This is a genomic window from Geodermatophilus sp. SYSU D00814, from assembly GCF_054050055.1.
Window position 1 is genome coordinate 56,781 of sequence record NZ_JBJGYP010000017.1, and the last position, 57,671, is coordinate 114,451.

50 protein-coding genes (2 of these 50 cut by a window edge) are annotated in these 57,671 nt (G+C 75.1%); 24 read left to right on the top strand and 26 right to left on the bottom strand.

All coding sequences use genetic code 11. The features are described 5' to 3' along the window. Together arc and ACI780_RS14770 are read right to left on the bottom strand one after the other, a co-directional pair. Nucleotides 1-1,249: the 5' portion of a proteasome ATPase gene (gene arc / locus ACI780_RS14765; RefSeq protein WP_089403796.1), read on the bottom strand. 533 nt of this gene lie to the left of the window's left edge; only the first 1,249 of its 1,782 coding nucleotides appear in the window; it begins with the start codon at nt 1,247-1,249; its stop codon lies beyond the left edge, outside the window. Between the two features lie 108 nt (nt 1,250-1,357). Further along, the gene (locus ACI780_RS14770) at nt 1,358-2,293 is read right to left on the bottom strand and encodes a tRNA (adenine-N1)-methyltransferase (RefSeq protein WP_457003778.1); all 936 of its coding nucleotides are present in this window, start codon (nt 2,291-2,293) and stop codon (nt 1,358-1,360) included. An 87-nt stretch (nt 2,294-2,380) separates the two neighbouring features. On the opposite strand from ACI780_RS14770, the gene ACI780_RS14775 reads away from it, so the two are divergent. Then, nucleotides 2,381-3,304 carry a RecB family exonuclease gene (locus ACI780_RS14775; protein ID WP_457003780.1) on the top strand — a complete coding sequence of 308 codons (924 nt, stop codon included), beginning with the start codon at nt 2,381-2,383 and terminating at the stop codon, nt 3,302-3,304. A gap of 345 nt (nt 3,305-3,649) precedes the next feature. Beyond that, nucleotides 3,650-4,828 carry an amidohydrolase family protein gene (locus ACI780_RS14780; RefSeq protein ID WP_457003782.1) on the top strand — a complete coding sequence of 393 codons (1,179 nt, stop codon included), beginning with the start codon at nt 3,650-3,652 and terminating at the stop codon, nt 4,826-4,828. 6 nt (nt 4,829-4,834) lie between these two features. Here ACI780_RS14780 and ACI780_RS14785 read toward each other — a convergent pair whose 3' ends face one another. The 8 genes from ACI780_RS14785 to ACI780_RS14820 form a co-directional block, all read right to left on the bottom strand. After that, entirely contained in the window at nt 4,835-5,533 is a 699-nt protein-coding gene (locus ACI780_RS14785) for an HAD family hydrolase (RefSeq protein WP_457003784.1), read from the bottom strand. A gap of 171 nt (nt 5,534-5,704) precedes the next feature. Next, nucleotides 5,705-8,116 carry a phosphoenolpyruvate synthase gene (ppsA, locus tag ACI780_RS14790; protein ID WP_457003786.1) on the bottom strand — a complete coding sequence of 804 codons (2,412 nt, stop codon included), beginning with the start codon at nt 8,114-8,116 and terminating at the stop codon, nt 5,705-5,707. Next, nucleotides 8,113-8,994: a pyruvate, water dikinase regulatory protein gene (locus tag ACI780_RS14795; RefSeq protein WP_457003788.1), complete on the bottom strand. Its 882-nt coding sequence runs from the start codon at nt 8,992-8,994 to the stop codon at nt 8,113-8,115. Before ACI780_RS14795 ends, ppsA begins: the two co-directional genes overlap by 4 nt. Before the next feature lie 89 nt (nt 8,995-9,083). Continuing rightward, the gene (locus ACI780_RS14800) at nt 9,084-9,845 is read right to left on the bottom strand and encodes an SDR family NAD(P)-dependent oxidoreductase (protein WP_456872577.1); all 762 of its coding nucleotides are present in this window, start codon (nt 9,843-9,845) and stop codon (nt 9,084-9,086) included. Nucleotides 9,846-9,870: 25 nt separating this feature from the next. Beyond that, nucleotides 9,871-10,926 carry a transketolase family protein gene (locus ACI780_RS14805; RefSeq protein ID WP_457003790.1) on the bottom strand — a complete coding sequence of 352 codons (1,056 nt, stop codon included), beginning with the start codon at nt 10,924-10,926 and terminating at the stop codon, nt 9,871-9,873. Then, nucleotides 10,923-11,795: a transketolase gene (locus ACI780_RS14810; protein WP_456872579.1), complete on the bottom strand. Its 873-nt coding sequence runs from the start codon at nt 11,793-11,795 to the stop codon at nt 10,923-10,925. Before ACI780_RS14810 ends, ACI780_RS14805 begins: the two co-directional genes overlap by 4 nt. Before the next feature lie 29 nt (nt 11,796-11,824). Beyond that, the gene (locus tag ACI780_RS14815) at nt 11,825-13,261 is read right to left on the bottom strand and encodes an MFS transporter (RefSeq protein WP_456872580.1); all 1,437 of its coding nucleotides are present in this window, start codon (nt 13,259-13,261) and stop codon (nt 11,825-11,827) included. A gap of 180 nt (nt 13,262-13,441) precedes the next feature. After that, entirely contained in the window at nt 13,442-14,101 is a 660-nt protein-coding gene (locus ACI780_RS14820; RefSeq protein ID WP_456872581.1) for a GntR family transcriptional regulator, read from the bottom strand. 152 nt (nt 14,102-14,253) lie between these two features. On the opposite strand from ACI780_RS14820, the gene ACI780_RS14825 reads away from it, so the two are divergent. The 3 genes from ACI780_RS14825 to ACI780_RS14835 all read left to right on the top strand — a co-directional run bounded on the left by ACI780_RS14825 (nt 14,254) and on the right by ACI780_RS14835 (nt 16,709). Then, complete coding sequence (locus ACI780_RS14825) at nt 14,254-15,231, top strand: ABC transporter ATP-binding protein (protein ID WP_456872582.1); 978 nt, start codon at nt 14,254-14,256, stop codon at nt 15,229-15,231. Beyond that, nucleotides 15,228-16,025, top strand: a complete 798-nt coding sequence (locus ACI780_RS14830; protein ID WP_457003793.1) for an ABC transporter permease subunit — start codon at nt 15,228-15,230, stop codon at nt 16,023-16,025. Before ACI780_RS14825 ends, ACI780_RS14830 begins: the two co-directional genes overlap by 4 nt. 63 nt (nt 16,026-16,088) lie before the next feature. Then, nucleotides 16,089-16,709 (top strand): TetR/AcrR family transcriptional regulator, encoded by a 621-nt coding sequence (locus ACI780_RS14835; protein WP_456872584.1) that lies wholly within the window; start codon nt 16,089-16,091, stop codon nt 16,707-16,709. Between the two features lie 12 nt (nt 16,710-16,721). On the opposite strand, the gene ACI780_RS14840 is transcribed toward ACI780_RS14835, so the two are convergent. Further along, entirely contained in the window at nt 16,722-17,384 is a 663-nt protein-coding gene (locus ACI780_RS14840) for an MBL fold metallo-hydrolase (RefSeq protein ID WP_456872585.1), read from the bottom strand. An 85-nt stretch (nt 17,385-17,469) separates the two neighbouring features. On the opposite strand from ACI780_RS14840, the gene ACI780_RS14845 reads away from it, so the two are divergent. Further along, nucleotides 17,470-17,901, top strand: coding sequence for a hypothetical protein (locus ACI780_RS14845; protein ID WP_456872586.1), 432 nt, complete (start codon nt 17,470-17,472; stop codon nt 17,899-17,901). 63 nt (nt 17,902-17,964) lie between these two features. Here the strand turns inward: ACI780_RS14845 and ACI780_RS14850 are convergent, their stop codons facing one another. Next, a complete protein-coding gene (locus tag ACI780_RS14850; RefSeq protein ID WP_456872587.1) occupies nt 17,965-19,419 on the bottom strand; it encodes a sugar porter family MFS transporter in 1,455 nt (484 codons plus the stop codon). A gap of 305 nt (nt 19,420-19,724) precedes the next feature. Here ACI780_RS14850 and ACI780_RS14855 point away from each other — a divergent pair, with 305 nt between their 5' ends. Next, nucleotides 19,725-20,972 carry an FUSC family protein gene (locus tag ACI780_RS14855; protein WP_456872588.1) on the top strand — a complete coding sequence of 416 codons (1,248 nt, stop codon included), beginning with the start codon at nt 19,725-19,727 and terminating at the stop codon, nt 20,970-20,972. Nucleotides 20,973-21,060: 88 nt separating this feature from the next. On the opposite strand, the gene ACI780_RS14860 is transcribed toward ACI780_RS14855, so the two are convergent. After that, the gene (locus ACI780_RS14860; protein WP_456872589.1) at nt 21,061-21,453 is read right to left on the bottom strand and encodes a tautomerase family protein; all 393 of its coding nucleotides are present in this window, start codon (nt 21,451-21,453) and stop codon (nt 21,061-21,063) included. A 199-nt stretch (nt 21,454-21,652) separates the two neighbouring features. Next, on the bottom strand, nt 21,653-22,390 hold the full coding sequence (locus ACI780_RS14865) for a GntR family transcriptional regulator (protein WP_456872590.1): 738 nt from the start codon (nt 22,388-22,390) through the stop codon (nt 21,653-21,655). Nucleotides 22,391-22,600: 210 nt separating this feature from the next. On the opposite strand from ACI780_RS14865, the gene iolC reads away from it, so the two are divergent. The 10 genes from iolC (at nt 22,601) to ACI780_RS14915 (ending at nt 33,936) form a co-directional block, all read left to right on the top strand. Beyond that, complete coding sequence (gene iolC / locus ACI780_RS14870; RefSeq protein ID WP_457003798.1) at nt 22,601-23,584, top strand: 5-dehydro-2-deoxygluconokinase; 984 nt, start codon at nt 22,601-22,603, stop codon at nt 23,582-23,584. Next, complete coding sequence (locus ACI780_RS14875; protein WP_457003800.1) at nt 23,577-24,500, top strand: class I fructose-bisphosphate aldolase; 924 nt, start codon at nt 23,577-23,579, stop codon at nt 24,498-24,500. Before iolC ends, ACI780_RS14875 begins: the two co-directional genes overlap by 8 nt. Nucleotides 24,501-24,510: 10 nt before the next feature. Next, complete coding sequence (iolB, locus tag ACI780_RS14880; protein ID WP_456872593.1) at nt 24,511-25,419, top strand: 5-deoxy-glucuronate isomerase; 909 nt, start codon at nt 24,511-24,513, stop codon at nt 25,417-25,419. Further along, a complete protein-coding gene (gene iolD, locus ACI780_RS14885; RefSeq protein ID WP_457003802.1) occupies nt 25,416-27,353 on the top strand; it encodes a 3D-(3,5/4)-trihydroxycyclohexane-1,2-dione acylhydrolase (decyclizing) in 1,938 nt (645 codons plus the stop codon). The genes iolB and iolD overlap by 4 nt, the downstream gene beginning before the upstream one ends. 25 nt (nt 27,354-27,378) lie before the next feature. Further along, entirely contained in the window at nt 27,379-28,335 is a 957-nt protein-coding gene (locus ACI780_RS14890) for a sugar phosphate isomerase/epimerase family protein (RefSeq protein ID WP_457003804.1), read from the top strand. Beyond that, nucleotides 28,332-29,414 carry a Gfo/Idh/MocA family protein gene (locus ACI780_RS14895; protein ID WP_457003806.1) on the top strand — a complete coding sequence of 361 codons (1,083 nt, stop codon included), beginning with the start codon at nt 28,332-28,334 and terminating at the stop codon, nt 29,412-29,414. Before ACI780_RS14890 ends, ACI780_RS14895 begins: the two co-directional genes overlap by 4 nt. Then, complete coding sequence (locus ACI780_RS14900) at nt 29,411-30,286, top strand: sugar phosphate isomerase/epimerase family protein (protein ID WP_457003808.1); 876 nt, start codon at nt 29,411-29,413, stop codon at nt 30,284-30,286. The genes ACI780_RS14895 and ACI780_RS14900 overlap by 4 nt, the downstream gene beginning before the upstream one ends. Nucleotides 30,287-30,296: 10 nt before the next feature. Beyond that, nucleotides 30,297-31,790 carry a CoA-acylating methylmalonate-semialdehyde dehydrogenase gene (locus ACI780_RS14905; protein WP_457003810.1) on the top strand — a complete coding sequence of 498 codons (1,494 nt, stop codon included), beginning with the start codon at nt 30,297-30,299 and terminating at the stop codon, nt 31,788-31,790. Between the two features lie 73 nt (nt 31,791-31,863). Continuing rightward, nucleotides 31,864-32,718: a mycofactocin-coupled SDR family oxidoreductase gene (locus tag ACI780_RS14910; protein ID WP_457003812.1), complete on the top strand. Its 855-nt coding sequence runs from the start codon at nt 31,864-31,866 to the stop codon at nt 32,716-32,718. Nucleotides 32,719-32,868: 150 nt separating this feature from the next. Further along, a complete protein-coding gene (locus ACI780_RS14915; protein ID WP_457003814.1) occupies nt 32,869-33,936 on the top strand; it encodes a redoxin domain-containing protein in 1,068 nt (355 codons plus the stop codon). 188 nt (nt 33,937-34,124) lie between these two features. On the opposite strand, the gene ACI780_RS14920 is transcribed toward ACI780_RS14915, so the two are convergent. The 3 genes from ACI780_RS14920 to ACI780_RS14930 form a co-directional block, all read right to left on the bottom strand. Continuing rightward, complete coding sequence (locus ACI780_RS14920) at nt 34,125-34,664, bottom strand: hypothetical protein (RefSeq protein WP_457003816.1); 540 nt, start codon at nt 34,662-34,664, stop codon at nt 34,125-34,127. Between the two features lie 108 nt (nt 34,665-34,772). After that, nucleotides 34,773-36,095: an ATP-dependent 6-phosphofructokinase gene (locus ACI780_RS14925; protein WP_456872561.1), complete on the bottom strand. Its 1,323-nt coding sequence runs from the start codon at nt 36,093-36,095 to the stop codon at nt 34,773-34,775. Nucleotides 36,096-36,267: 172 nt separating this feature from the next. Continuing rightward, on the bottom strand, nt 36,268-38,592 hold the full coding sequence (locus ACI780_RS14930) for a transketolase-like TK C-terminal-containing protein (protein ID WP_457003818.1): 2,325 nt from the start codon (nt 38,590-38,592) through the stop codon (nt 36,268-36,270). Between the two features lie 131 nt (nt 38,593-38,723). Here ACI780_RS14930 and ACI780_RS14935 point away from each other — a divergent pair, with 131 nt between their 5' ends. After that, nucleotides 38,724-39,086, top strand: coding sequence for a nuclear transport factor 2 family protein (locus tag ACI780_RS14935; protein ID WP_457003820.1), 363 nt, complete (start codon nt 38,724-38,726; stop codon nt 39,084-39,086). Nucleotides 39,087-39,208: 122 nt separating this feature from the next. On the opposite strand, the gene ACI780_RS14940 is transcribed toward ACI780_RS14935, so the two are convergent. The 3 genes from ACI780_RS14940 to ACI780_RS14950 are packed head-to-tail and all read right to left on the bottom strand — an operon-like array spanning nt 39,209 to nt 42,026. Then, a complete protein-coding gene (locus ACI780_RS14940) occupies nt 39,209-40,234 on the bottom strand; it encodes an NAD(P)-dependent alcohol dehydrogenase (protein WP_457003822.1) in 1,026 nt (341 codons plus the stop codon). Next, nucleotides 40,231-40,983 carry an iron-sulfur cluster assembly protein gene (locus tag ACI780_RS14945; RefSeq protein WP_457003824.1) on the bottom strand — a complete coding sequence of 251 codons (753 nt, stop codon included), beginning with the start codon at nt 40,981-40,983 and terminating at the stop codon, nt 40,231-40,233. Before ACI780_RS14945 ends, ACI780_RS14940 begins: the two co-directional genes overlap by 4 nt. Beyond that, nucleotides 40,983-42,026 carry an amidohydrolase family protein gene (locus ACI780_RS14950; protein ID WP_457003826.1) on the bottom strand — a complete coding sequence of 348 codons (1,044 nt, stop codon included), beginning with the start codon at nt 42,024-42,026 and terminating at the stop codon, nt 40,983-40,985. Before ACI780_RS14950 ends, ACI780_RS14945 begins: the two co-directional genes overlap by 1 nt. Before the next feature lie 189 nt (nt 42,027-42,215). On the opposite strand from ACI780_RS14950, the gene ACI780_RS14955 reads away from it, so the two are divergent. The 3 genes from ACI780_RS14955 to ACI780_RS14965 all read left to right on the top strand — a co-directional run bounded on the left by ACI780_RS14955 (nt 42,216) and on the right by ACI780_RS14965 (nt 47,137). Beyond that, on the top strand, nt 42,216-43,697 hold the full coding sequence (locus ACI780_RS14955) for an AAA-type ATPase lid domain-containing protein (protein WP_457003828.1): 1,482 nt from the start codon (nt 42,216-42,218) through the stop codon (nt 43,695-43,697). 189 nt (nt 43,698-43,886) lie between these two features. Beyond that, nucleotides 43,887-45,944, top strand: coding sequence for a phosphate acetyltransferase (gene pta, locus ACI780_RS14960; protein WP_457003830.1), 2,058 nt, complete (start codon nt 43,887-43,889; stop codon nt 45,942-45,944). Continuing rightward, nucleotides 45,941-47,137, top strand: coding sequence for an acetate/propionate family kinase (locus tag ACI780_RS14965; RefSeq protein ID WP_456872553.1), 1,197 nt, complete (start codon nt 45,941-45,943; stop codon nt 47,135-47,137). The genes pta and ACI780_RS14965 overlap by 4 nt, the downstream gene beginning before the upstream one ends. Before the next feature lie 22 nt (nt 47,138-47,159). Here the strand turns inward: ACI780_RS14965 and metH are convergent, their stop codons facing one another. After that, nucleotides 47,160-50,912, bottom strand: coding sequence for a methionine synthase (gene metH, locus ACI780_RS14970; protein ID WP_457003833.1), 3,753 nt, complete (start codon nt 50,910-50,912; stop codon nt 47,160-47,162). Between the two features lie 163 nt (nt 50,913-51,075). Here metH and ACI780_RS14975 point away from each other — a divergent pair, with 163 nt between their 5' ends. Both ACI780_RS14975 and ACI780_RS14980 read left to right on the top strand, forming a co-directional pair. Beyond that, the gene (locus ACI780_RS14975) at nt 51,076-51,939 is read left to right on the top strand and encodes a PAC2 family protein (protein ID WP_456872551.1); all 864 of its coding nucleotides are present in this window, start codon (nt 51,076-51,078) and stop codon (nt 51,937-51,939) included. Between the two features lie 317 nt (nt 51,940-52,256). Continuing rightward, nucleotides 52,257-53,024 carry a potassium channel family protein gene (locus ACI780_RS14980; protein ID WP_456872550.1) on the top strand — a complete coding sequence of 256 codons (768 nt, stop codon included), beginning with the start codon at nt 52,257-52,259 and terminating at the stop codon, nt 53,022-53,024. 7 nt (nt 53,025-53,031) lie between these two features. On the opposite strand, the gene ACI780_RS14985 is transcribed toward ACI780_RS14980, so the two are convergent. From ACI780_RS14985 to ACI780_RS14995, 3 genes are all read right to left on the bottom strand, one after another. Further along, nucleotides 53,032-54,060 (bottom strand): HD domain-containing protein, encoded by a 1,029-nt coding sequence (locus ACI780_RS14985; RefSeq protein ID WP_456872549.1) that lies wholly within the window; start codon nt 54,058-54,060, stop codon nt 53,032-53,034. Continuing rightward, on the bottom strand, nt 54,061-55,338 hold the full coding sequence (mshC, locus tag ACI780_RS14990) for a cysteine--1-D-myo-inosityl 2-amino-2-deoxy-alpha-D-glucopyranoside ligase (RefSeq protein ID WP_456872548.1): 1,278 nt from the start codon (nt 55,336-55,338) through the stop codon (nt 54,061-54,063). 91 nt (nt 55,339-55,429) lie between these two features. Next, entirely contained in the window at nt 55,430-56,047 is a 618-nt protein-coding gene (locus tag ACI780_RS14995) for a TetR/AcrR family transcriptional regulator (protein WP_457003837.1), read from the bottom strand. Between the two features lie 80 nt (nt 56,048-56,127). Here ACI780_RS14995 and ACI780_RS15000 point away from each other — a divergent pair, with 80 nt between their 5' ends. Then, the gene (locus tag ACI780_RS15000; RefSeq protein ID WP_456872545.1) at nt 56,128-56,742 is read left to right on the top strand and encodes a hypothetical protein; all 615 of its coding nucleotides are present in this window, start codon (nt 56,128-56,130) and stop codon (nt 56,740-56,742) included. A 99-nt stretch (nt 56,743-56,841) separates the two neighbouring features. Here the strand turns inward: ACI780_RS15000 and ACI780_RS15005 are convergent, their stop codons facing one another. Both ACI780_RS15005 and glpK read right to left on the bottom strand, forming a co-directional pair. Next, complete coding sequence (locus tag ACI780_RS15005; RefSeq protein WP_456872544.1) at nt 56,842-57,072, bottom strand: hypothetical protein; 231 nt, start codon at nt 57,070-57,072, stop codon at nt 56,842-56,844. A 137-nt stretch (nt 57,073-57,209) separates the two neighbouring features. Beyond that, nucleotides 57,210-57,671: the 3' portion of a glycerol kinase GlpK gene (gene glpK / locus ACI780_RS15010; RefSeq protein ID WP_457003839.1), read on the bottom strand. 1,053 nt of this gene lie beyond the right edge of the window; only the last 462 of its 1,515 coding nucleotides appear in the window; its start codon lies beyond the right edge, outside the window; its stop codon occupies nt 57,210-57,212.

Below are 57,671 nucleotides of genomic sequence, written 5' to 3' on the forward strand. Positions count from 1 at the left end.
CGTCGAGCCGGCCGGGCCGCAGGATCGCCGGGTCGATCATGTCCTCGCGGTTGGAGGCGCCGATGACGATGACGTTCTCCAGGCCCTCCACGCCGTCGATCTCGCTGAGCAGCTGCGGCACGATCGTGGACTCGACGTCGGAGGACACCCCCGACCCGCGGGTGCGGAAGATCGAGTCCATCTCGTCGAAGAACACGATGACCGGGGTGCCCTCGCTGGCCTTCTCCCGGGCGCGCTGGAACACCAGCCGGATGTGCCGCTCGGTCTCCCCGACGTACTTGTTGAGCAGCTCGGGGCCCTTGATGTTGAGGAAGTAGCTCTTGGCCTGCCCCTCGCCCTTCACCGCGGCGACCTTCTTGGCCAGCGAGTTGGCCACCGCCTTGGCGATGAGCGTCTTGCCGCAGCCGGGCGGGCCGTAGAGCAGGATCCCCTTGGGCGGGCGCAGCTCGTACTCGCGGAACAGGTCGGCGTGCAGGAACGGCAGCTCGACGGCGTCGCGGATCTGCTCGATCTGCCGGGCCAGGCCCCCGATGTCGGAGTAGTCGATGTCGGGGACCTCCTCGAGGACGAGCTCCTCGACCTCGCTCTTGGGGATCCGCTCGTAGACGTAGCCCGACCGGGACTCCAGCAGCAGCGAGTCGCCGACCCGCAGCGGCTGGTCGGTGAGGGAGTCGGCGAGGTAGACCACGCGCTCCTCGTCGGTGTGGCCGATCACCAGCGCGCGCTGGGTGACGCCGTCGACCGGCTCGAGCAGCTCCTTGAGCATGACGACGTCGCCCTGCTTCTCGAAGCCGAGCGCCTCGACGACGTTCATCGCCTCGTTGAGCATGACCTCCTGGCCGGGGCGCAGCGTGTCGCCCTCGACCGCCGGGGAGACCGACACCCGCAGCTTGCGGCCGCCGGTGAAGACGTCGACGCTGCCGTCGTCGTGCCGGCCGAGGAAGACGCCGTAGCCCGACGGCGGCTGCCCGAGCCGGTCGACCTCCTCCTTGAGCGTGATCAGCTGCTCGCGCGCGTCGCGCAGCGTGCCGGCGAGCTTGTCGTTGCGCTCGGAGAGGAAGGCCGCGCGGCCCTCCGCCTCGGCGATCCGCTCCTCCAGCGCCCGCACCTGCCGCGGGCTCTCGGACACCTTCCGGCGCAGCAGGCCGATCTCCTCCTCGAGGTAGGAGATCTGGGAGAGCAGGGCGGAGACGTCACGCTCGCGCCGCGCTCGGAACTCGTCGGGACCATCACCATGGCCGGGGCCCATCGCGCACCTCCGCACACATCGGGGGGAGCCAGGAGGCAAATCTATACACGCCGACCGACAGCACGCCCGTGGCTCGCGGTGGTCGGTCGAGAGCGCAACGGCGCCGGTTCAGTGCTTGGCGGCGCGACGCTGGCGGACCGGGGCGACGACGCCCTCGGCCAGCCGCCGGGCGGTCACCAGGAACGCGGTGTGGGCGACCATGCGGTGCTCGGGGCGCACGGCGAGGCCGACGGCGTGCCACGGCCGCACCAGCGACTCCCACGCGTAGGGCTCGGTCCAGCAGCCCTGCGCGCGCAGCGCCTCGACGTAGGTGGACAGCTGGGTGACCGTGGCGACGTAGCCGACGAGCACGCCGCCGGGGCGCAGCGCGGCGGCCACGGTGGGCAGCACCGCCCAGGGCTCGAGCATGTCGAGCACCACCCGGTCGACGACCTCCTCGGCGGGGTGGTCGGCGAGGTCGCCCAGGCGCAGGTCCCAGGTGTCGGGCACCCCGCCGAAGAAGGCGCCGACGTTGCCGCGGGCGACGTCGGCGAAGTCCTCCCGCCGCTCGTAGCTGGTCACCCGGCCGTGCTCACCGACGGCGCGCAGCAGCGAGCAGGTCAGCGCCCCGGACCCGGCGCCGGCCTCGAGCACCCGCATGCCCGGGCCGATGTCGCCGGAGCCGACGATCTGGGCGGCGTCCTTGGGGTAGATGACCTGCGCGCCGCGCGGCATGGAGAGCACGAAGTCGGCGAGCAGCGGGCGCAGCGCCAGGTAGCCGGTGTTGGCGGTGGAGTGCACGACCGAGCCCTCGGGCGCGCCGATGAGGTCGTCGTGGGCGATGGCGCCGCGGTGGGTGTGGAACTGCTTGCCCGGCTCGAGGACGACGGTGTGCAGCCGGCCCTTGGGATCGGTCAGCTGCACCCGGTCACCGGCGGCGAAGGCGCCGGGCACGGCGACCCGCTCGACGGGGCCCGGCTGCTCCTCCCCCGCGGGCGCCGGCTCGGCGGTCGGGGCCGGTGCGGCGCTCGTCGCGGTCTGGCTGGGCTCGGGCTGCTCGTCCACGGGCGGCCAGCCTAGGCGCCTCCCGTCGAACGGCTCCCCGGCGCGGGGGACGCCGGACTGTCGGTGGCCCGGCCTAGCCTCGGGGACGTGACTGCAGTGTTCTCCTCCGACACCGCGGCCGACGGCGAGCAGGCGGCGCCACCGGCTCCCGAGCGGGCGCCGCGCCGGCCGTCGCTGTCCCCGAGCCGGGCGGCGGACTTCAAGACCTGCCCGCTGCTCTACCGGTTCCGCACCATCGACCGGCTGCCCGAGAAGCGCAGCCCGGCGGCGGTGCGCGGCACGCTGGTGCACGCGGTGCTGGAGCGGCTCTACGACCTGCCGCAGGCACAGCGCACCGTCGAGGCGGCCCGCGAGCTGGTGGCGCCGGCCTGGGAGGAGCTGCGGGCCGACCCGGAGGTGGCCGCGCTGTTCGCCCCGGGTGAGGACGGCGCCGCGCCGCCGTCGCTGCAGGCGTGGCTGGAGTCGGCCGGGAAGCTGGTGGAGACCTACTTCCGGCTGGAGGACCCGACCCGCATCCAGCCCGAGGGCCGCGAGCAGCTGGTCGAGGTGACGCTGCCCGACGGGCTGCTGCTGCGCGGCTACGTCGACCGGCTCGACGTCGCCCGCAACGGCGCGCTGCGGGTGGTCGACTACAAGACCGGCTCGATGCCGCGGGAGGCCTTCGAGGCCAAGGCGCTGTTCCAGATGAAGTTCTACGCGCTGGTGCTCTGGCGCACCCGCGGCGTGGTGGCCAGCCAGCTCAAGCTCATCTACCTCGGCGACGGCGAGGCGCTCACCTACGCCCCCGACGAGGCCGAGCTGCTCCGCTTCGAGCGGACGCTGCTGGCCATCTGGGCGGCGATCGAGCGGGCGGTGGCCACCGGCGACTTCCGTCCCAACCGGTCGCGGATGTGCGACTGGTGCGACCACCAGGCGCTGTGCCCCTCCTTCGGCGGCACGCCCCCGCCGTTCCCCGCCGACGCCGCCGCCGCGGCCGGCTGGGCCACCCTCCCCCTCGTCGAGCGCGACTGACCCGTCGCCGGCGGAGCGCCCGCGCACCTGGTCCCTCGGCCCCGGGCCCAGCTCCCGGCCACTGCCCCGCCTCTGAGAACGATCATGGAGCCGCGGTGGCGACACGCCGTCCCCGGGCGGCGTGCCGCCACGCGAACTCCACGATCGCGGGGACCGGGCCCGGCTGAGTCCCCGTGCGTCACCGCTCCTCCCCCACGGGGCAGTCGGCCGACGACTTCCGCATTTCCGTTGGGGATAACGGCCGGGCCGCCGTGCGCGCGGTGCCAGCGAGACGCGCCAGCGCACGTCGACCGGCCGGCGCGGCTGGTCCTAGCGTCGGGTCCCCATCCACCCCCGGGAGGCGGCATGCGGGCATACCGGGCCGAGCGCGCCTTCGACGGGGAGCGGGTGCTGCCCGGCGGCGCACTGGTGCTCGTCGAGGACGGCCGCATCCTCGCCGTGCAGCCGGCCGGATCCGCCCCGCCCGACGGCGTGCCGGTGGTCGAGCGGCCCGGCGCGACGCTGCTGCCCGGGCTGGTCGACACCCACGTGCACCTGTGCGGCGACGCCGGCCCGCGGGCGCTGGACCAACTGCCGGAGCTGACCCCCGACGAGGTCGACGCGACCGTGGCGAGGAGCCTGCAGCAGCACCTGGCCGCCGGGGTGACCACGGTGCGCGACCTGGGCGACATCGACTGGGCCGTCGTCGACCGGGCGCCGCGCACCGGGCCCACGGTGGTCGCGGCCGGGCCCCCGATCACCTCACCGGGCGGGCACTGCTGGGCGATGGGCGGCCAGGCCCGCGGCGTCGAGGCGTTGCGGGCCGCGGTGCGGGAGCGCGCCGGGCGCGGTGCCGGGGTGGTGAAGCTGATGGCCAGCGGCGGGCTGCTCACGCCGGGCACCGACGCGACCACCTGCCAGTTCACCGACGCGGAGGTGCGGGCGGTGGTCGACGAGGCGCACCGGCTCGGCCTGCCGGTGACCGCGCACGCCTACCCGTTGGCCGCGATCCGGCAGGTGGTCGCCGCCGGCGTCGACGGCATCGAGCACGCCCTGTGCCTGGACGGCACCGACTGGGGGATCCCACCGGACCTGACCGCGGATCTCGCCCGTGCGGGCACCGCCGTGTGTCCCACGCTGGGCACCACGCCGGGCAGCGTGCCCGCGCCACCCGCCCGGGAGCTCTTCACCCGCCTCGGGCTCACCCAGGAGGCCCGCGCGGCGGAGTGCGCCCGGCTGCACCGGGCCGGCGTGACGCTGGTCAGCGGGGTCGACGCCGGCATCACGCCGGGCAAGCCGCACGGGATCGTCGGGCGGGCCGTGGCCTCGCTGGCCGGCGGCGGGGTGCCGGCACCCGAGGCGCTGGCCACCGCGACGTCGGCGGCGGCGCGGGCGTGCGGCCTCGGCGGGCGCACCGGACGGCTGGCGCCGGGCCTGGACGCCGACCTGCTGCTCGTCGACGGCGACCCCACCGCCGACCCGCTCGCGCTGGAGCGGGTCGCGCTGGTCGTCTCCCGCGGCCGGGAGGTGCTCCCCGCGGGCTGAGGTGCCTCAGGCCCCGCTGGCGACCGGCTCCCGCCCGGCGAGGACGTCGCCGAGGTCGGCCAGGCCGACGCCGACCAGCGTGTCGCGCAGCACCAGGCCCGGCGCGGGGGCCAGCGGCTGCAGCGACGGCACGCCGAGCACCGCGCAGCCCGCCGCCAGGCCGGCGGCCACCCCTGACGCGGAGTCCTCCACGACCACGCACCCGGCCGGGTCGACGCCGAGCCCGGCGGCGGCCTGCAGGTAGGGCGCCGGGTCGGGCTTGCGGGCGGGCACCTCGTCGCCGCAGACGGTCAGGTCGAACGGCGGCACGTCGAGGTCGGCGGCCAGCCGGGCGAGGACGAGGTCGGCGAGCCGGCGCGGGGTCGTCGTCACCAGGGCGGCGGGCAGGGCGGCCGCGCGCACCTCGGTGAGCAGCTCGCGCGCCCCCGGGCGCCAGCGGACGTCCCGGGCGAGCAGGTCGGCGACGACGTCCTCGACCCAGGCGGCGTCGGTCTCCCACCGCGCGGCGCGGTCGAGGCCCAGGTCGGCGTAGAGGATGCCCAGCGCGGTGCGCATGCTGGTGCCCACGGTCGCCTCGCGGGCCGCGCCGCTGAGCTCACCGCCCAGGCGCCGGGCGAGGGCGAACAGCGCCCTCCCCCAGTGCTGCTCGGTCTCCACGAGGGTGCCGTCCATGTCCAGCAGGACGGCGAGGGGCCGGTTCGGCATGGGGTGGTCGTGTCCTCAGGCTCGTCGTCCCGGGCGCCGGGCGGGGCGCAGCGCGGGACGGGGGTGCCTGCCGCGTGCGCCGCGGGCTCGTCGTCGAGCGCCGCGCGGGCGTCCCCGCGGCAGGTGGTCCCCTCCAGTGTCCCAGGCGTGCGGCGCCCGCGCCGGGCTCCCTCAGCGGGCGCTGCGGGCGAGGTGCAGCCAGGTGTCGACGACGGTGTCGGGGTTGAGCGACATGGTCTCGATGCCCCGCTCGACGAGCCACTGGGCGAGGTCGGGGTGGTCGCTGGGGCCCTGGCCGCAGATGCCGACGTACTTGCCGCGCTCGAGGCAGGCGGTGATCGCCATCTCGAGCATGGCGAGCACCGCGGGGTCGCGCTCGTCGAAGCCGCCGGCGACCAGGGCGGAGTCGCGGTCGAGGCCCAGGGTCAGCTGGGTCATGTCGTTGGAGCCGATGGAGAAGCCGTCGACGTGCTCGAGGAAGGCGTGCGCCAGCACGGCGTTCGACGGCAGCTCGCACATCATCACCACCGACAGGCCGTTGTCCCCGCGGCGCAGGCCGTGCGAGGCCAGCAGCTCCACCACGCCCTCGATCTCCGCCACCGTCCGCACGAACGGGATCATGACCTTGACGTTGGTCAGGCCCATCTCGTCGCGGACGTAGCGCAGCGCCTCGCACTCCATGGCGAAGCACTCGGCGAAGTCGGCCGACAGGTACCGGGAGGCGCCCCGGTAGCCGATCATCGGGTTCTCCTCGTGCGGCTCGTAGCGCTCGCCGCCGAGGAGGTTGGCGTACTCGTTGGACTTGAAGTCGCTCATCCGCACGATCACCGGCTCCGGCGCGAACGCCGCGGCGATGGTGGACACCCCCTCGGCGACCCGCTGCACGAAGAAGTCCCGCGCCGAGGGGTAGGCCGCGATCCGCTCCTGCACCTGCGCCCGCAGCGGCGGGTCGAGCTCCTCGAGCTCCAGCAGCGCCTTCGGGTGGATGCCGATCTGCCGGTTGATGACGAACTCCAGCCGCGCCAGGCCCACGCCGGCGTGCGGCAGCCGGGAGAAGGCGAAGGCCTGCTCCGGCGTCCCGACGTTCATCATGATCTTGACGGGGATCTCCGGCATGGCGTCGAGCCGGGTCTCCTCCACCTCGAAGCCGACCTCCCCGGCGTAGACGACGCCGGTGTCGCCCTCGGCGCAGGACACGGTGACGGGATCGCCGTCGGTCAGCGTCCGGGTGGCGGTCCCGGTGCCGACGACGGCGGGGATGCCGAGCTCGCGGGCGATGATCGCCGCGTGGCAGGTGCGCCCGCCGCGGTTGGTGACGATCGCCGAGGCGCGCTTCATGATCGGCTCCCAGTCGGGGTCGGTCATGTCCGCGACGAGCACGTCGCCGGGGGTGAAGGCGTCCATCTGGTCGATGTCGGAGAGCACCCGGACCGGACCGGCGCCGATCTTCTGCCCGATCGCCCGCCCCTCGACCAGCGCTGTGCCGGTGCCGGTGAGCCGGTAGCGCTCGGTGGTGTTGCCGGCGCGGGACTGCACCGTCTCCGGGCGCGCCTGCAGGACGAACAGCTGCCCGGTCAGCCCGTCCTTGCCCCACTCGATGTCCATGGGGCGGCCGTAGTGCTCCTCGATCCGCAGCGCCTGGCGGGCGAGCTCGGTGACCTCCTCGTCGGTGAGCGACAGCCGCCGGCGGTCGGCGGGGTCGACGTCGACGAACGCGGTGGTGCGGCCCACCTCGGTGGCGTCGGTGTAGACCATCTTGGTGGCCTTCTCCCCCACGCCCCGCTTGAGGACGGCCGGCCGCCCGGCGCGCAGCGCGGGCTTGTAGACGTAGAACTCGTCGGGGTTGACCGCCCCCTGCACCACGCCCTCGCCCAGGCCGTAGGCCGAGGTGACGAAGACGGCGTCGCGGAAGCCGGACTCGGTGTCCATGGTGAACAGCACCCCCGACGCGCCGACGTCGGAGCGCACCATCCGCTGCACCCCGGCCGACAGCGACACGGCCTCGTGGTCGAAGCCGTGGTGGACCCGGTAGGCGATCGCCCGGTCGTTGTAGAGGGAGGCGTAGACCTCGCGGATGGCCTGCAGTACCGCGTCGATGCCGCGGACGTTGAGGAAGGTCTCCTGCTGCCCGGCGAAGGAGGCGTCGGGCAGGTCCTCGGCGGTGGCCGACGAGCGCACCGCGAAGGACGCCTCGGCGTCGTCGCCGGCCAGCCGCCGGTAGGCGCTGCGGATGTCGGCCTCCAGGTCCGGCGGGAAGGGCTGCTCGACGACCTCGCGGCGGATCTCCTCCCCGGCCCGTGCCAGCGCGCGGACGTCGTCGGTGTCCAGGGCCCGCAGCCGCTCGGCGATCCGCTGCGCCAGCCCGGTCTCCCCGAGGAAGCGCTGGTAGGCCGCCGCGGTGGTGGCGAAGCCGTCGGGGACGCTGACCCCGGCGTCGGCCAGGTGGGAGATCATCTCGCCCAGCGAGGCGTTCTTCCCGCCCACCACCTCCAGGTCGCCCAGGCCCAGCTCGGCGAACCAGCGGACGTTGTCGGCACCCCCGGAGGTGTCGGCGGGGACCTCGGGTGCGGTGTCGGTGCTCATGAGCGGGTGGTCCTTCCTCGCCGGAGGTCGCGGCCCGACGGCGGGCGCCCGGAGGCGCGCCGTCGCCGGGCCAGGGTCTGGATCACCACGGTGGCGATCTCCTCGACGGAGGCCGCCGAGGTGTCCACCGTGGGCAGGTCGTGAGCCTGGTACATCGCCCCGGCCCGCCGCAGTTCGAAGCGGCACTGCTCCTCGGAGGCGTACCGGGAGTCCGGCCGGCGCTCGGAGCGGACCCGGCTGAGCCGGGCGACGGTGGTGGTCAGCCCGAAGCAGCGGTCGGCCAGCCCCCGCACCGGGCGGGGCAGGTCGGTGGTCTCCAGGTCCTCGTCGACCAGCGGGTAGTTCGCCACGAACAGCCCGTGCTGCAGCGCCAGGTACATCGCCGTCGGGGTCTTGCCGCAGCGGGAGGGGGCCAGCAGGACGACGTCGGCGCGCTCGAGGGCCCGCGAGCTCTGCCCGTCGTCGTGCTCGATGGCGAACTCGACGGCGGCCATCCGGTCGTTGTAGCGGCGGACGTCGCCGACCCCGTGCAGCCGCCGCGCCTCGTGCAGCCCGCGGGCGCCGAGCTGCTCCTCCACCCGGCTCATGTGCAGGCCGAAGAAGTCGATGATCGGCGCCTTGCTGCGCAGCAGCTCCTCGCGGACCTCGTCGACGGCGGCGGTGGTGAACACCAGCGGGGGCACCGGGCCGGCCATCGCCGCGTCGAGCTCGGCGACCACCTCGCGGGCGTGCTCGACGGTGGAGATGAAGGGGATCGTCGTGCGCTCGAAGGGCACGTCGGGGAACTGGATGAGCAGCGCGTTGCCCATCGTCTCGGCGCTGATCCCGGTGCTGTCGGACAGGAAGAAGACCGGCACGGCCACCTCGTCCGGGTCCACGGACCGCCTCCTTCGCCTCCGGTGTCCGCGCCCGCCCGGTGCCCGGGGCACCGGGCGGGGCGCGGGTCCCTGCCGACCGCGGGGCGCGGTCAGTGGATGTGCGAGCCGCCGTTCACGTCGTAGGTCGCACCGGTGATGTAACCCGACTCCTCGCGGCAGAGATAGGTGATGAGGTCGGCGACGTCGGCGACCCGGCCGTTGCGGCCGACCGGGATGCCGGCCAGCAGCTGGGCCTTGCGCTCGCCCTCGAGAGCACCGCCGGTGATGTCGGTGTCGATCAGCCCGGGGGCGACGGCGTTGACGGTGACCCCGTGCGGGCCCAGCTCGCGGGCCAGCGCCCGGGTGAAGCCGAGCTGGCCGGCCTTGGCCGCGGAGTAGGCCACCCCGCCGAAGACGCCGCCGCCCCGCTCGGCCGACACCGAGGAGAGGAAGACGACGCGGCCGAAGCCGCGCTCGGCCATGCCCGGCGCCAGGCGCCGGGTCACGTTGAACGCGCCCCGCACGTTGACGGCGAAGACGCGGTCCCACTCCTCGCCGCCGACCTGCAGGAACGGTGTCGGCGAGGTGATGCCGGCGTTGTTGACCAGCGCACCGACGGGCGGCAGCGCGCCGTCGACGACGGTGAGGGCACCGTCGACCGACGCCTCGTCGGTGACGTCGCAGCCGACGCCGACGGCCTGCACGCGGTGGCGGTCGGCCACCTCCGTGGCGGCGTCCTTGGCGCCGGCCTCGTCGAGGTCGAGGACGGCGACGTTCCAGCCCGCGGCGGCGAGGGCGTGGGCGGTGGCGCGGCCGATGCCGCGGGTGGAGCCGGCGCCGGTGACGACGGCGGTCCTGTCGGTGACGGTCACGGGGTTCCTCCGGGGGGTGGTCGGGTCAGGCGGTCGCGGGGGCGGGGTCGGCCGGCCAGGCCGTGGGCGGGTGGTGCGCGGCCGGGCCGTCGAGCTCGGCCCGCACCCGGGCGACGACGGCGTCGGTCGACAGGCCGTAGCGGTCGTGCAGGGTCGGGAGGGCGCCGGCGGCCAGGAACGCGTCGGGCAGCGCGATCGGCACCACGCGGGTGCCGACGCCGGCGAAGGCGAGGGTCGAGGCGACCGCCTCGGCCAGCCCGCCGACCACCGTGTGGTTCTCCAGCGTGACCAGCAGCCGGTCGGTGCCGGCCGCGCGCAGGATCGCCGCGGTGTCCAGCGGCTTGATCGTCGGCACGTGCAGCACGGCGACGTCGACGTGGTCGGCCTCCAGCCGGGCCGCCGCCTGCAGCGCCCGCATGGTCATCAGCCCGGTCGAGACCAGGACGACGTCGCGGCCGGTGCGCAGCTCGGCGGCCCTCCCGAGCTCGAAGCGGTAGTCGTACTCGTCGAGCACCGTCGGGACCGCGCCGCGCAGCAGCCGCAGGTAGGTGGGGCCGGGGTGGTCGGCGAGCGCGGGCACGGCCTGCTCGATGTCGACGGAGTCGCACGGGTCGACGACGGTCAGCCCCGGGCAGCCGCGGAGGATGGCGAGGTCCTCGGTGGCCTGGTGGCTGGGCCCGTAGCCGGTGGTCAGCCCGGGCAGCGCGCCGACGACGTTGACGTTGAGGCCCGGCTCGGCGATGTCCAGGCAGAGGAAGTCGTAGGCCCGCCGGGTGGCGAAGACCGAGTAGGTGGAGGCGAAGGGCACCAGGCCCACCTCGGCCATGCCGGCCGCGGCGCCGAGCATCGCCTGCTCGGCCATGCCCATCTGGAAGAAGCGGTCGGGGTGGGCGTCGCGGAACACGTGCATGTCGGTGTACTTGGCGAGGTCGGCCGACAGCCCGACGATCTCGGCCCGCTCCTCGGCCAGCCGGTTGAGCGCGTGCCCGAAGGGGGCGCTGGAGGTCCGCTGACCGGGGTCGGCGAACGAGGCGATCATCGCCGAGGTGGTGAGCCGCTTCGTCGGTGCGGTGGTGGTCATCGGGCCGGTCCCTCCTGCAACTGGTCGCGGGCGATCTGCCACTCGTGCTCGGCGACCCGCATGAAGTGGGCCTTCTCGCGGCCCTCGAGCAGCGGCACCCCGCGGCCGATGCGGGTGTCGCAGACGAGCACCGTGGGCGAGCCGCGGTGCGCACGCAGCTCGTCGAAGGCGTCGACCAGCGCGCCGACGTCGTTGCCGTCCACCCGCAGCGCGTGCCAGCCGAAGGCCCGCCACTTGTCGGTGACCGGCTCGGTGCGCAGCACGCCGGCGGTGGGGCCGTCGGCCTGCAGGGCGTTGACGTCGACGATCGCGGTGACGTTGTCCAGGCCGTGGTGGGCGCAGGCCAGGGCGGCCTCCCACGTCGAGCCCTCGTCGAGCTCCCCGTCGGAGAGCAGGTCGAACACGTGCGCGCCGTTGCCCTGGTGGCGCAGGCCCAAGGCCATCCCGGCCGCCACGGCCAGCCCGTGGCCCAGCGACCCGCCGGAGATCTCCACGCCCGGGGTGTAGGAGGCCATGGCCGACATCGGCAGCCGCGAGTCGTCGGAGCCGTAGGTCTCCAGTTCCTCGGCCGGGATCGTCCCGGCCTCGGCCAGCGCCGCGTAGAGCGCGATGGCGTAGTGGCCGATGGAGAGCAGGAAGCGGTCCCGGTCGGGCCAGTGCGGGTCCTCGGGGCGGAAGCGGAGCTGGTCGGTGTAGACGGTGGCGAGGACGTCGGCCACGCCCAGCGCCTGGCCGATGTAGCCCTGCCCCTGCACCTCCCCCATGTCGAGGGCGTTGCGGCGGATCCGGTGGGCGGCCCGGCGGATCCGCTCGATCCGCTCGGCCCGGGCGGGGGCCGGGGGCGCCGGTGCGGTGGTGGATGAGGTCACGGTGTCTCCTCGGCCTCGGTCGGTGGGGCTCAGTCGGTCGCCGCGCCGGCCGTCGGCCGGGGGGCGGGGGTCCGGGTGACGGGACGGGCGGTGGCGGGACGGGCGGTGGCCTCGGCCGCGAGCGCGCGCTCGAGGACGGCGACCTCCTCGCGCTGGGCGCGGCCCCAGGTCTCCTGGGTGAGCAGCGCGGCGACGAGGCCGAGCAGGCCGTAGCCGCCGAACAGCAGCGCCGGGCCGATCCAGCCGTAGCCGGCGTAGAGCGCGGTGGTGATCAGCGGGGTGAACCCGGAGACGACGGCGGACAGCTGGTAGGCCAGGGACGCCCCCGTGGTGCGGGTCCGGGTCGCGAACAGCTCGGAGAACCAGGCGCCCTGCACCCCGGCCAGCGAGTTCTGCAGCACCGCGTAGCTGACGACGAAGGCGACGACGATGGCCACCGCGGCGCCGGTGTTGACGAGGAGGAAGAGCGGCACGGCCCACAGCACGTGCAGCGCGGTGCCCAGCAGGTAGACCGGGCGCCGTCCGATCCGGTCGGTGAGCGCGCCCCAGGAAGTGGTGGCGACGATCCCGATACCGGCGGCGATCATCGTCGCGGTCAGGGTGACCGACCGGTCGGCCAGGTCCTCGGCAGCGACGTAGGACAGCATGAAGGTGACCGACACCGCGTAGCCGGCGGTCTCGGTGATGCGCAGGCAGAAGGCGCGCAGGATGGTCCGCCAGTCGTCGCGGAGCACCTCGAGCAGCGGGTTCTTCGAGAGCTCGCCCTCCTCCTTGAGCTCCTCGAACTCCGGGGACTCCTCGACCTTCAGCCGGATCACGATGCCCACGACGATCAGCACGGCCGACAGCAGGAACGGCACCCGCCACGCCCACGAGCCGCCGAGGGGCACGCTGGCGAGGAAGGCGAGGTTGGCCAGCAGCAGCCCGACGGGGAAGCCGGCCTGCGTGATGCCGGTGTAGAGGCCCTTCCTGCGCCAGGGGGCGTGCTCGAAGCACATCAGGATGGCGCCGCCCCACTCCGCGCCGAACGCGAGCCCCTGCACGACCCGCACGAGCACCAGCAGGACCCCGGCCCAGACGCCGACCTGCTCGTAGGTGGGCAGGCAGCCGATGAGCACCGTGGCGATGCCCATGAGCAGCAGGGACCCGACGAGGACGGGCTTGCGGCCGATCCGGTCGCCGAGGTAGCCGCCGATGATCCCGCCGAGCGGGCGCACGGCGAACCCGATGCCGAGCGTGGCGAAGGACAGCAGCGTGCCCGACAGCGGGTCGTCGGCCGGGAAGAAGGCGGTGTTGAAGTACAGCGCCGCGGCGATGCCGAAGCCGATGAAGTCGTAGGTCTCGATCGTGGCGCCGACCGAGCAGCCGACAGCGACCTTCTTCTTCTCCGGCGTCCCCTCGATCGGGTGCCAGGAGGCGACCTCCCCGAGGTGGGAGTCGCGGGCGGACGGGGGCGGCTGGGTCATGGTGACCTCCGTGCGGACGATAACGGGGATCCAGTGGCCGCTGGCAGTTGACTGTTAACAGTCAACGTATGAGCGAGTGTGGATGGCCCCCGTCACAGTGTCAAGCGTCACTCCGCAACCCCGGCGTCCGTGCACGTCAGGACGCCGGCAGCACCCCGCCCGGACCCGAACGGGCGGACCTCAGGCGCTCCGGCCGGCGCCGGTGAAGTGCTCGGCGGCCGCTGCCATGTGGTCCTCGACGACCCGCACGGCCGCGTCGGCGTCCCCGCGCTCGATGGCCTCGACGATCGGCACGTGACGGTCGCGGGCCATCATCGGCGCCTGCCACCCCGCCCCGTCCAGGATGGCCACCCGCATGCGCCCCTCCAGACGCTGCCAGGCCTCGACGAGCATGGAGTTCCCCGACAGCCGGCACAGCAGCAGGTGGAAGGCGAGGTCGGCCTCCATCCGCGTGGCCGGCTCGTCGTCGTCGGAGAGCCGCTCCACCGCCTCGCGCAGCGCCGCGGCCGCGGCCTCCCGGCGCGGGGAGGCCACCACCTCCCGGACGGCCAGCGCCTCGAGCGCGGCCCGGACCCGGAACAGCTCGTGGACCTCGGCCGGGGTCAGGCTGTTGACCCGCAGCATCCCGCGGGCGCCGGCGGTGACCAGACCCTCCTGCTGGAGGGCACGCAGGGCCTCGCGGACCGTGCCCCGGCTGACCCCGAGGGAGGAGGCGAGCTCCACCTCCCCGAGGTGGTCCCCCGGGCGGTAGCGCCCGGTGAGGACGGCCGAACGGAGGACCTCCAGGGCCCGCTCCCGCAGCGTGCTCCGGTCCAAGCTCCCCAGCGGCTCGGCGTCCACGGCCACCTCCTCGTCGCCGTGGATGGTAGCGACGCTGTCGACACCGGCCTGCCGACTGTCGGCACCAAGGGCGAGGTCGGGGGTGACAGCCGACGGTACCGCCACTATCTTGTGAGTGGGTACTCACTCACGACACTGTCAGGAGGCTCCCCATGACCGCGGCTGTCGCCACGGACTCCCTGCGCCGGACCTTCGGCTCCGTCGTCGCGGTCGACGACCTGACCACGTCGCTGCCCCGTGGCGGCGTGATCGGCCTCGTCGGCCCCAACGGCTCGGGCAAGTCCACCCTCATCCGCATGCTGCTCGGGCTGGTGCGGCCCAGCGCCGGCACCGCCGAGGTCCTCGGCGAACCGATCACCGACCCGCGGGCCTACGCCGGGCAGGTCGGCGCGCTCGTCGAGGGCCCCGCCTTCGTGCCGGGTCTGTCCGCACGGGCCAACCTGGTCTCCCTCGCCCGGCTGCGGCGGCTGCCGGTGAGCCGGGTCGACGAGGTCCTCGACGCCGTCGGCCTCACCGGCCGCGACCGCGAGCCGGTGCGGCGCTTCTCCCTCGGGATGAAGCAGCGCCTCGGGATCGCCGCCGCGCTGCTCCCCGACCCCGCGCTGCTCGTCCTCGACGAGCCGACCAACGGCCTCGACCCCGCCGGCATCGTGGAGATCCGGGCCCTGCTGCAGCGCCTGGGGCGGTCCGGTCGCACCGTGGTCGTGTCCTCGCACCTGCTGTCGGAGATCGAGAGCATCTGCACCCACCTGGTCGTCGTCCGCTTCGGGGTGCTGCTCTACAACGGCACGGTCGCCGACCTGCTTGCCCGCGCCGGCACCCACGTCGACGTCGCCCCCGAGCACGAGGCCGACACCGACCGGCTCGGCCGGGTCCTCGCCGACGCCGGGTGGGCGGTCACCACCGCGGCACCGGGCCTGCTGCGGGTGGCCGCCGACGGCGACGCCGCCGCCGCGGTCAACCGCGCCGCCGCGGGGGCGGGCATCACGCTGCGCGCCCTGACCGCCACCCGGGACACCCTGGAGTCGGTCTTCCTGCAGATGACCGGCGGCGACGACGGCGAGCTGGCGGCCGGCCGCGCGGCCGCGGCGCGCCCCGTCCCCGCGGCCGCCGCGGAGGGAGCCCGGTGACCGCCGTCGTGCGCAGCGAGCTCGTCCGGCTCCGCCGCCGGGGCGTCGTGCTCGGCTGGTCCGGCCTCACGGTGCTCTTCGCCGTGCTGATCAACGTCGTGGTGTTCCAGGTCGTCGAGCCGGGCGGCGCACCGGCGGAGAACGGGCCCGGGGTCTCCTTCCCCTCGGCGGCCGAGCTGCTGGGCCGCGAGGGCATCGTCTCCGGGCTGGGGGCGGCGGCGTCGTTCTTCGGCGTGACCGCGCTGGCCTTCTGGGCGCTGGCCGCGGCCTCCGACACCTCCACCGGCCTCGTGCGGGTGCTCGTCGCCGCCGAACCGCGCCGCTGGCGGCTGCTGCTCGGCAAGTGGACGGCGCTGGCGATCGCGACCGCCGGCGCCACGCTGCTCGCCGTCGTGGTGAACGTCCTGGTGGCCCCGGGCGCCGCCGCAGCGGGCGGCTGGGAGCCCACCGCCTGGGGCCAGGACGTCGTCCCCGTCGTCCTGGGCGCCGCGGTCGACCTGTACCTGTCGCTGCTGGTGTGGGGCACCATCGGCCTGGCCCTGGCCACCCTGACCCGCTCGGCCGGCATCGCGATCGGCATCGGCGTGGGCTGGGTGCTGCTGCTCGAGGCGGTCCTCGGCGCCGCCGTCTCCTCGCTGCGGGACTGGCTGCCGGGCACCACGATCAGCGCGCTGGCCGCCGGCGGCACCGCCGACCTCTCCTACAGTGGCGCCCTGGCGCTGGGGCTGGCCTACGTCGGAGTCGCGGCGCTGGTCTCGGGGATCGTGTTCTCCCGCCGGGACATCACCGACTAGGCAGCAAGGCACACCACCGCGGCGCACCACCGAGACGCGCCACCGACCCGGGGAGGCCCGACCATGCCGCGCGGCACCGACACCCGCGCAGCCCTCATCCGGGCGGCGACCGAGCTCGTGGCCGAGGTGGGCTACCACGACGCCACGACCCGGGCCATCGCCGAGCGCGCCGGCGTCGCGGAGGGCTCCATCTACCGCCACTTCCCGGACAAGCGGGCGCTGTTCGTCGCCGCCGCCGTCGAGGGGCAGCGCGGGCTCACCGAGTGGATGGCCGACCTGCCCGCCCGCGCCGGCGGCCGGCCGGTGGCCGACGTCCTCACCGAGGTGTTCGTCGAGCTGTCCCGGCTGCGGGAGACGGTCGTCCCGCTCGAGCTGGCGATGGCGGCCACGCCGGAGCTGCAGCGCCACCTCGAGGGCGCCGCGCTCGACGAGACCGTCCGGGGGCTGGGCGGGCCGCCCCAGCTGCTCGCCGACTACCTGCGCGCCGAGCGCGACCGGGGCCGGGTGCGCGCCGACCTCGACCCGACGCGGACGGCGGTGGTCCTGCTGGCCACCCTCTTCGGCGTGCAGACCAGCCCCCTGGCCGGTCCCGGCGGGCTGGACGGGCCGGGCATCCGCGAGCTGGTGTCGGTGTTCGTCGACGGCATCGCGCCGCGGCCGGATCCCCCCGCGCGCGCCGGGTAGCCGGCGTCCGGGTCAGGCCGTCAGCGCCCGACGCCAGGCCCCCGGGTCGCGGACGGGGTGGCCGTGGACCGGCACGACCAGCGCCGGCTCCAGCTCCGCCAGGCGGCGCCGGGAGCGGCGGACCTCGCCGGCGTCGTGGTGCAGCGACTCGGGCAGGTTCAGCCACCGCGGGTGGGCGGGGTCGCGGGACAGGTTGAGCGGGGCGTCGCCCACCACCAGGGTGCGGTCGGCCTCCCGCCACAGCGCGATGTTGCCGGGGCTGTGGCCGGGGACCTCCAGCACGCGGAAGGAGCCGACGGCGTCGCCCTCGCGCAGCCGCCGGTCGACCGTCGCGCGCGCGGGCTCGATGAGCCCGGCGACCACCCGCCCCGCCCGGCTGGCCACCGTGTCGATGCGCCCGGACTCGAACCGGTCGGCGTCCCCCGAGCCCATCTCCAGCGGGGCGCCGAGCGTGGCGCACAGCCAGGCCGTCGACCCCAGGTGGTCGGCGTGGGCGTGGGTCACGACGTGGGCGGAGACGTCGCGGCCGCGCAGCAGGCCGGCCAGGCGGCGCCGGGACCAGCGCAGCCCGGAGTCGACGACGACGTCGTCGACCACCACCAGGTTGATCCACGGTCCGGGCACCGTCGGGGCGCTCCACACGCCGTCGGTGAGCTGCCGCAGGCCGTCGCGCACGCCGCGGAGTCTGCCGCAGCCGGGCGCCCGACGGGACCGCCGCGGCGCGGGGCCGGGACCGGCCGCGGGCCCTAGCATCGGCGCGGTGCCCGACCGCTCGCACGCCCAGGTCGTCCTGGGCCAGCAGGTGTACCCGGTGCTCGAGCAGTGCCGCAGGCCCGAGGTCCTGTGGGCCAAGCTCGCCACCGGCAACTACGACTGGCTCGGGGTCCGGCGCAACGGTAAGTACGTGCTGGGCCGCCCACGGCTGTCCGCCGTCGTCCCGGAGGAGCCCGGTCCCCCGCCCGACGACGCCCGGGAGCCGCACCGCATCGAGTCCCTGGCGCCGCTGCAGCAGGTGCCGCGGTGGGAGGCCTACGCCACCCCCGAGGAGGCCCTCGACACCTTCGCCCGGCTGGTGCGGGGCGACCCGATCACCCCGCTGCGCACCTCCGGCGTCTGGCGGGCCCGGCTGGTGCTCGACGGCCGGCCGGTCGAGGAGCGCCTCGTCGTCCGCCCACTCCCCCGGCTGCTCTGAGCCGGGCACGGCGGTGCCCGCCACCCCGGTGGTCGGGGCGGCGGGCACCGGCGGAGGAGGCGGTCAGCCGCCGTGCACGCCGACCGGGGCCTCGCGGACCTCGCCCGGGGAGTGCGTCCGGAAGTCGTCCTCGAGCTCCTCGAGCGTCCGCCCGCGGGTCTCCGGCGCGAACTTCGTCACGAAGACGAGCGAGCCGACGTTGACCAGCGCGAAGAGCCCGAAGGTGGCGGTGGCGCCCAGCGCCTCGACCAGCGGCGGGAACGCGAAGGAGATGGCCGCGTTGACCGTCCACAGGACGAAGACGGCGATGCCCATCGCGAACCCGCGGATCGTCATCGGGAAGATCTCCGACAGCAGCAGCCACACCAGCGTGCCGATGAACGTCTGCACGAAGAAGACGACGAACAGCATCGCGGCGAGGATCAGGTAGCTGCGGAACGTCGACTCCGGCAGCAGGAACGACAGCGCCAGCACCGCGTGCCCGGCCGCGACCCCGGTGAAGCCGGTGAGCAGCAGGGGCCGGCGGTTGTGGCGCCCGATCAGCCAGATCCCGAAGACCGTGCCGATGATCGCCACCACGCCGACGGTGATGGTCAGGATGAGCGAGGCGCTGTTGCCCAGGCCGGTCGACTTCAGGATGGTCGGGGCGTAGTAGTTCACGGTGTTGATGCCGGTGGCCTGCTGCACCGTGGCCAGGCCGCAGCCGATCCAGAGGATGCGGCGCATCCAGGGGAAGGCCCGCAGGTCGCGCAGTGCCGCGCCCTTGTCCTCGCCGACGTCGCGCCGGGCGTGCGCGGCGATGACGTTGTACTCCTCGGCCGCCTCGGCCGGCTCGCGGCTCAGGCCCAGCACCCGCCGGGTGTCCTGCAGCCGGCCGCGGACGGCGTACCAGCGCGGCGAGTCCGGCAGGAAGAACATCCCGACGAACAGTGCGATCGCGGGCACCGTGGCCACGCCGAGCATCCACCGCCACACGTGCGGGTCGTGGATGAGGGCGTCGAGCAGGGCGTTCATCGCGAAGGCGAGGAACTGGCCGGTGACGATCATCAGCTCGTTGATGGTGACCATCCGACCCCGCCGGTCGGCCGGCGCCATCTCGGCGAGGTACAGCGGGCAGGTCACCGCGGCCGCACCGACCCCGAAGCCCAGCAGGATCCGGCCGGTGGTCATGACCACCACGTTGGGCGCGATCGCGCAGATGAGCGCGCCGCTCAGGAACAGCCCGGCGCAGACGAGCAGGCTGCCCTTGCGGCCGAGTGCGTCGGCGAGCTTGCCGCCGAGCAGCGCGCCGAACGCCGCGCCGGGGAACAGCAGCGAGCTGACGACGACGGCCTCGCTGAGGGTGGTGAGGGCGAGGTCCTCCTTCATGTACAGCAGGGCGCCGGAGATGACGCCGGTGTCGTAGCCGAACAGCAGACCCCCGAGTGTGGAGATCACCGTCAGCTTGAGGAGGAACCGGTTGTGCGCCGGCGAGCGCTGGACGCCGGTGGACGTCCGGGTGGACGAGTGGATCGACATGGGCCGCTCTTTCGGGAGGAGGGCGTCATGGCCCCGGGGGCAGGGATGGCGGGAGGTCGGTCTCAGGGGTGCGGGAGGCGGCGGTCACGGCGCCGGTCGGGAGCCGGGACGGGGTCGGGGTCCCGGCCGCGGTGCCGGCTGCGGGGCCGGCCGCAGGGCGCGCGGGGGCGGGCGGGCCGCCGCGCCGGGAGGGACCGGTGGGCGCCCGGGGCGGAACGGGGCCGCGGTGCGGACGGGGCGCACGGGGTGCGGGCCGGTCGGCGAGCCGGGCGCGGGCGCCCGAGGGCGTCGCGGAGGATGACCGCGTGCCCTTCTGGCGCCGGAGCCGGCGTGCGCCCGTGCGCGAGTCGGTGGGCGGCTTCGCGCTCCTGGTGCGCCGGCGCGGCCGGTCGGCAGTGCTCCGCGCGCTGCGGATGACCGGCGCGACGGTGGCGGCGTTCCTCGTGGCGCAGGCCGCCGGACTGCAGGACCCGCCCCCGCTGATCGCCGCGCTGACCGCGCTGCTGGTCGTCCAGGCCACCTTGAGCAGCACGCTGGTCAACGGGGTGCAGCGGGTGCTGAGCGTGGTCTGCGGCGTCGCGCTGGCGGTGCTGTTCGTCGCCGTCGTGGGGCTGAGCTGGTGGAGCCTCGCCGCCCTGGTCGCCGCGGCGATCGTCGTCGGCCAGCTGCTGCGGCTGGGGCCGCACCTGGTCGAGGTGCCGATCAGCGCCATGCTCGTGCTCGGCGTGGGCGCCTCGGGCGCGGGAGCCGTCGGGAGCGACCGGGTCCTGGAGACGCTGCTGGGCGCGGCGGTCGGCATGCTCGTCAACGTCGTGTTCCCGCCGGCGGTGCAGACCCGCTACGCGGTCCGGTCGGTCGAGCGCTTCGCCGGCGAGATCGCGGCCCTGCTCGACGACGCCGCGGCCGTGCTCGCGGCCGGGCCGGTCACCGCCGAGCGGTCGACGCGCTGGCTGCAGGACGCGCGCCGGCTCAACCGGCACGTCCCCCGGCTGGACCGGGCGCTCACCCACGCCGAGGAGAGCCGCCGGCTCAACGTGCGCGCGCTGCGCTCCCCGTGGGCGACCGCCGGGATGCGCGCCGGCCTCGACGCGCTGGAGTACACGTCGGTCTCGCTGCGCACCCTGTTCCGCGCGATCGACGACGCCACCCGGGAGCGCACCGGGGTGCACGACGACGCCGAGTACGCCGACACCGTCCGCCGCACGACGGCGAGCCTGCTGGCCCGGATGAGCACGGTGGTCCGCGAGTTCGGCCGCGTCCTGACCGGCGCGCCCGGCGACGGCCGGCTCCCCCGCGCGCTGGCGGCGCTGGCCAGCGGCCGCGAGGTGGTGGCCGACCTGCTCATCGGCGACCCGCGCAGCCGGTCGGGGCTGTGGGAGCTGAACTCGGCGCTGCTGACCACCGTGGACCGGATGCTCGACGAGCTCGGCCCCGCGCCCTCGGCGGAGGCCACGGCCGGCCAGGGGGGCGCCGGCCGCGTGGCGCTGCGGGCCGGCCAGCGGCTGCGGCCGGGCCGCCGCCCGTCCGGAGGGCGGGGGCACGGCCCGTCCTGAGAGCGGGGCGCCGTCGGCGGCGGCCGGGGGGTGTGCGGGCACGACGTCCCTCCTTCCGGACGCGGGTGGGCGGGCGGGGACCCGGGGGTCAGAGGTCGCCGTCGAGGAACTGGGCCCGGCCCAGTCCGAAGGACCAGTCGGCCCGGGTGTTGGCGGCGACGGAGACGACGAGGTCGCCCGGCGCCAGGCCGGTGACCTCGCCGAGGCGGCGGCACAGGCCGGCGTACAGCGCGCGCTTCTGCTCGTCGCTGCGGCCCTGCTGGAACACCTGCAGCACGACGAGGTCGTCGGTTCGCTCGATGCCCAGGCCGGTGTCCTCGCAGATGAGCTGCCCGGGCCGGTGCTCGGTGATCACCTGGTAGCGGTCACCGGGCGGCGCGGCGAAGACGTCGAGCAGCACCTCCTGGACCGTGTCGGCCAGCAGGCGGAGCTGTTCGGGGCTGCGCCGCCCCTCGACGACGTCGATGCGCACCAGCGGCACGGGGCCTCCCTCGGCAGGTGGTGTGCCGGCGTGACGCCGGCCACATGCCGAGGAACTATGTCAGGACATTAGGACTTTGTGAAGACCCCGTCACGAAGTCGGCCCGCGGGCGCGCGGCGGCGCCACCCCGGGGCCGGTCCGGCGGTGCGGGCGTCGGTGCAGGTGGGAGGAAGGTGGGGCGAGGGCGGCGGGAGGGACCTCAGCGGCCGACGAGCGTCGTCTCGAAGTCGTACCGCGAGGCGCGGTAGACGTGCCGGCCGTGCTCCACGGGGGTGCCCTTGTCGTCGAAGGCGGTGCGCTGCATGGTCAGCAGCGCCGAGCGCGGCGGCTCGCCGAGCAGTCGCGCCTCGTCGGCGCGCGCCAGCCGCGCCCCGATCCGCTGGTGGGCCACCCGCAGGTGGATCCCCTGGGAGCGCAGGTACTGGTAGAGCCCGCGCTCGGCGAGGTCGGCGGCCGTGGGCTCGAGGCGACCGGGCAGGTAGTTGGTCAGGATGGCCAGGGGCTCACCGCGGGTCCGGCGCAGCCGGCGCAGCGCGACGACCTCCTCGCCGGCGGCGAGGTCGAGCTCCTGGGCGACGTCGGCCGGCGCGGGCACCCGCTCCAGCGAGAGCACCTCCGTCGACGGCGCCTCGCCGCTGCGGGCCAGGTCGTCGTAGAGGCTGGTGAGCTCGACCGACCGGCGCACGTGCGGCTGGATGACCTGGGTGCCGACCCCCCGCTTGCGCACCAGCAGCCCCTTGTCGACGAGCTCCTGGACGGCGCGGCGGACGGTCGGGCGCGACAGCCCGTAGGACTGTGCGAGCAGGATCTCGTTCTCGAGCTTCGACCCCGCCGGCAGGTCCCCCTCGGCGATGGCGCGCTCGATGGCCTGCGACAGCTGGAAGTACAGCGGGGTCGGACTCGAGCGGTCGATGTCGAAGCTCGGGGTGACGGCCACCTGGTCCTCCTCGTCGGGGCGCCGGCGGGACGGCGCCCGGCGGTGCGCCCCCGCATCCTCCCATCGCCGCACCGGCCGGACCTCACCTCGGAGGGGCAGTTCGGTGATCACATCCTGCTGTCTTTATGTCCTGACAAAGTCTTGACGCGGTCGTGTGCGGTGGCGCACAGTCCATACACCGCAGCCGACGCACAGGGACGGAGCAACACCGTGCAGACAGCACCCGACGTGGTGGTGATGGGCCGCAGCGGCGTCGACGTCTACCCCCTGCAGACCGGGGTCGGCCTCGAGGACGTGGAGACGTTCGGCAAGTACCTCGGCGGCAGCGCCGCGAACGTCGCCGTCGCCACCGCCCGCCTCGGTCACGACGTCGCCCTGGTCACCGGCGTCGGCGACGACCCCTTCGGCCGCTTCGTCCGCCGGGCCCTGCGCGACCTGGGCGTCGACGACGGGTTCGTCGTCGTCGACGGCGGGCACCCGACGCCGGTCACCTTCTGCGAGGTGTTCCCCCCCGACGACTTCCCGCTCTACTTCTACCGCCGGCCGACCGCACCGGACCTGCAGATCCGGCCCGAGGACGTCGACCCCGCCGCCGTCCGGGACGCCCGGCTGCTGTGGACGACGGTCACCGGCCTGTCCGAGGAGCCCTCCCGCGCGGCCCACCACGCCGCGTGGGCCGCCCGCGGCCGGCGCCGGCACACCGTCCTCGACCTCGACTACCGGCCGGTGTTCTGGTCCTCCCGCGACGAGGCCGCCGACCAGGTGCGCGCGGCGCTGCCGCACGTCACCGTGGCCGTCGGCAACCGCGAGGAGTGCGAGGTCGCCACCGGCGAGACCGATCCCGACCGGGCCGCCGACGCCCTGCTCGACGCCGGGCTGGAGCTCGCCGTCGTCAAGCAGGGACCGCGCGGCGTGCTCGGCAGGACCCGCACCGAGCGGGTCGTCGTCCCGCCCACGCCGGTGGACGTCGTCAACGGCCTCGGCGCCGGCGACGCCTTCGGCGGCTCGCTCGTGCACGGCCTGCTCGCCGGCCTGCCGCTGGAGCAGGTGCTGGTCAACGCCAACGCGGCCGGGGCGATCGTCGCCTCCCGGCTGGAGTGCTCGACCGCGATGCCCACCGCCGACGAGGTCGCCGCCCACATCGCGGCGCACGCTGCCGCGCCCGCCCCCCGACTGGAGGACACCCGTGTCTGACACCGCCCTCGAGCTGCCCGACCTCGGGACCGGCGCGCCGCTGTGCCGCACCTACGCGGAGGTCACCGAGCTGCGCAGCCGGCAGCCGGAGGCGATCGGGAAGGCGCTGGCCGCCCGCCGCCGGCGCCCGGCGTTCCTCCCCGCCGACGGCCGGCTCATGCTCGTCGCCGCCGACCACCCCGCCCGCGGCGCGCTGGCCGCCCAGGGCCGCGCCACCGCGATGAACAGCCGCACCGAGATGCTCGACCGGCTGCGCACCGCCCTCGCCCGCCCCGGCGTCGACGGCCTGCTCGCCACCGCCGACGTCGCCGAGGACCTGCTGCTGCTCGGCGCGCTGGAGGACAAGGTCGTCGTCGCCTCGATGAACCGCGGCGGGCTGGCCGGCTCGGTCTTCGAGATGGACGACCGGATGACCGGCTACGACGTGCGCGGCGTGGTCGAGGCCCGCTTCGACGCGGCCAAGATGCTCAACCGCTTCGACCTCGACGACCCCGGCACCGTCGTCTCGATGGAGGCCGCCGGCCGGGCGGTCACCGAGCTGGCCCGCGCCGGCGTGGTCGCCATGCTCGAGCCGTTCCTGTCCCGCCGCGTGGACGGCCGGGTGGTCAACGACCTCTCCCCCGACGCGGTCATCCGGAGCGTGCACATCGCCCAGGGGCTCGGCGCGACCTCGGCCTACACCTGGCTCAAGCTGCCGGTGGTCGAGGAGATGGAGCGGGTCGTGGACGCCACCACGCTGCCCACCCTGCTGCTCGGCGGGGACCCCTCCCGCCGCCCGGAGGAGACCTACGCGCAGTGGCGCGACGCGCTCGCCCTGCCCTCGGTGCGCGGCCTGGTCGTGGGCCGGACGCTGCTCTACCCGCCCGACGACGACGTCGCCGCCGCCGTGGACACCGCCGTCTCCCTCGTGCACTGAAGGGCCCCTCGTGACGACCACCGCCCGCTCGCCGCACCTGCCCGCCGGCAGCGCCGCCGCCGGGGACTACGCCCTCGAGGTCACCCCCGAGTCCGCCGGCTGGACCCACTCCGGCCTGCGCGTCCTCGAGCTGCCCGCCGGCGGCCGCCACGTCCTCGACACCGGACCCGACGAGGTCCTCGTCGTCCCCCTGCAGGGCGGGGCGGCCGTGACCTGCGACGGCCAGGTGCTCCGCCTCGCCGGCCGCGCCGGCGTCTTCGCCGGACCCACCGACTTCGCCTACCTGCCGCTGGGCAGCACCGCCGAGCTGACCAGCGCGGCCGGCGGCCGGTTCGCGCTGTGCAGCGCCCGCGCCCGCCGCCGGCTGCCCGTCCGGTACGGGCCGGCCGCCGACGTCCCGGTGGAGCTGCGCGGCGCCGGCAGCTGCAGCCGGCAGGTCAACAACTTCGCCACCGCCGGGGTGTTCGACGCCGACGCGATCATCGCCTGCGAGGTGATCACCCCGGGCGGCAACTGGTCGAGCTACCCGCCGCACAAGCACGACGAGACCTCCGAGGCCGAGACCGAGCTGGAGGAGATCTACTACTTCGAGGTCGCCCCCGGCCCGCAGGGCCAGGCCGGCCTGGCCTACCACCGGGTGTACGGCACCCCCGAGCGGCCGATCGACGTGCTCGCCGAGATCCGCGACCGCGACGTCGTGCTGGTCCCCCACGGCTGGCACGGGCCGTCGATCGCCGCCCCCGGCCACGACCTCTACTACCTCAACGTCATGGCCGGGCCCGGCCCCGAGCGCGCCTGGCGCATCGTCGACGACCCCGACCACGCCTGGGTCCGCGGCACCTGGACCGAGCAGGACGTCGACCCCCGCCTGCCCCTGCACGCCCCCACCTCCCAGCAGAACGGAGCGACCCGCCCGTGAGCGCCCCGTCCCACCCCCCGGCCCGGACCGACACCGTCCGGCTGACCGTCTCCCAGGCGGTCGTGCGCTTCCTCGCCGCGCAGCACTCCGAGCGCGACGGGCAGCGGCAGCGCCTGTTCGCCGGCTGCCTGGGCATCTTCGGCCACGGCAACGTCGCCGGCCTCGGCCAGGCGCTGCTGCAGGCCGAGCTCGACGAGCCCGGCGCGCTGCCCTACGTGCTCGGCCGCAACGAGCAGGCGATGGTGCACACCGCCGTCGCCTACGCCCGCGCCAGGGACCGGCTGCAGACCTGGGCGGTCTCCACCAGCGTCGGACCCGGCTCGACCAACATGCTCACCGGCGCGGCGCTGGCCACCATCAACCGGCTGCCGGTGCTGCTGCTGCCCGCCGACACCTTCGCCACCCGCTCGGCCGGGTCGCTGCTGCAGGAGCTGGAGCTGCCCGCCTCCGGCGACGTCACCGTCAACGACGCCTTCCGCCCGGTCTCGCGCTACTTCGACCGCATCTGGCGGCCCGAGCAGCTGCCCGGCGCGCTGCTGTCGGCGATGCGGGTGCTCACCGACCCCGCCGAGACCGGCGCGGTCACCCTCTGCTTCCCGCAGGACGTGCAGGCCGAGGCCTTCGACTGGCCCGTGGAGCTGTTCGCCGAGCGCACCTGGCACGTGGCCCGCCCCCAACCGGAGCCCGCGGCGCTCGCCCGCGCCGTCGAGGTCATCCGCTCCGCCCGCCGGCCGCTCGTCGTCGCCGGGGGCGGGGTGGTCTACTCGCACGCCACCGAGGCCCTCGACGCGTTCGCCAGCGCCACCGGCGTCCCCGTGGCGCAGACCCAGGCCGGGAAGGGCGCGCTGGCCTACGACCACCCGCAGTCGGTGGGCGCCATCGGCTCCACCGGGACGACGGCGGCCAACGCCCTGGCCCGCGACGCCGACGTCGTCATCGGCATCGGCACCCGCTACCAGGACTTCACCACCGCCTCGCGCACCGCCTTCAGCGACCCCGGCGTGCGCTTCGTCAACGTCAACGTCGCCTCCCCCGACGCGGTCAAGCACGCCGGCGTCGCGGTGCAGGCCGACGCCCGCGACACCCTCACCGCGCTGACCCGGGCCCTCGAGGGCTGGTCGGCCGACGACGCCCACCGGGCCCGCGCCACCGAGCTCGCCGCCGCGTGGGAGGCGACGGTGGAGGCCGCCTACCACCCGGAGGTGCCCAGCGCCGGCGAGGGCGGCCGGCTCACCCAGAACGAGGTCATCGGCCTGGTCAACGAGGTGTCCGCACCGCGCGACGTCGTCGTCTGCGCCGCCGGCTCCATGCCCGGCGACCTGCACAAGATGTGGCGGGTCCGCGACCCCAAGGGCTACCACGTCGAGTACGGCTACTCGTGCATGGGCTACGAGATCCCCGGCGGCATCGGCATCCGGATGGCCAGCCCCGACCGCGACGTGTTCGTCATGATCGGCGACGGCTCCTACCTGATGATGCCGACCGAGCTGGTCACCGCCGTCCAGGAGGGCGTCAAGATCGTCGTCGTCCTGGTGCAGAACCACGGCTTCGCCTCCATCGGCGCGCTGTCCGAGCAGCTGGGCTCCCAGCGCTTCGGCACCCGCTACCGCGCCCGCGCCGGCAACGGCCGGCTCGAGGGCGGGCTGCTGCCGGTGGACCTGGCGGCCAACGCCGCCAGCCTCGGCGTCGACGTCCTCACCGCCCAGGACGGGCCGAGCCTGGAGGCGGCGCTGCGCAAGGCGAAGGCGTCGGACCGCACCACCGTCGTCCACGTCGAGACCGACCCGCTCGTCGACGCCCCCTCCAGCGAGTCGTGGTGGGACGTGCCGGTCAGCGAGGTCTCCACCCTCGGGTCCACCCAGCGGGCCCGCGCCGTCTACGAGCAGTGGAAGGCCCGCCAGCACCCCTACCTGACGCCGTCCGAGCGTTCCTGAGCAACCCCTCCGAGGAGAGGAAGACATGACCGTGCAGCAGCCCGGAGGCGCCCGCATCCGCGTCGGGTCGGCACCCGACTCGTGGGGCGTCTGGTTCCCCGACGACCCCCAGCAGGTCCCCTGGCAGCGCTTCCTCGACGAGGTCAGCGCCGCCGGGTACGAGTGGATCGAGCTCGGCCCGTACGGCTACCTGCCCACCGACCCCGCCCGGCTGGGCGAGGAGCTGGCCGCCCGCGGCCTGCGCGTCTCGGCCGGGACGGTGTTCGAGCACCTGCACCGGCCCGACTCCTGGGACGACGTGTGGCACCAGGTCGGCGACGTCGCCACGCTCACCGCCGCGATGGGCGGCACCCACGTGGTGGTCATCCCCGACGTGTGGCGCGACCACCGGACCGGGGAGGCCGTCGAGCCGCGCGAGCTGACCGCCGAGGCCTGGGCGCGCCTGGCCGCGGGCATCGACCGGCTGGGCCGGGCGGTGCAGGAGGAGTTCGGCCTGTCCATCGCCTTCCACCCACACGCCGACAGCCACGTCGGGCGCCAGCCCGACATCGAGCGGTTCCTCGCCGAGACCGACCCGCGGTACGTGCCGCTGTGCCTGGACACCGGCCACGTCAGCTACTACGGCGGCGACAACCTCGACCTGGTCCGCCGCTACCCGGAGCGGATCGGCTACCTGCACCTCAAGCAGGTCGACCCCGCCGTGATCGAGCGGGTGCACGCCGAGGACGTGCCGTTCCCGCAGGCGGTGCAGCTGGGCGCCATGATCGAGCCGCCGCACGGGGTGCCCGACCTGCCGCCGCTGCTGGCGGAGGTCGACCGGCTGGGCCTGGACGTGTTCGCCATCGTCGAGCACGACCTCTACCCCTGCCCGCCCGACGTCCCGCTGCCCATCGCGCAGCGCACCCACCGCCTCATCGGCTCCTGCGGGCTGCGCTCGCTGGAGATCGGCCGCCCCCGCACCCCCGTGCAGGAGCCGGTGTGACGGCGACCGAGGTCCTCCCCGCCTCCCCCGCGACCGGTGCCGCCCCGGCGGAGCTGCGGGTCGCCGTCCTCGGCGTCGGGCTGATGGGCGCCGACCACGTCGCCCGGCTGACCCGCCGGGTCTCCGGCGCCCGCGTGGCCGTCGTCAGCGACGCGGCCACCCAGCGCGCCGACCAGGTCGCCGCCGGGGTGCCCGGCTGCCGGGTGGTCCCCGACCCGCTCGCCGCGATCGCCGACCCGGGGATCGACGCGGTCGTCATCGCCACCCCCGGCCGGTTCCACGAGGAGCAGGTGCTCGCCTGCATCGAGCGCGGGATCCCGGTGCTGTGCGAGAAGCCGCTGACCATGGACGCCGCCAGCTCGCTGCAGATCGTCCGCGCCGAGGACGCCCACACCGCGCGCACCGGCCGGCGGCTGGTGCAGGTCGGCTTCATGCGCCGCTTCGACCCCGAGTACGCCGCGCTGCGCGAGCTCGTCGCCTCCGGCGGGCTCGGTGAGCCCCTGCTGGTGCACTGCGCGCACCGCAACCCCGCCGTCCCGCCGGGCGTCACCACCGAGTCGATCGTCAACGACTCCGTGGTGCACGAGGTCGACGTCGCCCGGTTCCTGCTCGGCGAGGAGATCGCCGCGGTCACCGTCCTGACCCCGCGGTCGACCCGGCACGCCGCCGAGGGGCTGTCGGACCCGCTGCTGGTGCTCCTGGAGACCTCCGGCGGCCGGCTGGTCGACGTCGAGTGCTTCGTGAGCACGGGCCTGGCCTACGAGGTGCGCACCGAGGTGGTCGGCGAGGACGGCAGCGCGGTGATCGGCCTGCCGCAGGGCCTGGTCCGGCAGTCCGCCGGCCCGGGCGGCGCCGTCCGCGGCACCGGGCTCACCCCCGGCTTCCGCGAGCGCTTCGGCCTCGCCTACGACGTCGAGCTGCAGCGCTGGGTCGACGCCGCCCGGCAGGGCGACGTCGACGGCCCCGGCGCGTGGGACGGCTACGCGGCGCAGGCGGTCTGCGCCGCGGGGGTGGAGGCGCTGCGCACCGGCCGGCGCACCGAGGTCCGGATGGAGTCGCGAGGAGGAAACCCGTCATGAGGATCGCGCTGGACCCGCAGATGCTGCGGACCACGCCGCTGCTCCAGCTGCCCGACGTGGTGGCCGGCATGGGCTACGAGTGGATCGAGCTCTCGCCCCGCGAGGACTTCGTCCCGTTCTTCAAGCACCCCCGCGTCGACACCGCCACCGTGCGGGCGTTCAAGAGCCGGCTCGCCGACGCCGGCGTCGGCATCACCTCGCTGCTGCCGGTGATGCGCTGGTCCGGGCCCGGTGAGGTCGAGCGGCAGGCGGCGGTGCGCTACTGGCGCCGGACCATCGAGATCTGCGTCGAGCTCGGCGTCGACACGCTCAACAGCGAGTTCAACGGCCGCCCCGAGGCGCCCGAGCTCGCCGAGGCGATGTTCTGGCGCTCCATGGAGGAGCTGCTCCCACTCCTGGAGCGGGAGGGCCTCAAGCTCGCCCTCGAGCCGCACCCCGACGACTTCATCGAGCTCGGCCGCCCCGCGATCGACGCCATCCGCGGCATCGACAGCCCGTGCGTGTCCTTCCTCTACTGCACGCCGCACACCTTCCACCAGGGCGACGACGCCCCCGGCATCATCGCCGCGGCCGGCGACCTGCTCACCCACGTGCACGTCGCCGACTCGATGGACCACCGCGCCTCCGACGGGCTGCGCTACATCACCAACCCGCCGGGCAACACCACCCGCGTCCACCAGCACATGGAGATCGGGCGCGGCGACGTCGACTTCGACGAGGCCTTCGCCGCCCTCGCCGGGATCGGCTTCGACGGCGTCCTGACCACCTGCGTCTTCGGCTGGGACGACCAGGCCCGCGAGTCGGGCACCCGCATGCTCGGCGCCATCCGCGAGCTGGTCACCAAGCACTTCCCCGACGGCACCCTCACCTGAGGAGCACCCCATGACCACGCACATCCCGCACTGGATCGACGGCGCCCGCCGCGAGGGCACCAGCGGCCGCACCGGCGAGGTGACCGACTCGGCCACCGGCGAGGTGCTCGGCGAGGTCGCCCTCGCCTCGACCGAGGAGGTCGACGCCGCCGTCGCCGCCGCCGTCGCCGCCTTCCCCCGCTGGCGGGACACCTCGCTGGCCAAGCGCACCGCGGTGCTGTTCCGCTTCCGCGAGCTGCTCAACGCCCGCAAGCCCGAGCTGGCCGCGATCATCACCGCCGAGCACGGCAAGGTCCTCGACGACGCCCTCGGCGAGGTCTCCCGCGGCCAGGAGGTCGTCGAGTACGCCTGCGGCGTCCCCTCGCTGGTCCGCGGCGGGTTCACCGAGAACGCATCCACCAGCGTCGACGTGTTCTCCATCCGCCAGCCGCTCGGGCCGGTCGCCGTCATCAGCCCGTTCAACTTCCCCGCGATGGTCCCGATGTGGTTCTTCCCCATCGCCATCGCCACCGGCAACACCGTCGTCCTCAAGCCCAGCGAGCAGGACCCCTCGGCGGCGCTGTGGATGGCCGAGCTGTGGAAGGAGGCCGGCCTGCCCGACGGCGTGTTCAACGTCGCGCAGGGCGACAAGGTCGCCGTCGACCGGCTCCTGGAGCACCCCGACGTCAAGGCGGTGTCCTTCGTCGGCTCCACGGCGATCGCGAAGTACGTGTACGAGACCGGCACCCGGCACGGCAAGCGGGTGCAGGCCCTCGGCGGGGCGAAGAACCACATGGTGGTGCTCCCCGACGCCGACCTCGACCTGGCCGCCGACCAGGCGGTCAACTCCGGCTTCGGCTCCGCCGGCGAGCGGTGCATGGCCATCAGCGCGGTGCTCGCCGTCGGCGGCATCGGCGACGACCTGGTCGCCCGCATCGCCGAGCGCACCCGCACGCTGCGCACCGGCGACGGCCGCAAGGGCTGCGACATGGGCCCGCTGATCAGCCGCAGGCACCGCGACCGCGTCGAGTCCTACGTCGAGGCCGGGGAGCAGGAGGGCGCGAAGGTCGTCGTCGACGGCCGGCAGGTGCAGCCCGACGGCGCCGAGGACGGCTTCTGGCTCGGCCCCACGCTGGTCGACCACGTCGAGCCGCACATGAGCGTCTACACCGACGAGATCTTCGGCCCGGTGCTGTCGGTGCTGCGGGTCGACACCTACGACGACGCCGTCGCGCTGATCAACCGCAACGAGTACGGCAACGGGACGGCGATCTTCACCAACGACGGCGGCGCCGCCCGGCGCTTCCAGCACGAGGTGGAGGTCGGGATGATCGGCATCAACGTGCCCATCCCGGTGCCGATGGCCTACTACTCCTTCGGCGGGTGGAAGAACAGCCTCTTCGGCGACTCCCACGCCCACGGCGCCGAGGGCGTGCACTTCTACACCCGGGGCAAGGTCGTCACCTCCCGCTGGCTCGACCCCAGCCACGGCGGCCTCAACCTCGGTTTCCCGCAGAACGCCTGACACCGCGCCGCTGCCGGCGGGCCCCCGCCGGCAGCGGCTCCCCCACCCGCAGAGACGAGGAACAGGACAGGACATGGCCTTCACGGCGTTCGACCCCCACCGCTTCGCGGGCCGGGTCGCCTTCATCAGCGGAGCCGGGCGCGGGCAGGGCCGGCAGTTCGCCGTCGACCTCGCGACGGAGGGCGCGGACATCATCGGCTTCGACATCTGCGAGGACATCCCCGGCGCCAGCACCCCCATGGCCACGAAGGCCGACCTGGAGGAGACCCGCGCCCTGGTCGAGGCCACCGGGCGGCGGATGGTCGCCGAGCGGGCCGACGCCCGGGACTACGCCTCGGTCGAGGCGGTGCTGGCCAAGGGCCTCGAGCGGTTCGGCCGGGTCGACGTCGTGGTGGCCAACGCGGGGATCTGCTGCGGCGCCGGGCCGTTCTGGGAGATCGGCCTGCAGGAGTGGAAGGACACCGTCGAGACCGACCTCACCGGGGTCTGGCACACCGTCCGCGCCGCCACCCCCGCGATGATCGAGGGCGGCCACGGCGGCGCCATCGTCATGGTCGCCTCCGCGGGGGCCACCAAGGGCTTCCCGAACATCACCCACTACGTGGCGGCCAAGACGGCGCTGGTGGGCATGCTCAAGCCGATGGCCGCCGAGCTCGGCCCGCACTCCATCCGGGTCAACGCGCTGTCGCCGACCAACGTCAACACCGCGATCTACATGACCGAGACGAACAAGCGGCTCTTCCTGCCGGACAACCCCGCGCCGACCGACGAGGAGTACGAGATCGCCTCCCGGCCGCAGCACGTGCTCCCCATCGGCTGGATGGAGACCCGCGACACCTCGGCCGCCCTGCGGTTCCTGGCCTCCGACGACGCCCGCTACATCACGGGCCTGGAGCTGCGGGTCGACGCCGGCGTCGTGCTGCGCTGACCCGCCGGCCGGCTGCCGCGCCCCGTCCGCGTCGCGGCAGCCGGCGGGCGGACCCGGCAGCGGGCCAGGGTGCCTCACGGGCGCGAGGGCCCCGCCCGGGCGCCGAGGGTGGGTCACCGGCACCCTGCGCACCGGAGAGGAACCCCGGCCATGGCCTCCGACCACCTGCCCACCACCCGCCGCCTCGAACGGCTCCTCCAGAACGACGACCCCCGCGCCGAGGACCGCGGGCCCGACGACGGCGAGGACGCGCGGTGGGCGGTCGGGGCCGACTTCTCCCTCGACGGCGCCACCGACTGGGTCAACTCCCCGCCGCTGAGCGGCGCCGACCTGCGCGGCCGCGTCGTCGCGGTGAACTTCTGGACCCTCACGTGCATCAACTGGCTGCGCCAGCTGCCCTACGTGCGCGCCTGGGAGGAGGCGTGGCGCGACGCGGGGCTGGTCGTCGTCGGCGTGCACTCGCCGGAGTTCTCCTTCGAGCACGACGTCGCCGAGGTCCGCCGCGCCGTGGAGGCCCGCTCGATCCGCTACCCCGTCGCCGTCGACTCCCACTTCGTGGTGTGGCGGTCCTTCCACAACCACTTCTGGCCGGCCCTGTACCTGGTCGACGCCGAGGGGCGGCTGCGCCACCACGCCTTCGGCGAGGGCGGCTACGAGGAGACCGAGTCGGTGCTGCGGCGGCTGCTCACCGAGGCCGGGGCCGGTGACCTCGGGCCCGAGCCGGTGCCGGTCGACGCCCGCGGCGTCGAGGCGCCCGCGGACTGGGACACGCTGCGCTCCGCGGAGAACTACCTCGGCTACGACCGGACCACCGGGTTCGCCTCCCCGGGCCGGCTGGTCGCCGACCGGGCGCACGTCTACGCCACGCCCGCGCGGATGCGCTCCGGGCACTGGGCGCTGGCCGGCGCGTGGACCATCGGCCGCGAGGCCTCGGTGGTCGAGGACCCGGGCGGGCGGCTGACCTGCCGGTTCCACGCCCGCGACCTGCACCTGGTCGTGGCGCCGCCGGCCGGCGGGAGCGCACGCATCCGCGTGCGGCTCGACGGCCGCCCGCCGGGCACCGACTCCGGGGAGGACGTCGACGCCTCCGGCGAGGGCGTGGTCACCGAGCCGCGGCTGTACCAGCTGCTGCGACGGCGGGGCGCGGTCACCGACGCCACCGCGGAGATCGAGTTCCTCGACCCGGGCGCCGGGATCTACGCCTTCACCTTCGGCTGAGCCTCGCCTCCCGCCTCCCGCCTCCCGCCTCGGACGGCTCCCGCGGTGGTCTGCCCACTCCTGCGGCGACGCAGCACCGCAGGAGCGGGCACGACACCGCAGGAGCACCGAGCCGGGACCGACCCGAGCGCGGAGCTCGGGCGCACACCACCCGCGGACCGACCCCCGTGCGCCGGTCCGCGGGACGGTCAGCCGGCGGCGGGGACCGCGCGGCGGCTGCGGCGCAGCAGCACCGCGCCCACGCCGGCGGCCAGGGCCACGCCGATGGCCGCACCGGTCCCGTTGCCGTCGGCCGGCATCTGGGTCGACGGCGGGCAGGCGGTGTCGGTCTCGCGGGCGGCGAGGTTGGTGCTGCCCAGGTGCCACACCGGCCCGCCGCCGCGGGTCACCGTCACCGAGAACACGCCGCGCCGCAGACCGGGGGCGAAGCGGGTCGGCTGGGGGGCGCCGTAGCCGGTGGGCGTCACCTGGTTCGCCGGCCCGACGGGGATGTCGACGGTCGCGCCGGTCCGGTTGTCGTAGCCGAACACCGCCGTCCAGCTGCCGTCGCCGTTCCGGACGACACAGTCGACGACCGGGACGACGTCGGGCGGGGCGGAGCGGTTCGGTGCCGCACCGGCCGTGCCGGGGGTCAGCGCGACGACGGCGCCGACCGCCGCGGCGGCGGCGATCCGCAGCGCGCGGGACCGGCCGCGGCGGGGCGGGGTGCTCCTCGTGGGCGACGTCATGGGGCTGGTTGTCCTGTCGTCGGGTGTCCGCAGCTGACGGACGGACCTTCGGCAGACTCCCGGCCGCGGCACAGTCGAGTGCCGCGCTCCCACCCGCCCGGGTGAGGGCTACGCGAAGCGGACCGGCTGGCCGGTGGCCTCCAGCACCGACAGCCACAGGTCGCCCAGCGGGTCGACGTGGTTGCGGCGGCTGACCGCCAGCGGCATCGGGATGTGCACGAACCGGCGCCGCCGGCGGGCGACGATCACCTCGGTGCGGCCGGCCATCGCCGCGTGCACCGCGGCGTGCGCCAGGCGCAGGCAGTAGGCGCTGTCGTAGGGGTTGGCCGGCACGCTGCGGATGGCGTAGCTCGGGTCGAAGTAGCGGACGTTGTTCTCCACCCCCGCCTTGTCCAGGTGCTCGCAGATGAGCCGGCGCAGCAGCCGGCCGATGTCGCCCAGCCGCACGTTGCCCGAGGCGTCGCGGCCGGGCTCGTGCTCGTCGATGTGCTCCTGCCCGGCGCCCTCGGCCACCACGACGACGGCGTGCCCGCGGTCCTCGACCCGGCGGCGCAGGTGCTCGAGGAAGCCGCGCTCGCCGTGCAGCGCGAAGGGCACCTCGGGGATGAGCACGTAGTCGGCGTCGTCCTTGGCCAGCGTGGAGTAGCAGGCGATGAAGCCCGAGTGCCGGCCCATCAGCTTGACCAGCCCGACCCCCCCGGGCGCCGAGCGGGCCTCGACGCTGGCGGCGTGGATGGACTTGGTGGCCTCGGCCATGGCGGTCTGGAAGCCGAAGCTCTGGTCGATGTAGGGGATGTCGTTGTCGATCGTCTTCGGGATGCCGACGACGGCGACCTTCAGCCCGCGCTCGCCGATGACCCGCACGACCTCCATCGCGCCGCGGATGGTGCCGTCACCGCCGACGACGAACAGGATGTTGATGTTGAGCCGCTCGAGCGCGTCGACGATCTCCTCGGGGTCCTGCAGCCCGCGGGAGGTGCCGAGGATCGTGCCGCCCTCGTCGTCGATGTGCTGGACCACCTCGGGGGTCAGGTCGACGACGTCCTCGCCGTAGTGCGGGATGAACCCGCGGTAGCCGTTGCGGAACCCGACGATCCGCCGCACGCCGTAGTGCCGGCTCAGCTCCAGCACCAGCCCGCGGATGACGTCGTTGAGGCCGGGGCACAGCCCGCCGCAGGTGACGATGCCGACGCGGGTCTTGGCGGGGTCGAAGTAGATGCGCTTGCGCGGCCCGCCGGGCTCCAGGCTGGGCAGCTGCTCGACCGGCAGGCCGCGGGCGCCGGCCATCGAGATCGTGTCGTCGAAGAGGATCCGGTCCTCCTCCACCACCGAGTGCTGCGTCGTCTCCCGCGACGCGAGCCGCTCGGCCAGCGGCGAGTCGATGCGGCACGGACCCAGGGTCCGCACGGCGAGGTCCTCGTGTCCGATCACGGTGGAGAACGGTCCCACACCGGTGCGCGGTCGCTGCGCTCGGCACCCCGGTCGTCAGGACGTCATGTCGAATGTCTCCCGGCCCGCGCCGAGCAGGTGACGTGCTGGAACGGCCCCGGTGCAGGGGCCCGCGCCGAGCGGAGCGAGGGGTGGGGGCACCGGGGTCCTTCGTCTAGTCGACCAGGTCGAGGGCGGCGCCGACCAGCGAGTCGACGTCGAGGCCGTGGTAGCGGTACACGCTGTCCAGGTCCCCGCTCTGGCCGAAGCGGGTGACGCCCAGGTGCGTGGCCGGCACGTTCCGCACGCCGGCGAGGAAGGCCAGCGTGTGCGGGTGTCCGTCGAGCACGGTGAGCAGCGGGGTGGCCCGGTCGGCGGGCAGCACGCTGTCGAGCACCCACGGCGAGGCCTCGTCCAGGCCGCGGCGGGCCTGGGCGGCGCGGAACAGCAGCCCGGGACTGGTCACCACGACGACGTCGGCGGGGAAGCCGAGCCCCTCGAGGCGCTCGGCGGCGGCGAGGGCCTCGGGGACGACCGCGCCCATCGCGGCCAGCGTCACCGCCGGGCGCGGCACCCGCCGCAGCGGGTAGCCGCCGGCCACCACCTGGCGGCGGCGCCGCTCCCGGGCCGCCGGGTCGGCCGGCACCGCGGCCAGCGCCTGGTCCACCGGGCGGGTGGACAGCCGCACGTAGGCCGACTGCCCGCCGGGGCGGCCCATCTGGCCCAGCGCCGCCAGCAGGCACCACTCGGTGTCCAGGGCGAACGCCGGCTCGTAGGACAGGCAGCCGGGCTGCTCCAGGCCGATCGAGGGCGTGGTGATCGACTGGTGCGCCCCGCCCTCGGGGGCCAGCGTGACCCCCGACGGCGTGCCGACCAGCAGCGACTGACCGCCGGCGTAGACCGTGAACGACCACGGCTCCAGCGCCCGCCCGACGAAGGGGTCGTAGAGGACGCCGACGGGCAGCAGCGGCTGGCCCCAGCGCGACCACGTGGCGCCGAGCTCGCCGAGCGCGCCGACCAGGTTGGTCTCGGCGATGCCGAGCTCCACGTGCTGCCCCGAGGGCCGCTCGCGCCAGTGCAGGATCGTCTCGGGGTCGTCGGCGAACCAGTTGCGGCGGTCCTCGTGCGACCAGACGCCGACCTTGTTCACCCAGCCGCCGAGGTTGGTCGAGCTGGACACGTCGGGGCTGACGGTGACCACCCGCCGGCCGGCCTCGGGCGCGGCGCGGTTGAGGTCGAGCAGGGTGCGTCCCAGTGCCGCCTGCGTGGTGGCGGCGCCCGAGGGCGTGCGGCCGAGGTCGGCGGGGACGGCGGGCGCGGCGACGTCGTCGACCGGGGGCCGGGCCAGCCGCGCGGCGGCGTCGGCGAGGAGCCGGGCCGGGGCGCTGCCGGCCGGGAAGCCGGCCCAGGGGTCGGCCGGGTCGACGCCGACCCGCGCGGCGAGCTCGTGCAGCTGGGCCTCGGTCAGCAGCGCCGAGTGGTTCTGCGGATGGCCCTCGGTGGCCAGGCCGTGGCCCTTGAGGGTGTAGGCGAGCACGACGGTGGGGCGGGTGTCGTCGATCTGCGCGAAGGCCTGTCGCAGCGCGGCGAGGTCGTGGCCGCCGAGGTTGCGCACCGCGGCGACCAGGTCGGCGTCGGCGACCTCCTCGACCAGCGCGGCGACCGCGGCCGCGCCCGGCCCCTCCCCCGGCAGGTGCGCGCGCAGCTCCGCCGGGGCGCGGCGGACCATCCGCTGGTACTCGGCGTTGCTCATGGCGTCGATCCGGTCGCGCAGCTCCGGCCCGCCGGGCCGGGTGAACAGCTCCTCGAGCAGCCGGCCGTACTTGACGGTGAGCACCTGCCAGCCGGCGGCGGTGAACATCCCCTGCAGCCGGGGCGCGCCCATCGTCGGGACGACGCGGTCGAGCGACTGCCGGTTGAGGTCGACGACCCACACGACCTCGCCGAGCTCGGCGACCATCGGGTCGAGCACGGCCTCCCAGATCGCGCCCTCGTCGAGCTCGGCGTCGCCGACCAGCGACCACTGCCGCCCGGTGCCGCCCGCGCCGAACTGGGTGTTGACGTAGCGGCGGGCCAGCGCACCCCAGATGGGCGCGGTGGCGCCGATGCCGACCGAGCCGGTGGAGTAGTCCGCCGGCACCGGGTCCTTGAGCCGCGAGGGGTAGGACTGCAGGCCGCCGAAGGCGCGCAGCGTGGTCAGCCAGGAGGCGTCGAGCTGGCCGAGCAGGAACTCCAGCGCGTGCAGCACCGGGCTGGCGTGCGGCTTGACCGACACCCGGTCGTCGGCGCGCAGCTGCTCCAGCCACAGCGCCGTCATGATCGTCACCATCGAGGCGCTGGACGCCTGGTGGCCGCCGACCTTGAGCCCGGTCGGGTTGGGCCGCACCCGGTTGGCGTGGTCGACGATCGCGGTGGCCAGCCACAGCACCCGCTGCTCGATCTCGCGCAGCGCGGCGTCGTCGGAGCCGGTCGCGGGCGGCCGCGGGGCGGCGATCGTCATGGTCTCTCCTGTCGGGACGGCGGGGGGCCAGCATCCCGTGCGCCCCACGGCTCCTCCAGGGCGAGGTCCCGCCGCGGGCGGTGTCCGTGCGACGCTGGCCCCCACCGGACCGCCGCCCCGGGAGGCCGCCCATGACCGAACCCGACCGCGACGAGGTCATCCGGTCGCTGTACCGCGCCTACAGCGCGCACGACCTGGACGCCGTGATCGACGTGCTGAGCGCCGACGTCGACTGGCCCAACGCGTGGGAGGGCGGCCGGGTGCACGGGCGCGACGCGGTGCGCGCCTACTGGGAGCGGCAGTGGGCGCACATCCGCCCCTCGGCCCGGCCGACCACGATCCGGGAGCGCCCCGACGGGTCGGTGGAGGTGACCGTCGCGCTGGTCGTCCGCGACCCGGCCGGCACCCTGCTGTCGCGGACCACCGTCCGCCACGTCTACCAGTTCGCCGCCGACGGGCGGGTGCGGCGGATGGACGTGCGCTACGAGCGGTAGCCGGCAGCGGCCCCGGCCGGCGGGGTCGCCGGCAGGGGCCGCTCCGCGTGGTGAGGTGCTGGAACGGCCGCCCTTCAGGGCCCCGCGTCGGGCCTGCGAGGCGTGGGGGGAAGGGGGGTCCTTCAAGGGACGAGGATCGCGCGCCCGCGGACCTTCCCGGCGTCGAGGTCGCGGATGGCGTCCACGGCCCGGTCGAGCGGGTACTGCTGGGTGTGCAGCGTGACCTTCCCGGCCTGCGCGAGCACCATCAGCTCGGCCAGGTCGGTGTAGGTGCCGACGATGTTGCCGACGACGTTCTTCTCCCCGGCGACGAACTCCAGCGTCGGGATGCGCAGCTCGCCGCCGTAGCCGATGACGTAGAGCGAGCCGGCGGGGGCGGTCATCCGCCAGGCGTCCATCTCCGCGCCCTGCTCGGCGACGAAGTCGAAGACGACGTCGGCGCCCCCGCCGGTCAGCTCCTGCACGGCCTGCACCTGGTCGCCGTCGGCCACCACGGTCGCGTCCGCGCCGATCCGGCGCGCGAGCTCGAGGGCGTCGGGGTTGCGGTCGACGACGACCACGCGGGTGCCCGAGAGCGCCGCCAGGCACTGGACGCCGATGTGCCCGAGCCCGCCGGCGCCCTGCACGACCGCCGTCGTCCCCGGGTGCAGCAGCGGCAGCGCCTTGCGCACCGCGTGGTAGGCGGTGATGCCGGCGTCGGCGAGCGCGGCGACGTCGGCCGGGTTGGTCGACGGGTCGAGCTTGACGCAGGCGCGGGCGGTGGTGCGCAGGTACTCGGCCATGCCGCCGTCGTCGTTCGACAGCCCCGGGAAGAAGGCGTTCTCGCACTGCATGTCGCGGCCGGCGCGGCAGGCCAGGCACAGGCCGCAGCTGGGCTGCGGGTGCAGGATCACCGTGTCGCCGACGGCGACGTTGGTGACCCCCTCGCCGACGGCGTGCACCCACCCGGCGTTCTCGTGCCCGATCACGTACGGGAGGTCGGGGTTCTGCAGGTCGGCCCACTGGCCCTCGAGGATGTGCAGGTCGGTGCGGCAGACCCCGGCACCGCCGATCCTGACGATGACGTCGAGGGGACCCTGCAGCTGCGGCTCGGGGACGTCGTCGATCGAGGGGTCGACGTGGTACTCGTGCACGCGGACGGCCTTCATGAGCGCACCTCCAGGGGGATCAGCGGTCGGTCGTCGGGACGGGGCGTCTGGTCGGCCTCCGACCCCGGGTAGCGGGTGGTGAGCAGGCCCCGGCAGAAGTGCGCGTTGCCGTCGACGGAGATGCGCACCGACCGGGCCCGGCGCAGCACCGCCTCGGCCTGCGCGGGGTCGGGGCGGCTGCCGTCGTCGTGCACGAGCACCGGGGCGGCGGGGTCGGTCGGCAGGCCGAGGGCCTCCCGGCGGCGCAGCAGCGCCTCGGTGGTGGACTCCACCGCCGGCAGGTCGCCGAGGGTGAGCGCGGCGACGTCGAGGGCGGGGTCGCGGCGCAGCAGCGCGGTGAGCGCCCGCTCCATGGCCGCGGTGTGCGCCTTGCGCCGGAAGGTGGCCCGCAGCTCGTCGAGGGAGTCCTCCGCCTCGTGCCCGAAGGTGCCCCGGTAACCCAGCCCCGTGGCCAGCCCGCGGTTGATCAGGTCGGAGTCGGAGTGGTCGTCGAGCTCGACCACCACCGAGCCCACCCCCGGCACCGCGGACACCGCGTCGTGGGCGTCGGAGGCCATCAGCCAGGCGAAGTTGGGCGCGCAGAACGAGGTGGGCAGCCGCAGATGCACCTCGACGGCCCGCCCCTCCACGGCGACCGAGCGGACGAACCCCACGTCGGTGATCGGCTCGTCGAGCTCGGGGTCGACGACGGTGCCCAGCGCCGCCCGGACGTCGGCCTCCGACACCGGCGCGGTCAGGACGGCGGTCATCACACCGTCGCCAGGTCGGCGGCGGCCGGCTCCCGGGGGCCGGTCTGCGTCTCGTCGGCGTCGGGCAGCCGCAGGTGCTCGGGCACCGGCAGGTCGTACAGCCTGGCGGCGTTGAGGCCGAGGACCTTCTTCTTCACCTCGGTGCTCAGCGGGGCGTACTCGGTCATGTCCTCGGGGATCTGGAAGTCGACGAACCGCTCGACCAGCCACTTCGGCGTCCACAGCGCGTAGTCGCTGGCGAAGAGGATGCGGTCCTCGCCGAGCCAGTAGACGAGCTCGCCCATGATCTGCGCGAAGTACCGCGGCCGGGTGTGGATGAACGGAATCGCCACGGCCAGGCCCGCGTACACGTTGGGCTCCTGGGTGGCGATCCAGCAGAAGTCCTCCAGCCGCGGCAGGCCGCAGTGCTCGACGACGAAGTTCAGGTCGGTGAAGTCCGTGGCGGCGTGGTCGACGTCGGCGACGTCGAAGGCGTCGCGGTCCAGCGGGCGGATGGTCGGGCCCTTGTGGATGTGGATGTTCCTGATGCCGAGCTCCCGGCAGGCCTCCAGGTAGCGGTAGGCCATGGGGTCGGTGAGCTTCCAGCCGCGGGACTCCCCGTGCCAGTCGGCGGTGTAGAGCTTCACGCCCTGCAGGTGCATCCGCTCGGCGTCGGCGCGCAGCGCGTCCAGCCCGTTCTCGCCGTCGCGCGGGTCCCAGTAGTGGTTGTAGGTCAGCTTGTCCGGGTGGGCCTGGGCGAGGGCGAACGCCTCCTCCGTCTGGCCGAAACCGCGGTGGTAGAACTCGGCGAGCCGGGCCGGCTGGAAGACCGCGTGGTCGACGATGCCGTCGACGAAGACGTCGCGCACGAGCCGCTCGCCGCCCTGGTAGAGGTACTCCTCGTAGTCCCAGACCTCGGACTCCGGGGACAGGTTGCGGTGGTAGTCGTAGAAGCAGTCGATGAACTGCTTGCCGTGGATGTTGCGCTGGTTCTCCGGGCGCGCGTCCCACAGCGCGATGTGGGAGTCCACCACGTAGTACTGCTCGCCGTCCTTGGTGTACATCCGTCGGCCTCCGTCGGCTCCGGTCTGTGAGGCGGGTCACCTCCGCAGCGCCGACGCTAGGTGGGCCGGGACCGGTTGCCCACGGCCCGGTCGTCTCACTCTGAGACACCCCGCCGCCGCTGCCCGCCGCGTACATTGCCGTGACACAGGCCACACGTCGCAGTCCCCGACAGCCGGCCAGGAGGCCCCGTGGACGAGCCGGTGCCCGCGCCGGGACCGCTCCCCGACCCCGCGCTGGCCGCCCGGGGCGCCGCGCCGCGGGTGCGCGCGTCCTGGCGGCGCAGCCAGGGCTACGGCGTCCCGCTCGACGAGGTCGTGCCGGTGTTCACCGGGTCGCCGGACACCGGCTCGCTGCTCTACGAGTGCGCGCACCGGGTGCTCTCCGACCTGCAGGCGACGATTGCCAACGAGCCGGTGAGCCTGATGGTGGCCGACCCCGCCGGGTTCGTGCTGGCCCGGCTCGGCGACGACGCCTCGATCCACCGCGCGCTGGACCGGGTGCACCTGGCGCCGGGGTTCTCCTACAGCGAGCGGCACGCCGGCACCAACGGCCTCGGGCTGTCACTGGCCGACCGGACGCCGACGCTGGTGCGCGCCGGGGACCACTGGTGTGCCGAGCTGCGCGGCTACACCTGCGCCGCGGCCCCCGTGCTCGAGCCCGCCACCGGCGAGCTGGCCGGGAGCATCAACCTCACCACCTGGTCGGACTCCTCCTCCGAGCTGCTGCTGGGCCTGGCCCAGACGGCGGCCAGCGCGACCAGTGCCCTGATGGCGGTGCGCACCGGCGGGCGGCCCGTGCTGCGGCCGGCGCCGCGCGGGGAGGTGTACCGGGTGGTGGGCGGGTCACTGGCGCCCGACGACGGCGACCCCTGCGGATCGGCGGCGTGGCGGTCGGCGGTCGACGCCGCGGGCGCCGCCGTCGCCGCGGGGCGGGCGGCCGTCGTCGTCGGCGAGCCGGGTGCGGGCAAGGCGACGCTGGCCGTCCTCGCCCGGCGGCGGCTGCCCGGCCGGCAGCGGCTGCTGCACGCCCGCGCCCCGGAGGCCGGGGACGTCGCGCCGTGGCTGGACCTGTGGACCCCCGAACTGCGCGACGCCGACACCTGCGTGATCGTCTCCGGGCTGCACACCCTCCCGGCGTGGGCGGCCGGGGAGCTCGCCCAGGTGCTCGCGGCGGTGCGCCGTCCCGGCCGGCCGCAGCCGTTCGTGCTCACCGCCCCGGACTACGCCGCGCTGCCCGACCCGCTGGCCCGCCTCGCCGACGCCGTCGTGGAGGTCCCGCCGCTGCGCGCCCGGCCCGACGACGTGCTGCCGCTGGCCGGCTGGACGGCGCGCCACGAGCGCCACCGCAGCGTGTCCTTCACCCCGCGCGCCGCCCGCGCGCTGGCCGGCTACGGCTGGCCGGGCAACGTCGCGCAGCTGCGGCGGGTGGTGCGCGAGGCGGTCAGCCGCGCCGACGTCGTCGACGTGCACCACCTGGCGCCGGAGGTGCTCGACGGCGGCGGCCGCCCGCTGTCGCGGCTGGAGCGGCTCGAGCGCGACGAGATCGTGCGGTGCCTGACCGAGCCCGGAACCACGATGACCCGCGTCGCCGAGGAGCTCGGCATCGGCCGGGCCACCCTCTACCGCAAGATCGCCCAGTACAAGATCGCCGTTCCGCCCCGCTCGGGCTGAGCCTGCGCAGGCGGGGCTCCTCGCCGGGCTGGTCCCCGCCCCCGCTCCGCCGAGATCCCGTGATCTCGACCCGCCCGGCCCGTCCCGGCGGTCGAGATCACGGGATCTCGGCGTCCAGGGGCCACGCCCGGGCCGCCGCCCTGCCCGGGCCGCCGGACCGCCCTAGGGTCGCGGGCAGGAGGTGGGGCGGTGTCGGACGGGCTCTACGTCACCGGCTGCGAGCCGGCCACCGGCAAGTCCGCGGTGGCGCTGGGGGTCTTCGAGCTGCTGGCCCGGCGGGTCGGCCGGCTCGGGGTGTTCCGGCCGGTGGTGTCCGCGCGGGAGGGCACCGACGGGGTCGTCGACCTGCTCCTCCCCCGCGCCTCCACCGACCTGCCCGCCGACGCCTGCACCGGGGTCACCTACGCCGACGTGCTCGCCGACGAGGACCGCGCCCTGTCGGAGATCGTCGCCCGCTACCGGGCGCTGGCCGCGCGCTGCGACCGGGTGCTCGTCGTCGGCTCGGACTTCAGCGAGGCCGGCGCCGCCCGGGAGCTCGCGCTCAACGCCCGCATCGCGGCCAACCTCGGGCTGCCGGTGCTGTGCGTCGTCTCCGGCCGCGACCGCGCGCCCAACGACGTCGCCGTCGCCGTCGGGGTGGGCGTCGACGCGATGGCCGACGCCGGCACCGAGGTGGTCGCCGTCGTCGCCAACCGGGTGCCGCCGCGGCAGCTGCCCGCGGTGCGGGAGCGGGTCGCCGGCCTCGAGGTGCCGGTGTACGTGCTGCCGGAGGTCCCGGTGCTCACCGCGCCGACGATGGCCGAGGTGGCCCGCGCCTGCCGCGCCCGGCCGCTGGCCGGCGACGACGCCACGCTCGGCCGGGAGACCTCCGGCGTCCTGGTGGCGGCCATGACCATCCCCAACCTGCTCGAGCGGCTGGTCGACGACGTCGTGGTCATCACCCCCGGCGACCGCGCCGACGTCGTCCTCGGCGTGGTCGCCGCCCACCTCTCCGGCGGGTTGCCCGCCCCGGCCGGCCTGGTGCTCACCGGCGGCATCGAGCCGGCCGCCCCGCTGCTGCGGCTGCTCGGGCACCTCCCGGCGGCCGTGCCGGTCGTGCTCACCGACGAGGACACCTACGTCACCGCCACCCTCGCCGGGTCCGCGCCCGGCCGGATCCACCCCGGCGCGCAGCGCAAGATCGACGTGGCGGTCGCGCTCGTCGAGGAGCACCTCGACGCCGAGGAGCTGCTCGACCGCACCGCGGTGGCCCGGCCGCGGGTGACCACGCCGCTGATGTTCGAGCACGAGCTGCTCGACCGGGCGCGCGCCGACCGCCGGCACGTCGTGCTGCCCGAGGGCACCGACGAGCGGGTGCTGCGGGCCGCCGAGCGGCTGCTGCGCCGCGGCGTCGTCGACCTCACCCTGCTCGGCGACCCCGCCGAGGTGCGCGCCGCGGCCGCCCGCGCCGGTGCCGACGTCGACGGCGCGCGGCTGCTCGACCCCTGCGAGCCGGGCCTGCGCGAGGAGCTGGCGGTGGAGTACGCGCGGCGGCGCGCGCACCGCGGCGTGACCATGGACGCCGCCCGCGACCTCGTCGTCGACGTCTCCTACGCCGGCACGCTGATGGTGGCCCTCGGCCGGGCCGACGGGATGGTGTCCGGCGCCACCCACACCACCGCGCAGACCATCCGCCCGGCGCTGGAGCTGATCAAGACCGTCGACGGCGTCTCGATCGTCTCCAGCGTGTTCTTCATGTGCCTGGCCGACCGGGTGCTCGTCTACGGCGACTGCGCGGTCAACGTGCACCCCACCGCCGAGCAGCTGGCCGAGATCGCGGTCACCTCCGCGCAGACCGCGGCCCGCTTCGGCGTCGAGCCGCGGGTGGCGATGCTGTCCTACTCCACCGGCCGGTCGGGCAGCGGGGAGGACGTCGACCGGGTGCGCACGGCGACCGAGCTGGTGCGCGAGCGGGCGCCCGGGCTGTCGGTGGAGGGGCCGATCCAGTACGACGCCGCCGTCGACGCCGGGGTGGCGCGCACCAAGCTGCCCGGCAGCGAGGTGGCCGGGCGGGCCACGGTGTTCGTCTTCCCCGACCTCAACACCGGCAACAACACCTACAAGGCGGTGCAGCGCAGCGCCGGCGCGGTGGCGGTCGGGCCGGTGCTGCAGGGCCTGCGCGCGCCGGTCAACGACCTCTCCCGCGGCGCGACCGTGCAGGACATCGTCAACACCGTGGCGATCACCGCCGTCCAGGCGCAGTCGTGACCGGGCGGGTGCTCGTCGTCAACTGCGGCTCGTCGTCGCTGAAGTACCGGCTGGTCGACGTCGCCGCCGGCGAGGCGCTGGCCTGGGGGCTGGCCGAGCGGGTGGGGCAGCCCTCCGGCCGACTCACCCACACCCGGGCCGGGCGGCCCCCCGACGTGGTCGAGCAGCCGCTGCCCGACCACGCGGAGGCGCTGGCGGCCGCGCTGGCCGCCTTCGAGCGCCGCGGCCCGGCGCTGGCCGACGCCGGGCTGGTCGCCGTCGCCCACCGGGTGGTGCACGGCGGCGACCGGTTCTCCGCGCCGGTGCTCGTCGACGACGCCGTGCTGCGCGCGATCCGGGAGCTGGCCACGCTGGCCCCGCTGCACAACCCGGTCAACGCCGTGGGCATCGAGGTGGCCCGGCGGACCTTCCCGGGCCTGCCGCACGTGGCGGTGTTCGACACCGCCTTCCACGCCACCCTCCCGCCGTCGGCCTACACCTACGCGGTGCCCCCGCAGTGGGCGCGCGACCACGGCGTGCGCCGCTACGGCTTCCACGGCACGTCGCACGCCTTCGTCTCCCGCGCCGCCGCCGCGTTCCTCGGGCGGCCGGTGGCGGAGGTGAACAGCGTGGTGCTGCACCTGGGCAACGGCGCGAGCGCGACCGCCGTCGCCGGGGGCCGCAGCGTGGACACCTCGATGGGCATGACCCCGCTGGAGGGGCTGGTCATGGGCACGCGCTCGGGCGACGTCGACCCCGCCGTGGTCGCGCACCTGCACCGGGTCGCGGGGCTCGGGCCGGAGGAGGTCGACCGGGCGCTGAACTCCTCCAGCGGCATGCTCGCGCTGGCCGGCTCCAACGACCTGCGCGAGGTGCACCGGCGGATCGCCGACGGCGACGACGACGCCGCGCTGGCCCTCGAGGTGTTCTGCCACCGGCTGCGCAAGTACGTGGGCGCCTACCTGGCCGTGCTCGGCCGCACCGACGCGATCGTCTTCACCGGCGGCATCGGGGAGAACGACCCGGTCGTGCGGGCGCGGTCGCTGGCCGGGCTGGAGCAGCTGGGCATCCGCCTCGACGAGGAGCGCAACGGCGCGCGCGAGCCGGGTGCCCGGCGGGTGTCGGCCGAGGACAGCCCGGTCGCCGTCCTGGTGGTGCCCACCGACGAGGAGCTCGAGATGGCCCGCCAGGCCGTCGACCTGTTGGCCGGGTGACCTGCCGCAGCGTGAGCCTTCCTCAGTCCTCGTCGGTGCGGTAGCCCAGGTTCGGTGCCAGCCAGCGCTCGGCCTCGGCGAGGGTCCAGCCCTTGCGGCGGGCGTAGTCCTCCACCTGGTCGCGGCCGAGCCGGCCGAGGTTGAAGTAGCGCGCCTGCGGGTGGGCGAGGTACAGCCCGCTGACCGCCGCGCCCGGCCACATCGCCATCGACTCGGTCAACGTCACGCCGATCGCGGCCTCGACGTCGAGCAGCTCCCAGATCGTCTGCTTCTCGGTGTGCTCGGGGCAGGCCGGGTAGCCCGGCGCCGGGCGGATGCCGCGGTAGCGCTCGGCGATCAGCGCGTCGTTGTCCAGCCGCTCGTCGGCCGCGTAGCCCCAGAACTCCCGGCGCACCCGCTCGTGCAGCCGCTCGGCGAAGGCCTCGGCCAGCCGGTCGGCCAGCGCCTCGAGCAGGATCGCCGAGTAGTCGTCGTGGGCGGCCTTGAACGCGGCCACCCGCTCGGCCGAGCCGATCCCCGCGGTGACGGCGAAGGCGCCGACGTGGTCGGCCAGGCCGGTCCCCCGCGGCGCGACGAAGTCGGCGAGTGACTTGCGGGGGGCGCCGTCGCGGCCCTCGGTCTGCTGCCGCAGCTGGTGCAGCACGGCCCGCACCTGCGTGCGCGACCCGTCGGTGTAGACCTCGATGTCCTCACCGGGCCCGCCCTCGCCGTCGACCCGCGCCGCCGGGAACAGCCCGAACACGCCGGAGGCGGTCAGCCAGCGCTCCGCGACGATCCGGTCGAGCATCGCCTGCGCGTCGTCGAACAGCCGCCGCGCCGCCTCGCCGGTGGCCGGGTTGTGCAGCAGGTCCGGGAAGCGGCCGCGCATCTCCCAGGCGGTGAAGAACGGCTGCCAGTCGATGTACCCGCGCAGCTCCTCCAGCGGGTACTCGCGCAGCACCTGCACGCCGGTCCCCGCGCGGGGTCGCGGCGGCTCGTACGACGACCAGTCGATGGCCGGCGCGGCGGCGCGGGCGGCGTCGAGGGACAGCAGCGTGCGGGTGTCGGTGCGGGCGGCGTGCCGCTCGCGCAGCGCCGCGTACTCGGTGTCGGTGGCGGCCAGCAGCCCCGGTCGCTGCTCGTCGGACAGCAGCGCCGCGACGACGGGCACCGACCGCGAGGCGTCCTTCACCCAGATCACCGGGCCGTGGTAGCGCGGCGCCACCTTGACCGCGGTGTGCGCGCGCGACGTCGTCGCCCCGCCGATCAGCAGCGGCACCTCGAAGCCCTGCCGCTCCATCTCGGCGGCCAGGCCGACCATCTCGTCCAGCGACGGGGTGATCAGCCCGGACAGCCCGATGACGTCGGCGCCGACCTCCTTGGCGGTGTCGAGGACCTTCTGCGCCGGCACCATGACGCCGAGGTCGACGACGTCGTAGTTGTTGCACTGCAGGACGACGCCGACGATGTTCTTGCCGATGTCGTGGACGTCGCCCTTGACGGTGGCCATGACCACGCGGCCGTTGGTGCGCTCGACGTCGCCGGGCTGCTTCTCCGCCTCGATGAAGGGCACGAGGTAGGCGACGGCCTTCTTCATCACCCGCGCGGACTTGACCACCTGCGGCAGGAACATCTTGCCGGCGCCGAACAGGTCGCCGACGACGTTCATCCCGCTCATCAGCGGGCCCTCGATGACCTCGATCGGCCGACCGCCGCGCGCGGCGATCTCGGCGCGCAGCTCCTCGGTGTCGGCCTCGACGAACTCGTCGACGCCCTTGACCAGCGCGTGGGTGATCCGCTCGGCCACCGGCAGCGACCGCCACTCCTCGGTCGCCGCCTCCTCCGCGGCCCCGGTGGCGGCGTACTCGCCGGCGATCTCCAGCAGCCGCTCGGTGGCGTCGGGCCGGCGGGCGAGGACGACGTCCTCGATCCGCTCCCGCAGCGGCGCGGGGACCTCCTCGTACACCTCCAGCGCGCCGGCGTTGACGATGCCCATGTCCATGCCGGCGGCGATCGCGTGGAAGAGGAACACCGCGTGGATGGCCTCGCGCACGCGGTTGTTGCCGCGGAAGGAGAACGACACGTTCGACACGCCGCCGGAGACCAGCGCGTGCGGCAGGTTCTCCTTGATCCAGCGGGTGGCCTCGATGAAGTCCAGGCCGTAGCGGGTGTGCTCCTCGATGCCGGTGGCGACGGCGAAGACGTTGGGGTCGAAGACCACGTCCTCCGGCGGCAGGCCCACCCGGTGCACCAGCACGTCGTAGGCGCGCCGGCAGATGGCCTGCCGGCGCTCGAGGGTGTCGGCCTGCCCGTCCTCGTCGAAGGCCATGACGACGACGGCGGCGCCGTACCGGCGGCACAGCTCGGCCTGCCGGACGAACTCCTCCTCGCCGTTCTTCAGCGAGATCGAGTTGACGATCGACTTGCCCTGCAGCTGCTTGAGGCCCGCCTCGATGACCTCCCACTTGGAGGAGTCGACCATCACCGGCACGCGGCAGATGTCGGGCTCGGCGGCGACGAGGCGGGTGAAGCGGGTCATCGCCTCGACGCCGTCGATCATCCCCTCGTCCATGTTGACGTCGATGACCTGCGCGCCGGCCTCGACCTGCTGGCGGGCCACGGCCAGCGCGGTCGGGTAGTCCCCGTCGCGGATCAGGCGGCGGAAGCGCGCCGAGCCGGTGATGTTGGTGCGCTCGCCGACGTTGACGAACAGCGAGTCCTCGTCGACGGTCAGCGGCTCCAGTCCCGAGAGCCGCAGCGCCGGGCGGACCGACGGCGGCCGGCGCGGCGGGAGCCCGTCGACGGCCGCGGCGATGGCGGCCACGTGCGCCGGCGTGGTGCCGCAGCAGCCGCCGACGACGTTGACGAACCCCTCCTCGGCGAAGCCCCCCAGCACGCCGGCGGTCTCCTCCGGCGCCTCGTCGTACTCGCCGAAGGCGTTGGGCAGGCCGGCGTTGGGATAGCAGGAGACGAAGGTGTCGGCGACCCGCGACAGCTCGGCGACGTAGGGCCGCAGCTCCTCCGCGCCCAGCGCGCAGTTGAGCCCGACGGCCAGCGGCCGCACGTGCCGCACGGAGTGCCAGAACGCCTCGGTGGTCTGCCCCGACAGGGTGCGGCCCGACGCGTCGGTGATCGTGCCGGAGACGATCACCGGCCAGCGGCGGCCGCGCTCGTCGAACAGCGTCTCCAGGGCGACGATCGCCGCCTTGGCGTTGAGCGTGTCGAAGACCGTCTCGACCAGCAGCAGGTCGGCGCCGCCGTCGACCAGGCCGTCGGCCTGCTCCCGGTAGGCGGCGACCAGCTCGTCGAAGGTGACGTTGCGGGCGCCGGGGTCGTTGACGTCGGGCGAGATGGACGCCGTCTTCGACGTCGGCCCCATGGCGCCGGCGACGTAGCGCGGCCGCCCCGGCGTGCGGGCGGTCATGGCGTCGGCCTCGCGGCGGGCCAGCCGGGCGGCGGCCTCGTTGATCTCCCGGGCGAGGGAGCCCATGCCGTAGTCGGCCAGCGAGATGGCGGTGGCGTTGAAGGTGTTGGTCTCGACGACGTCGGCGCCGGCCTCGAGGTACTCGCGGTGGATGCCCGCGACGAACTCCGGCTGGGTGAGCACCAGCAGGTCGTTGTTGCCCTGCAGGTCGGTCGGCCAGTCGGCGAACCGCTCGCCGCGGTAGCGGGCCTCGCTGGGCCGCTCGCGCTGGATCGCCGTCCCCATCGCGCCGTCGAGCACCAGGATGCGCTGCTCGAGCAGGGCGGTGAGCTCCGCGGTGGCGTCGGGGCGGAGCTGCGGGGCGTCGGTCACGGGCGTCCTCGGGGTCGGTCGGCGGCACGTCCTGCTGCACGGGGCAGCAGCCGCTGGCCCGCGCGTGTTCCCCTGCGCCGTCGGAGGCGGTCCGGCGGGCCCGTGTCATCCTCCCACCCGCGCCACGCGGGCGGGGCGGCGCGACCGACGTAGGCTCGCAGGGGTGACCGACCCGAAGTCCGCTCCCGAGGACCTGCCCCAGCTGAACCAGCCGGTGGCGGTGGTCGCCTTCGAGGGCTGGAACGACGCCGGGGACGCCGCCACCGGGGCGCTCGAGCACCTCGAGCTCATCTGGGACGCCACTCCCCTCGCGGCGCTCGACCCCGAGGACTACTACGACTTCCAGGTCAACCGCCCCACCGTGTCGCTCGTCGAGGGCGTCAGCCGGCGCATCGAGTGGCCGACGACGCGGGTCTCGGTCGCCCGCCCGCCCGGCAGCGACCGCGACGTCGTCCTCATCCGGGGCATCGAGCCCAACATGCGCTGGCGCGGCTTCTGCGCCGAGCTGATCGAGCTGTGCCAGGAGCTCGACGTGCAGACCGTCGTCGCCCTCGGTGCGCTGCTCGCCGACACCCCGCACACCCGCCCCACCCCGGTCAGCGGCTCCGCCTACGACCAGGAGTCCGCCCGCGCCTACGGGCTGGAGACCTCCCGCTACGAGGGCCCCACCGGCATCCTCGGCGTGTTCCAGGACGCCTGCGTGCAGGCCGGGCTGCCGGCGGTGAGCTTCTGGGCCGCCGTTCCGCACTACGTCTCCCAGCCGCCCTCGCCGCGGGCCACCGTCGCGCTGCTGCAGCGGGTCGAGGAGGTGCTCGAGCTGCCGGTGCCGCTCGGCGGGCTGCCCGCGCAGGCCGACGACTGGGTCAAGACCGTCGACGAGATGGCCCAGGAGGACGCCGAGGTCGTCGAGTACGTGCGCTCGCTGGAGGAGCGCGCCACCGAGACCGACCTGTCCCAGGCCGACGGCGACCAGATCGCCCGCGAGTTCGAGCGCTACCTGCGCCGGCGGGGCTCCTCGCCGGGCTGATCCCCGCTCCTCGCCCCGCGAGATCCCGTGATCTCGACCCGCCCGGCCCGTCCCGGCGGCCGAGATCACGGGATCTCGGCGTATGGCGGTCCCCTCGGTGCCGTCTTCCCCGGCGCCACCCTCCCCCGCGCGTCCGGCTCCTCGGTCGCCGGATCAGTTGGGGATAACGGTCGAGACGGCGGGAGTGCGGGCGTTCCTCGTGCCGTGCCGGTGCTGCAGCACCCGCACGGCGCGGGGAACGCCGGCGATCCAGGCCGGCACTACCGTGTCGCCGGCGCCGCGTCCCGGCGGCGGTCCCGGCCCCGCGTGGAGGTGGCGTGTCGATCCGGCACCGGCTGCGGCACCGGCTGCGGCCCTTCGACGACCTGTCCCCGTCGCTGGACCGCTTCGGCGCCCTGCTCGCCCTCACCGTCGTCGCGCTGGTCACCCTGTCGCTGGCCGGGGTCACCCCCGGGCGCTCGGGGCCGGCGGAGTCGGCGGCGCAGGTCGTGGTCACGGTGTTCGTCGGCGCGACGCTGCTGCTGGCCCTGCGGACGTCGGGCGTGGCCCGACACTGGCTGCGGGTGGTCACCGTGCTGGTCGGGCTGAGCGTGCTGGTCACCGTCGTCGGGATCGTCGCCCGGCTGCCCGGGGCCACCGACGAGGCGGCGGTGGCCGGCTCCGGGACCGCGCCGCTGCTGTGGATCGTGCTGTCGGCGCTGGCCCCGGTCGTGGTGATCCGCCGCCTGCTGCAGCACGACGAGGTGACGCTGCAGACCGTGCAGGGCGCCGTCGCGGCCTACCTGCTCCTCGCGCTGGCGTTCTTCTTCGCCTTCCTCGGCGTCCAGGACGGGAGCGACGACTTCTTCGGCCGCCCCGAGCCGACGACGACGTTCATGTACTTCAGCCTGTCGACGCTCACCACCGTGGGCTACGGCGACCTCGCCGCGGTCACGCCGCCGGGCCGGCTGCTGGCCGTCACCGAGGCGCTCGTCGGCCAGGTCTTCCTGGTCACCTTCGTGGCCCTGCTCGTCGGCCTGCTCGGCGAGCGGTGGCGCGGCCGGCAGCCCGAGACCCGGGCCGACGAGGACGGCCCGGTCGTCTGAGCGGCGTTCAGCGGCGCAGCAGCGGGGTCATCCGGGCGGCGGCGTCGTCGCCGAAGAGCCGGTCGTGGGTGGCCAGGGCGAAGCGGTCGGTCATCCCGGACACGTGGTCGACCACCTGGGTGACGAGGTCGGCCGCGGTGTCGCGGTAGGTGGGCGGGATCAGCTCGGGGTGGGCCAGGTGGTGGTCGACCAGCCGGCGGATGACGTCGATGGCCAGCTGCTTCTGCCCCGCGGCGGTCTCGGAGACGTAGACGTGCTCGAACATGAACGCCCGCAGCTCGTGCATGGCCGCCAGCGGCCCGGGCGCCATGACCACGCGGCCGCCGTCGGCCAGGGACCCCTCGACGACGGCGTCGACCATCGTCCCGACCATCGCGCTGCCGGGCTCGCCGAAGGCCGCCCGGGCCACGGCCGGGAGGTCGCCGGGCTGCAGCACGCCGGCGCGGACGGCGTCGAGCGCGTCGTGGGACAGGTAGGCGATCCGGTCGGCGTAGCGGACGCACTCGCCCTCGCGGGTGGCCGGCGGGGGGCTGATCTTCCAGCTGTGCGCGCGGATGCCGTCGCGCACCTCCTCCGTGAGGTTGAGGTGCTCGAGCACCTCCACGATCCGCACGCCCTGCGCGGCGTGGTGCCAGCCGCCGGGCACGTAGGGGTCGAAGGCGTCCTCGCCGATGTGCCCGAAGGGCGAGTGGCCGACGTCGTGGGCGAGCGCGATCGCCTCGGCGAGGGTCTCGTTGAGGCCCAGCGCGCGGGCGATGGCGCGGGCCACCTGGGTGACCTGCAGGGTGTGGGTGAGCCGGGTGACGAAGTGGTCGCCGTCGGGGTTGAGGAAGACCTGCGTCTTGTGCTTGAGCCGGCGGAAGGCCTTGGCGTGCAGGATCCGGTCGCGGTCGCGCTCGAAGGCGGTGCGCAGCGGGTCCTCGGGCTCGTCGACGGCGCGGCCGCGGGTGGCCGCCGAGCGGGCCGCGGCCGGGGCCAGCGCGGACTCCGCCGCCTCGCGGGCCGCGCGGTCGGTGCGCCGGAACCCGCCGCCCACTCAGCCCTCCTGCAGCGCCGGGTCGAGTCCGACGCCGAGCAGCGCGTCGACGGCGTCGGCGACCATCGCCGGCGCGCCCTCCTCGGTCTCGCCGTCGCCGGCCAGGGTGGCCGCCGCCCACGCGTCGACGACGGCGATCGCGCCGGGGCTGTCGAGGTCGTCGGCGAGTCGCTCGCGCAGCCCGGCGAGGACCGGCGCGGCCGGGGCGCCGGCGGGCAGCGCCGCCGCGCGGCGCCAGGTGGCCAGCCGCTCCTGTGCGGCCGACAGCAGGTCCGGCGTCCAGGCACGGTCGGTGCGGTAGTGGCCCGACAGCAGCGCCAGCCGGATCGCCATCGGGTCGACGCCCTCGCCGCGCAGCTTGGAGACGAAGACGAGGTTGCCGCGGCTCTTGCTCATCTTCTCGCCGTCGAGGCCGATCATCGCCGCGTGCACGTAGGCGCGGGCGAAGGGCTGCTTCTCCCCCGTCTCGGCGGCGGTGAGCGCCTCGGCGTGGACGGCGGAGTACTCGTGGTGCGGGAAGACCAGGTCGCTGCCGCCGCCCTGCACGTCGAAGCCCGTGCCGATGGTGTCCAGCGCGATCGTGGCGCACTCGATGTGCCAGCCGGGCCGGCCGGCGATGCCGCGCGGGCCGGGCCAGGAGGGCTCGCCCTCGCGGCGGCCGCGCCACAGCAGCGGGTCGAGCCGGTTGCGCTTGCCGGGCCGGTCGGGGTCGCCGCCTCGCTCGGCCGACAGCGCCAGCATCGTGGCCTCGTCGTAGCCGGACTCCGCGCCGAAGTCGGGCGCCTGGGAGACGTCGTGGTAGACGTCGCCGGTGCCGTCGTCGAGCACGTAGGCCAGGCCCTCGTCGAGCAGGGTCTCCACGTGCGCGACGATCCGCGGGATGGCGGCCACCGCGCCGACGTAGTCCTCGGGCGGCAGCACCCGCAGCGCTGTCATGTCCTCGCGGAACAGCGCCGTCTCGCGCATGCCCAGGACGACCCAGTCCTCGCCGTCGCGCTCGGCGCGCTCGAGGAGGGGGTCGTCGATGTCGGTGACGTTCTGCACGTAGTGCACGGCGTGCCCGCCGTCGCGCCACACCCGGTTGACCAGGTCGAAGGTCAGGTAGGTGGCCGCGTGCCCGAGGTGGGTGGCGTCGTAGGGGGTGATACCGCAGACGTACATCCGCGCCACCGAGCCGGGCTCGGTGGGCACCACCTCACCGCGCGCGGTGTCGTACAGGCGCAGCACCGGGCCGTGGCCCGGGAGGGTGGGGAGCAGCGGGGCGGGCCAGGCGAGCACGACGCCGAGCCTAGTTGCGTGTCCGGCCCCACCCCGCCGGAGCGCCCCGACCTGGGGACCACGACCGCCTCCGGCACAGCCGCACGCCGGGTCAGGGCCGGGTCCCGGGACCGGGCGACGGGGAGGCCGCTGCGGCCAGGGCCTCCGCGGCCCCGGCGACCGCGTCGAGGGCGAGCGCCGGATCGAGGAGCCGGTGGAGCACCAGCCCGTCGAGGGCCGCCAGGAGCAGGGTCGCCAGCCCCTGCGGCTCGGCCTCGCCCGTCGCCGCCAGCCAGGGCACGAGCCGGGCGCGGGCGTCGGCGAGCGCGGCGCGCACGAGCTCCCCGACGTCGGGGTCCTGCAGGGAGGCGACGACGAGCTCGGCGGCGATCCGCGCCGTCCGCGGCTCCTCCAGCCGGGCGGTGGCGCGCAGGACCGCCGCCACCCCCGCCGGCCACGAGCTCTCGGCCGTGAGGACGGCCACGGCGGGCTCGAAGGCCTCGCGCACGGCAGTCTCGGCGACCGCGCGCTTCAGCGCGGGGAGCCCGCCGAAGTGGTAGTGGACGAGCCCCTGGTGCGTGCCGGCGCGCTCGGCGACGGCCCGCGCGGTCAGCCCCGACCACCCCCGTTCGGCGAGCAGCTCCAGTCCGGCAGCGACGAGCTGGTCCCGTCGCCGCGCGCCGCGCCCCGGCCCGGCCGGCCCGGTCCCGCGCTCGATCTCGTCCGGCACCCGCCCACCGTAGGGCCGCGGCAGCGCCGTCCTCCGCCTCCACCTTGACAGCGACTTGGTCACACGACCAAGTTGGCCGCATGACCAAGAGCTCTCACGGCGCGGGCATCGACTGGTCGCTACCGGACGGGCCCCCGGACTGGCTGCTGGGCAGCGGCGCGGTGCCCGCCGAGCGCCGGCTGGTCGCAGCGGCGGGTGTCGTGGCCACCGGGGCGGTGCTCGCCGTGGCCGCCGTCCAGGACGTCCCCTGGTCGTGGTGGCAGTGGGCGCTCGTCGTCGTGCTCACCGTGGACGTCGCCGGGGGTGTCGTGGCCAACGCCCTCGGGTCGGCCAAGCGCCTCTACCACTCCCCGGTCCCGCCGGGGCTGCCCCTGCCGCAGCGCGTCCTCCGCAGCCCCGTCGGGTTCGCGGCGGTGCACGTGCACCCGTTCGTCCTGGCCGCGCTCCTCCCCGACGCCACCGCGGTCTGGGCGGCCGCCTGGTACGTGCTCTGCCTCGCCGGCACCGCCGCGGTCGTCGGCGTGCCCCTGTACCTGCGGCGGCCCCTGGCCGCGGCGGTCGGAACGGTCGCGGTCGTCGCGGCGCCGCTGGTCACGGCGCCCGCCGGGCTGGCCTGGTTCGGCCCGGTCCTGGCCCTGAAGCTCGTGGCCGCGCACGCCGTCCGCGAGGAGCCCTACCGGCCGCCCGGCGGCTGAGCACCCGTCGTGCCGGCCTGCGCTGTGTGCGCACGGCGCGGGCCGGGCGGCGCCGCGACGACGCCACGCGCACGGATCGCGGCCGCGCGGCGCCGGTCGTCAGCGGCGGGGCAGCCCGATCAGCACCTCGTCCTGCTCGAACGGCGGGCCCGCCGGGTGGGGATCGCCGTCACCGACCTGCCGCGCCGCCCGCCACTGACCGGGTGCCCAGGCGCGGGTCAGCAGCCCGTCCTCCGACAGCGCGACGAGGGCGCCACCCTCGGTCGCCAGCAGCCCGGCCTCGATCCGCTCGTCCTCGCCCTCGGCGGTCTGCACCGTCCAGATCGGCATCCCGTTCTCCCCCCTCGCGGCACCGCCCCCGGCGCCCGGTGCGAGCAGACAACGGGGCCGGGTGCCCGGGTGCAACCCTCCCCCGGCGCGCCATGGCGGTTTGTAACGGAACGACAGAGGACGGATCGCAGGCGACGTCAGTCGTCCTCGTCGACCCAGTCGAGCGTGCGGGAGACCGCCTTCTGCCACTTGCGGTAGTAGCGCTCGCGCTGCTCGACGGGCATCTGCGGGGTCCAGCGGCGGTCCTCGGCCCACTGCGCGGCCAGCTCGTCGCGGTCGGCCCAGAACCCGACCGCCAGCCCCGCGGCGTAGGCGGCGCCCAGCGCGGTGGTCTCGGCGATCCGGGGCCGGACGACGTCGACACCGAGGACGTCGGCCTGGAACTGCATGAGCAGCTCGTTGACCACCATCCCGCCGTCGACCCGCAGCTCGCGCAGCGCCACCCCGCTGTCGGCGTCCATCGCCTCGACCACCTCGCGGGTCTGGTAGGCGGTGGACTCCAGCACCGCCCGCGCGACGTGCCCGCGGTCGACGTAGCGGGTCAGCCCGACCAGCGCACCCCGGGCGTCGGAGCGCCAGTGCGGGGCGAACAGCCCGGA

Coding starts and splice junctions, on each gene's coding strand:
- ACI780_RS14780 (WP_457003782.1), top strand. CDS start 3,650: ATGCGGGCATACCGGGCCGAGCGCGCCTTCGACGGGGAGCGGGTGCTG.
- ACI780_RS14915 (WP_457003814.1), top strand. CDS start 32,869: ATGGCCTCCGACCACCTGCCCACCACCCGCCGCCTCGAACGGCTCCTC.
- ACI780_RS14920 (WP_457003816.1), bottom strand. CDS start 34,664: ATGACGTCGCCCACGAGGAGCACCCCGCCCCGCCGCGGCCGGTCCCGC.
- ACI780_RS15000 (WP_456872545.1), top strand. CDS start 56,128: ATGACCAAGAGCTCTCACGGCGCGGGCATCGACTGGTCGCTACCGGAC.
- ACI780_RS14815 (WP_456872580.1), bottom strand. CDS start 13,261: ATGACCCAGCCGCCCCCGTCCGCCCGCGACTCCCACCTCGGGGAGGTC.
- ACI780_RS14935 (WP_457003820.1), top strand. CDS start 38,724: ATGACCGAACCCGACCGCGACGAGGTCATCCGGTCGCTGTACCGCGCC.
- ACI780_RS14910 (WP_457003812.1), top strand. CDS start 31,864: ATGGCCTTCACGGCGTTCGACCCCCACCGCTTCGCGGGCCGGGTCGCC.
- ACI780_RS14950 (WP_457003826.1), bottom strand. CDS start 42,026: ATGTACACCAAGGACGGCGAGCAGTACTACGTGGTGGACTCCCACATC.
- ACI780_RS14905 (WP_457003810.1), top strand. CDS start 30,297: ATGACCACGCACATCCCGCACTGGATCGACGGCGCCCGCCGCGAGGGC.
- ACI780_RS14930 (WP_457003818.1), bottom strand. CDS start 38,592: ATGACGATCGCCGCCCCGCGGCCGCCCGCGACCGGCTCCGACGACGCC.
- ACI780_RS15005 (WP_456872544.1), bottom strand. CDS start 57,072: ATGCCGATCTGGACGGTGCAGACCGCCGAGGGCGAGGACGAGCGGATC.
- ACI780_RS14835 (WP_456872584.1), top strand. CDS start 16,089: ATGCCGCGCGGCACCGACACCCGCGCAGCCCTCATCCGGGCGGCGACC.
- ACI780_RS14945 (WP_457003824.1), bottom strand. CDS start 40,983: ATGACCGCCGTCCTGACCGCGCCGGTGTCGGAGGCCGACGTCCGGGCG.
- ppsA (WP_457003786.1), bottom strand. CDS start 8,116: ATGAGCACCGACACCGCACCCGAGGTCCCCGCCGACACCTCCGGGGGT.
- ACI780_RS14805 (WP_457003790.1), bottom strand. CDS start 10,926: ATGACCACCACCGCACCGACGAAGCGGCTCACCACCTCGGCGATGATC.
- ACI780_RS14825 (WP_456872582.1), top strand. CDS start 14,254: ATGACCGCGGCTGTCGCCACGGACTCCCTGCGCCGGACCTTCGGCTCC.
- ACI780_RS14850 (WP_456872587.1), bottom strand. CDS start 19,419: ATGTCGATCCACTCGTCCACCCGGACGTCCACCGGCGTCCAGCGCTCG.
- ACI780_RS14900 (WP_457003808.1), top strand. CDS start 29,411: ATGAGGATCGCGCTGGACCCGCAGATGCTGCGGACCACGCCGCTGCTC.
- ACI780_RS14890 (WP_457003804.1), top strand. CDS start 27,379: ATGACCGTGCAGCAGCCCGGAGGCGCCCGCATCCGCGTCGGGTCGGCA.
- ACI780_RS14940 (WP_457003822.1), bottom strand. CDS start 40,234: ATGAAGGCCGTCCGCGTGCACGAGTACCACGTCGACCCCTCGATCGAC.
- ACI780_RS14785 (WP_457003784.1), bottom strand. CDS start 5,533: ATGCCGAACCGGCCCCTCGCCGTCCTGCTGGACATGGACGGCACCCTC.